At 38.6% G+C, this 57,671-nt stretch carries 40 protein-coding genes and 1 tRNA gene (1 of these 41 running past the window's edge); 19 read left to right on the top strand and 22 right to left on the bottom strand.

All coding sequences use genetic code 11. The features are described from left to right. The 3 genes in view from ACY2A0_RS00205 to ACY2A0_RS00195 are tightly spaced (at most 13 nt apart) and all read left to right on the top strand, a layout consistent with a single transcriptional unit that may run on beyond the window. A protein-coding gene (locus tag ACY2A0_RS00205; protein WP_461791191.1) for a TolC family protein crosses the window boundary here: on the top strand, positions 1 to 1,236 show its 3' portion. It extends 147 nt beyond the left edge of the window; 1,236 of the gene's 1,383 nt are visible here — the last part of the coding sequence; its start codon lies beyond the left edge, outside the window; the stop codon is at positions 1,234 to 1,236. 13 nt (positions 1,237 to 1,249) lie between these two features. Further along, the gene (locus tag ACY2A0_RS00200; protein ID WP_461791190.1) at positions 1,250 to 2,200 is read left to right on the top strand and encodes an HlyD family secretion protein; all 951 of its coding nucleotides are present in this window, start codon (positions 1,250 to 1,252) and stop codon (positions 2,198 to 2,200) included. Between the two features lie 9 nt (positions 2,201 to 2,209). Then, a complete protein-coding gene (locus tag ACY2A0_RS00195) occupies positions 2,210 to 3,370 on the top strand; it encodes an ABC transporter permease (RefSeq protein WP_461791189.1) in 1,161 nt (386 codons plus the stop codon). Positions 3,371 to 3,734: 364 nt separating this feature from the next. On the opposite strand, the gene ACY2A0_RS00190 is transcribed toward ACY2A0_RS00195, so the two are convergent. From ACY2A0_RS00190 to ACY2A0_RS00180, 3 genes are all read right to left on the bottom strand, one after another. Next, positions 3,735 to 4,028 carry a putative quinol monooxygenase gene (locus ACY2A0_RS00190; RefSeq protein ID WP_181308337.1) on the bottom strand — a complete coding sequence of 98 codons (294 nt, stop codon included), beginning with the start codon at positions 4,026 to 4,028 and terminating at the stop codon, positions 3,735 to 3,737. A gap of 101 nt (positions 4,029 to 4,129) precedes the next feature. Further along, complete coding sequence (locus tag ACY2A0_RS00185; protein ID WP_461791188.1) at positions 4,130 to 4,990, bottom strand: helix-turn-helix domain-containing protein; 861 nt, start codon at positions 4,988 to 4,990, stop codon at positions 4,130 to 4,132. A gap of 246 nt (positions 4,991 to 5,236) precedes the next feature. After that, the gene (locus ACY2A0_RS00180) at positions 5,237 to 6,031 is read right to left on the bottom strand and encodes a hypothetical protein (protein WP_461791187.1); all 795 of its coding nucleotides are present in this window, start codon (positions 6,029 to 6,031) and stop codon (positions 5,237 to 5,239) included. Between the two features lie 165 nt (positions 6,032 to 6,196). Between ACY2A0_RS00180 and ACY2A0_RS00175 the strand changes: the two genes are divergently transcribed. Beyond that, a complete protein-coding gene (locus ACY2A0_RS00175) occupies positions 6,197 to 7,270 on the top strand; it encodes a tyrosine-type recombinase/integrase (protein ID WP_461791186.1) in 1,074 nt (357 codons plus the stop codon). Positions 7,271 to 7,757: 487 nt separating this feature from the next. Here ACY2A0_RS00175 and ACY2A0_RS00170 read toward each other — a convergent pair whose 3' ends face one another. The 10 genes from ACY2A0_RS00170 to ACY2A0_RS00125 form a co-directional block, all read right to left on the bottom strand. After that, positions 7,758 to 8,000, bottom strand: coding sequence for a hypothetical protein (locus tag ACY2A0_RS00170; protein WP_461791185.1), 243 nt, complete (start codon positions 7,998 to 8,000; stop codon positions 7,758 to 7,760). Positions 8,001 to 8,046: 46 nt separating this feature from the next. Further along, positions 8,047 to 8,817, bottom strand: a complete 771-nt coding sequence (locus ACY2A0_RS00165; protein ID WP_461791184.1) for a hypothetical protein — start codon at positions 8,815 to 8,817, stop codon at positions 8,047 to 8,049. Positions 8,818 to 8,834: 17 nt separating this feature from the next. Beyond that, positions 8,835 to 9,392 carry a hypothetical protein gene (locus ACY2A0_RS00160; protein ID WP_461791183.1) on the bottom strand — a complete coding sequence of 186 codons (558 nt, stop codon included), beginning with the start codon at positions 9,390 to 9,392 and terminating at the stop codon, positions 8,835 to 8,837. Positions 9,393 to 9,702: 310 nt separating this feature from the next. Then, a complete protein-coding gene (locus ACY2A0_RS00155; RefSeq protein ID WP_461791182.1) occupies positions 9,703 to 10,224 on the bottom strand; it encodes a hypothetical protein in 522 nt (173 codons plus the stop codon). A 116-nt stretch (positions 10,225 to 10,340) separates the two neighbouring features. After that, a complete protein-coding gene (locus ACY2A0_RS00150) occupies positions 10,341 to 10,826 on the bottom strand; it encodes a hypothetical protein (RefSeq protein ID WP_461791181.1) in 486 nt (161 codons plus the stop codon). 482 nt (positions 10,827 to 11,308) lie between these two features. Further along, positions 11,309 to 13,156 carry a hypothetical protein gene (locus ACY2A0_RS00145; protein ID WP_461791180.1) on the bottom strand — a complete coding sequence of 616 codons (1,848 nt, stop codon included), beginning with the start codon at positions 13,154 to 13,156 and terminating at the stop codon, positions 11,309 to 11,311. Positions 13,157 to 13,268: 112 nt separating this feature from the next. Next, complete coding sequence (locus ACY2A0_RS00140) at positions 13,269 to 13,664, bottom strand: hypothetical protein (RefSeq protein WP_461791179.1); 396 nt, start codon at positions 13,662 to 13,664, stop codon at positions 13,269 to 13,271. A 150-nt stretch (positions 13,665 to 13,814) separates the two neighbouring features. Then, the gene (locus tag ACY2A0_RS00135; RefSeq protein ID WP_461791178.1) at positions 13,815 to 14,639 is read right to left on the bottom strand and encodes a hypothetical protein; all 825 of its coding nucleotides are present in this window, start codon (positions 14,637 to 14,639) and stop codon (positions 13,815 to 13,817) included. 52 nt (positions 14,640 to 14,691) lie between these two features. After that, positions 14,692 to 15,831: a tyrosine-type recombinase/integrase gene (locus ACY2A0_RS00130; RefSeq protein ID WP_461791177.1), complete on the bottom strand. Its 1,140-nt coding sequence runs from the start codon at positions 15,829 to 15,831 to the stop codon at positions 14,692 to 14,694. Between the two features lie 430 nt (positions 15,832 to 16,261). Further along, positions 16,262 to 17,848: a recombinase family protein gene (locus ACY2A0_RS00125; protein ID WP_461791176.1), complete on the bottom strand. Its 1,587-nt coding sequence runs from the start codon at positions 17,846 to 17,848 to the stop codon at positions 16,262 to 16,264. A 473-nt stretch (positions 17,849 to 18,321) separates the two neighbouring features. Here ACY2A0_RS00125 and ACY2A0_RS00120 point away from each other — a divergent pair, with 473 nt between their 5' ends. From ACY2A0_RS00120 to ACY2A0_RS00095, 6 genes are all read left to right on the top strand, one after another. After that, positions 18,322 to 19,092, top strand: a complete 771-nt coding sequence (locus ACY2A0_RS00120; RefSeq protein ID WP_461791175.1) for a hypothetical protein — start codon at positions 18,322 to 18,324, stop codon at positions 19,090 to 19,092. Further along, positions 19,089 to 19,613, top strand: a complete 525-nt coding sequence (locus ACY2A0_RS00115) for a hypothetical protein (RefSeq protein ID WP_461791174.1) — start codon at positions 19,089 to 19,091, stop codon at positions 19,611 to 19,613. Before ACY2A0_RS00120 ends, ACY2A0_RS00115 begins: the two co-directional genes overlap by 4 nt. A 221-nt stretch (positions 19,614 to 19,834) precedes the next feature. Next, complete coding sequence (locus ACY2A0_RS00110) at positions 19,835 to 21,820, top strand: DUF2779 domain-containing protein (protein WP_461791173.1); 1,986 nt, start codon at positions 19,835 to 19,837, stop codon at positions 21,818 to 21,820. Then, positions 21,817 to 23,175: a dGTP triphosphohydrolase gene (dgt, locus tag ACY2A0_RS00105; RefSeq protein ID WP_461791172.1), complete on the top strand. Its 1,359-nt coding sequence runs from the start codon at positions 21,817 to 21,819 to the stop codon at positions 23,173 to 23,175. The genes ACY2A0_RS00110 and dgt overlap by 4 nt, the downstream gene beginning before the upstream one ends. Further along, positions 23,156 to 23,890, top strand: coding sequence for a hypothetical protein (locus tag ACY2A0_RS00100; protein ID WP_461791171.1), 735 nt, complete (start codon positions 23,156 to 23,158; stop codon positions 23,888 to 23,890). The genes dgt and ACY2A0_RS00100 overlap by 20 nt, the downstream gene beginning before the upstream one ends. Positions 23,891 to 24,352: 462 nt before the next feature. Further along, positions 24,353 to 27,628 (top strand): SNF2-related protein, encoded by a 3,276-nt coding sequence (locus ACY2A0_RS00095; RefSeq protein WP_461787630.1) that lies wholly within the window; start codon positions 24,353 to 24,355, stop codon positions 27,626 to 27,628. A gap of 800 nt (positions 27,629 to 28,428) precedes the next feature. On the opposite strand, the gene ACY2A0_RS00090 is transcribed toward ACY2A0_RS00095, so the two are convergent. The 9 genes from ACY2A0_RS00090 to ACY2A0_RS00050 form a co-directional block, all read right to left on the bottom strand. Next, on the bottom strand, positions 28,429 to 30,957 hold the full coding sequence (locus ACY2A0_RS00090; protein ID WP_461787629.1) for a family 20 glycosylhydrolase: 2,529 nt from the start codon (positions 30,955 to 30,957) through the stop codon (positions 28,429 to 28,431). 29 nt (positions 30,958 to 30,986) lie between these two features. Beyond that, a complete protein-coding gene (locus ACY2A0_RS00085; protein ID WP_461791021.1) occupies positions 30,987 to 32,330 on the bottom strand; it encodes a Gfo/Idh/MocA family protein in 1,344 nt (447 codons plus the stop codon). A 4-nt stretch (positions 32,331 to 32,334) separates the two neighbouring features. Beyond that, on the bottom strand, positions 32,335 to 33,432 hold the full coding sequence (locus tag ACY2A0_RS00080; protein ID WP_461787628.1) for a DUF6528 family protein: 1,098 nt from the start codon (positions 33,430 to 33,432) through the stop codon (positions 32,335 to 32,337). Between the two features lie 26 nt (positions 33,433 to 33,458). Next, positions 33,459 to 34,292, bottom strand: a complete 834-nt coding sequence (locus tag ACY2A0_RS00075; protein ID WP_461787627.1) for an endonuclease/exonuclease/phosphatase family protein — start codon at positions 34,290 to 34,292, stop codon at positions 33,459 to 33,461. A gap of 179 nt (positions 34,293 to 34,471) precedes the next feature. Continuing rightward, positions 34,472 to 35,689 carry a BT_3987 domain-containing protein gene (locus ACY2A0_RS00070; RefSeq protein ID WP_461787626.1) on the bottom strand — a complete coding sequence of 406 codons (1,218 nt, stop codon included), beginning with the start codon at positions 35,687 to 35,689 and terminating at the stop codon, positions 34,472 to 34,474. A gap of 71 nt (positions 35,690 to 35,760) precedes the next feature. Then, complete coding sequence (locus ACY2A0_RS00065) at positions 35,761 to 37,512, bottom strand: RagB/SusD family nutrient uptake outer membrane protein (protein WP_461787625.1); 1,752 nt, start codon at positions 37,510 to 37,512, stop codon at positions 35,761 to 35,763. Positions 37,513 to 37,522: 10 nt separating this feature from the next. Next, complete coding sequence (locus ACY2A0_RS00060; RefSeq protein WP_461787624.1) at positions 37,523 to 40,981, bottom strand: TonB-dependent receptor; 3,459 nt, start codon at positions 40,979 to 40,981, stop codon at positions 37,523 to 37,525. 212 nt (positions 40,982 to 41,193) lie between these two features. Next, complete coding sequence (locus tag ACY2A0_RS00055) at positions 41,194 to 42,360, bottom strand: FecR family protein (RefSeq protein WP_461787623.1); 1,167 nt, start codon at positions 42,358 to 42,360, stop codon at positions 41,194 to 41,196. Between the two features lie 99 nt (positions 42,361 to 42,459). Beyond that, complete coding sequence (locus ACY2A0_RS00050) at positions 42,460 to 43,050, bottom strand: RNA polymerase sigma factor (RefSeq protein ID WP_461787622.1); 591 nt, start codon at positions 43,048 to 43,050, stop codon at positions 42,460 to 42,462. 1,273 nt (positions 43,051 to 44,323) lie between these two features. On the opposite strand from ACY2A0_RS00050, the gene ACY2A0_RS00045 reads away from it, so the two are divergent. The 9 genes from ACY2A0_RS00045 to ACY2A0_RS00005 all read left to right on the top strand — a co-directional run bounded on the left by ACY2A0_RS00045 (position 44,324) and on the right by ACY2A0_RS00005 (position 57,512). Continuing rightward, the gene (locus ACY2A0_RS00045; RefSeq protein WP_461787621.1) at positions 44,324 to 47,410 is read left to right on the top strand and encodes a SusC/RagA family TonB-linked outer membrane protein; all 3,087 of its coding nucleotides are present in this window, start codon (positions 44,324 to 44,326) and stop codon (positions 47,408 to 47,410) included. A gap of 22 nt (positions 47,411 to 47,432) precedes the next feature. Next, positions 47,433 to 48,806 carry a RagB/SusD family nutrient uptake outer membrane protein gene (locus ACY2A0_RS00040; RefSeq protein WP_461787620.1) on the top strand — a complete coding sequence of 458 codons (1,374 nt, stop codon included), beginning with the start codon at positions 47,433 to 47,435 and terminating at the stop codon, positions 48,804 to 48,806. An 18-nt stretch (positions 48,807 to 48,824) separates the two neighbouring features. Beyond that, positions 48,825 to 50,150, top strand: coding sequence for a DoxX family protein (locus tag ACY2A0_RS00035; RefSeq protein ID WP_461787619.1), 1,326 nt, complete (start codon positions 48,825 to 48,827; stop codon positions 50,148 to 50,150). Positions 50,151 to 50,154: 4 nt separating this feature from the next. Continuing rightward, positions 50,155 to 51,600, top strand: coding sequence for a hypothetical protein (locus ACY2A0_RS00030; protein ID WP_461787618.1), 1,446 nt, complete (start codon positions 50,155 to 50,157; stop codon positions 51,598 to 51,600). A gap of 13 nt (positions 51,601 to 51,613) precedes the next feature. Continuing rightward, entirely contained in the window at positions 51,614 to 52,813 is a 1,200-nt protein-coding gene (locus ACY2A0_RS00025; protein ID WP_461787617.1) for a hypothetical protein, read from the top strand. A gap of 325 nt (positions 52,814 to 53,138) precedes the next feature. Next, a complete protein-coding gene (locus tag ACY2A0_RS00020) occupies positions 53,139 to 54,581 on the top strand; it encodes a phytoene desaturase family protein (protein WP_461787616.1) in 1,443 nt (480 codons plus the stop codon). A 10-nt stretch (positions 54,582 to 54,591) separates the two neighbouring features. Next, positions 54,592 to 55,854: a YeiH family protein gene (locus ACY2A0_RS00015; RefSeq protein WP_461787615.1), complete on the top strand. Its 1,263-nt coding sequence runs from the start codon at positions 54,592 to 54,594 to the stop codon at positions 55,852 to 55,854. 220 nt (positions 55,855 to 56,074) lie between these two features. Further along, positions 56,075 to 56,145, top strand: a tRNA-Met gene (locus ACY2A0_RS00010). Between the two features lie 104 nt (positions 56,146 to 56,249). Beyond that, on the top strand, positions 56,250 to 57,512 hold the full coding sequence (locus ACY2A0_RS00005; protein WP_461787614.1) for a sterol desaturase family protein: 1,263 nt from the start codon (positions 56,250 to 56,252) through the stop codon (positions 57,510 to 57,512). Positions 57,513 to 57,671: the final 159 nt, after the last annotated feature.

Genomic DNA, 57,671 nt, shown 5'->3' with positions numbered 1-57,671 from the left:
GAAAAAATCAGTACGGAAAAGAAAAGTGTTTGGAACAAATACATTCCGAAAGTAGAAGGTTCGGCAAATTATATGTATTTCGATACGAAAATAACGCTCGATTTACCAACGGGGAACATTCCGGTTATCAATCAGCCGATTTTTGACGGAAAGCAATCGTTTGACAGTTACGGAAACGTACTGATGGGAAGCCTGACGGCAAAAACGGTTTTATTCAGTGGCTTTCAAATCGAAAACGGAGCAAAGGCTTTGGAGCAAAAACGAATCGGAACGGCTTATCTTTCCGAGGCTGAAAAAGAAAACCTGATTAAAGAAGTGATTCATTCGTTTGACCAGGTCCATTTGCTGAACGAAGTCGAAAAATTACTGAATGACAGCGAAAAACGCTTGGCTACAGAAACCAAAAGAGTAGAAAGGGCTATCGAAGAAGGACTTGCCATTCCGTATGACAGGGACAAAATCAAATTGGCGAATCTCGAATTACAATCCAAAAAAATAGAACTTCAGGGAAAACGAAAAGTACTTTACCAAAAGATAAATTACCTTACGGGATATTCTGAAAACCAAATCAAAGAAGTAGAATATTTACTTGCTCCTTATATGATTTCGGAAGATTTATCGGTTGAAAACAAACAGGAGCTAAAAGCTTTGGAATCGTTCAAAAAAGCATCGGATTATATGATTAAGAAAGAAAAAGGGAGTTATCTTCCTGTTTTGGGAGCATTCGGAGGTGTTACTTATGCGAGCCTTTTTGACGCTACGATGATTACTCCCGAAATTCCAATGGTAAATTCCCGACTTTACGGAAGAATGAACGAATTTACGATGAGTCCGAATTGGATGGTAGGGCTTTCGATGAAATGGGAAATTTTCAGCGGATTTGAACGTAAGCACAAAATCCACGAAGCCAAGATAAATGCGGAACAGGTGCAAAATCAATTAGACGATACCAAGGAGAAATTTGCTTTGCTTTTGGAAAATAACCTGGCGAATTACAGGATTCAGAATCAGAAATACCAAATCGGTCTGGAGCAGGAAAAAGTGGCTTCAAACAATCTGAATATGGCTGTAAGGCAATATCAGGAAGGGCTTATCAACATTTCCGAAAGATTGGAAGCAGAAAACGATTTGTTTAAAGCATCAGCCAATAAAATTCAGATTTTAGTAGAGCAAAGGCTGTCCGCTTTAGAAACACTTTCCGTAACAGGAGAATTAACCAAAACCATTTTAAACTAAATTATCAAAAATAATGAAATATATATATTTATTATTAGTTGTAGTGATTTCCGCTGTCGGTTGTGGTAAGCCGAAAACCGAGGTTATTCAGGGAAAAATCGAAAGGGAGCAAATCGGAATCGTATCGAAAATTCCCGGAAAAATCATTGAAATCCGTATTCAGGAAGGAGATTTTGTCAAAAAAGGAGATACGCTTGCTATTTTGGACATTCCCGAAGTCGATGCCAAAAAAAGTCAGGCAGAGGGTGCTGTTCAGTCGGCAAAAGCCCAATATGATATGACTTTGAAAGGAGCTACGGACAATCAGCTCAAACAGCTAGAAGCCAAACAAAAAGCACTCAAAGAACAGTACGAATTGGCTCAAAAATCCATTGACCGATTGTCAAATATGCTTAAAGATTCGTTGGTTTCCCAACAGATGTATGACGAGGCTTTCGCCAAATATCAGGGAGCCCAATCGCAGTATCTGGCTGTTCAGGCTGAAATTTCGGACGTGAAATACGGAGCGAGAATTGAACAGCAAAAAATGGCATTGGGACAGCAGGAAAGAGCTTTGGGTGCTTTACAGGAAGTTTCGGTTGCGGATTCCGAGCGGTATATAATTGCTCCGCAGGATATGACGGTAGAGTCCATTACGCTTAAAGCAGGGGAGCTGGCACTTCCCGGTTATACCTTGATTAGCGGAACGATTTCGGAATCGACTTATTTCCGTTTTACGATTCCCGAAAGCCGGCTTTCAAAGGTTCAGAAAGGACAGGAAGTAATGGTTAATGTGGTCTATAACAAAAGTCAGGTTAAGGGAAAAATAACTTCGGTTAAGGCTTTGGGAGCTTATGCAAACATCGCAACGGCTTATCCCGATTATGAAATTCAGGAGAGTCTTTTTGAGATAAAAATCAGTCCGATTGATGTAGAACAAGCTAAAGATTTGTTTACGAAAACTACGGTTACTTTAGAATTGTAATAAGAAATTATGAAAAACTTTTTTTCGCTTATAAAAAGGGAATTCCGTTTGTTTTGGGATAACAGTGTGCTTCGGTTGCTTTTTATTGGGGCTCCGATTATGTACGGAATACTTTTAGGCTTTGTTTATCAGAAAGGTAAAGTTACCGATTTGCCTGTTGTGGTGGTTGATGAAGACCAAAGTCAGATGAGCCGAAAAGCTATTGAAATGATGCAGGATAATGAGGTTCTGAACGTGGCTTTTATCCAGTACGACCAGAACGATTTAGCTAAAATCGTAGCGGAAAACGATAATATTCCTGCGGTTGTGATTATTCCGAAAGATTTTGAGAAACAGGTAATGACCAAAAAATATCCCGAAGTGCTTACCATTGTAAATACTTCGAATGTTTTAACAGCCAATTATGCTTCGACAGCCATTCAGATTTGTTTAGGAACACTTAAAGCGGGAGTTCAGATTGAAGCTCTTAAAAAACAAGGAATGCCTGAAAGTGTGGCAATGTCGCAATATGAGCCGTTCAAAACCACATTTATTAAAAAATACAACCGAAGCACGAACTATATGTACTTTTTGTGGCCTGGCATTTTGGCAACGGTTTTACAACAGGTTTTGCTGTTAGGCTTGGCTTTGTCCTTTGCTTCCGAATACGAAAACGGAACTTTCAGAACATTGGTTTCGGAAAACAAATCCCTACTTAAAATAATGGCAGTTAAGATAATTCCGTATCTGATAATGAGCTTCGGTATTTGGATCTTGTATTATCTGTTTACGTTTTGGTTCAGGATTCCGTTTTATGAAAATCTAGGTGCTTTGACCTTTGTAGCGGGAATTTTCGTGTTGTCGGTATGCTTTATCGGGATATTGGTAAGCATACTGATTTCGAGTCAGCTCAAAGCAACCGAAATATTGATGGTTATAGCCACTCCGAGCTTTATTTTGAGCGGATTTACGTGGCCGCTTTCGCAAATGCCCGATTGGGTTGTGGCTGTTGCAAATGTGATTCCGCTTACGCATTTCTTACAGGCATTCAGAATTTTGCTGATAGAAGAAGGAACGTTGTCCCAATGTTCGGGTGCAATTTGGGCTATGATTTGGATTGGACTTGTTTGTGCGGTTTTGTCTTATGTAGCTTTGTATTTTAAAAGGAAAAAGGTGTTGAAGCAAGGTTGAATTTTGTACTGCAAAAAAATCCTGTGTGGTAGATTTTTATTATTTTTTTCTGTGTCAGGTTGTTATTTTTCAGCCGTTTAATTTCAGGGGTACGGTTGTTCTGCCATTGCCACTAACGTTTCGGGGCTTGCCGAAGGCGGAGTTTTTTAGCACAAAAGTCAATAGAATTACTACTATTGAACCTTGCAGAAATGTTTAATAGAAGCACTTCAGCTCCGCTTTTGGCAAACCCTTGTTGTGTGCTGGGTTTCTTCGTCAGTCTAAGCTTAATTTATTATCAAGCTGTTTTGTAAACAATGGCAACCTGTCCAAATTCATTTACAGAACTTTGACAGGCTGCCATTTTATAATAATTGTGGTATGTTTATTTAGCCGCTAAAACGTCCAATTTCTCAATAGATGGTGCAGTAGCCAACAATTCAGGTGCATTTTCCATTAACGCCTTTGCAATCTTACCACCAAGATGTGCTTCTCTGCCTTCTTCATCTGAAAAAGTGTCAAAAATGCCAAATGTAGAAGTGTCAATACGGAACGCATACCATGTAATAGTACCCGCTTCTTCATTAGCAAGTGGCAATGCACTTGTAATAAACTCTTCAACATTTTTTTCTTTTCCTGCTTTTGCTTCTAGTCGAACTAATAATCCTAATTTTTTCATGTCTTTTTATTTTTAAATTAAACCAATTTTGTTTTAACACAATTTAGCTCATTGAAGCTTGTGAGGCTTTTTTATTTAGTTCAAAAACTTATGAAAAAAGGTCAAGTTTTCATAATGTTTTTTGGACTATAACCAAATTCATTTTTAAAGGCTGTGCTAAAATTTGATAAGCTATCATAACCAAAGTCCATATAGATTTCTGACGGTGTCGCTTCATTATTAAGCAATAACTTTTTGGCTTTGTTGAGCCGTTTTAGTTGAAACCATTTTCCTGGAGACTCTTGATATAATTGTTTAAATTTTCGCTTAAAAGTAGACAAGCTCATATTGCACAGAAAAGCGACCTCATCAATATTCAAACTCGTGTACAGATTTTTTTCAATGACCATTTTAAAAGATAATTCCCTTTCATTGATTAACAATGAATGGAGATAAGCAAAAAAACTTTGCCCATACTTATCAGCCAGATACAACATAATTTCTTCAAATTTTAATTCCAGAATCTTTTGAGAGATTGTTTGATTCAAGCTATAAATCAGGTGAATGGAATTAATATAATGGATAATAAAATTGTCTTTTTGTATAAGGAAATAGGGGCTATTGGTGGCTGTTATATGAAAGTCCCTTGGGTTGAATAGATGTCCATATTTCAATAAAAAATCATTGATATTTTTTTGAGAAAAGAAAAAGAGCAGGCAGCTGTAACTATTTGCCCCTACAATTTCTGTTGTTAAAAAATTCCCCGATGCCAGGAGTAAGGATTGTGTATCATTTATCGAAACGATGTCATTCGAAAAGTGAATTTCCTTTTGTCCGTCCAACAAAAAACTGAATGCATTTTTGTTTAGATTAATCTTATTTTTGGAAACATGTTTATGCACTTCGTAGTTAGCAATTTGCAGGTCTGATGTTTCCGTGTAGTTATTTTCAAATAAATGTTCAGGAAAGTTTATAATATCCATAAAATTATTGTCTTAAAAACACTTTGGCATTGTAAATGTATTAAATTTATATTCAAAAATTGTTTGCTAAAGTTTGGATGAAGAGGTCGTTTAGCCTTGCACACAACGTCTTCGGGCTTTCCGTTCGGGCGGGAAATCGAAGCACAAAAGTTGATGTTATTACTAAAGTTCAATTGAAAAACTGCCGTTGAATTTTGCACTTCAGCCCGCCTGACGCAAAACCCTTGTTATATGCTGTGCTTCTTTTCATTCAGTTGTCGGTAATACTTTATCGGTTAAATACTGTTTCCAATTTGTTCCTGTAAATTCACAATTTCCGCTATTGATTTTAGCATTTGGTAAGTCTGCTAGAACCATCGTTAAGTCGTCCCAAACATTTTTCAATTCTTCGTCCTTATTTTCAAAACTCAAACTCAATTTTCCGTTCTCCATTTTCAAATGTTTTAGAAAAATTCCTTCTTGTGTCGAGCTAATTCTGTCCGCAAGTTGTATGTAGTAGCCTTGGTAGTCTGGATATGGAACTTGTTCTGGTTGTCTTTCGTCACCTGCGTAAAAACGAAACAAAATGTAGTGTCCGTATTTGCTTAATTTTTCTTTCCAAAATTCAGGTCTTGGAATTTCTGTAAGTTCAGTTGTCAAATACATTTCTGTCTCGCTTGCCCAAGGCTTAAAAGTCGTTTTTACTAATTCTTGTTCTTCAATTTCGAGATTGTCAGCTACTAGTCGAAAAGTCGCAGGAGTTGAGAATTCTATGCAAACACCATTTTCAACTTCACTTGCTTCAATACATTCGATGTAATTGTCGTCACCAACATTTACCACATCTTTGTCAAAAGTCCATTCGTAAATTTTAGATGGAGTGATTTTGAAGGGCAAAATGTGTCTTTCTGAATTTGCCTTATAGTTTGCTTTAACGTTATAACCAACAATAATTTCAAGAGGATTTTCCTTGATTGCCAAAACGTGTCCGTCCTCAAAATAGAAGTTGTCGGACAACCATTTGTCAAGGTTGTTGAATGTATGTACGGTCGTTTTTAGCATAGCATATAACATTATAATATACGCAATATATACAATTTTAACCATACAAAATACGAAGCCCATAAAGCTTTTATAATAAGCCTGTTAACAACATTATCAGAACTTTCGTATTTTGTATTGATTTTAATTGACAGAAACTCCCTACCATACAAAATACGTATATCTATGGAACTTAAAAAATACCTCATCTCACTTGGAAAACATCAAAACAAAAAGGTAATCTGGATAACATTTGACTACGACAAAGAACTGATATTAAGACTTAAACACTCATTCCCAATTGCACGTTGGAGTTCTTCACAGAAGAAATGGCATATTCCAGACTGTAAGCATCACAGAGACGCTCTAGGACTGCCTGAAACTTTCGAACTCCCCAACAATCAGGCAAACCAAATAAGTAGTACCAATCAAAATGCCTATAAAAGGTACATAGAACAGCTGCAACTAAAGGGTTATAGCAATAAAACTGTGAAGACCTATTCCAATGAATTTCTCCAATTGCTGCTATTGCTAAAGCAGCATAGCGTAGACGAGCTAAGCCCTGAGAGGCTAAGAAGTTATATCTTATACTGCATAAATACATTAAAACTCAGTGAAAATTATATCCATATACGATTAAATGCCCTTAAGTTTTATTTTGAGAAGGTATTGAACAAAGAAAGATTCTTTGTGGAAGTACCCCGTCCGAAAAAGCCTTCAAAATTACCAAAGGCATTTAGCCAAAGTGACATAGAGAAGATTTTCAAGGTAACTGAAAACCCTAAGCATTTGCTGATGTTACGCCTTTGTTATGGTATGGGGCTACGTGTCAGCGAATTGACAAACCTAAAAATTACAGATATAGATAGCAGTAGAATGATGGTTCACATTCAAAATTCAAAGGGTAAAAAAGACAGATATGTACCACTTCCTGCAAGCATTCTTGAAGAATTAAGAGCATATTACATTAAAAACACTCCAAAGCTATATCTTTTTGAGGGACAGTTCGGCGGCAGATATTCAGACAGAAGTATACAGGCAGTTTTTAAAAATAGCATGAAAAAAGCCAATATAAGTAAGGCTGTCGGAATACATGGGCTAAGGCATAGCTATGCCACACATTTATTGGAGTATGGAACGGATATGTTTTTTATCCAGAAGCTTTTAGGGCACAGCCAAATCAAGACAACTGAAATTTATGCAAAGGTTTCCAACAAACACCTTAATAAAATAGTAAGCCCGTTGGACCGGCTCAAATAGGCGCGTATTATTTTGCACACCTGCCTTGCACATCGAGTAAAGATGCTATAGGTAAAGTGCATAGCACGACTATAGCTACGTTCTACGCAAGTGATTGGCGGGATAGTTGAACCAACTATCATGACAATTATGATGTCTTTACGAGTCAGCAAGGTGTGCTGCGCTGAGATAGCCGATGAATTTATCTTTGAGTGTAACGAATTATAAATTCAGAGTAGGCTATCATGAGTTGCGCCGCTTTGTTTAAGCATAAGGAGTGACAAACAGGTGTTTGGCGGTCTCTTATGCAAACATTAGTAGCGACGAATACCTTCTAACCTAATCGGGTTTGCACTGTCCCAACCCAAGAGATACAGGTGGTAAAGTGCACGCATTACCTTTTATAGATACAGGATAGAAGTAGCAGCACCAAATCAGCGACTGTACTAACCCATTGCTCGCTTAAGCCACTCCTTTTGAGCAATGGGTGTATGTATCAGGAGTGCGATTACAAACTAGCTAAGAACGGCTTCAGGTGCTCGGCAATTTGAGTACTGCAATCCTTTACCAATTCCTTTAACATGCCAATTTGAAAGCTTGCATCATATTTAGCATTTGATAATAGGTAATGCTCAATGTTAAAAACCTCCTGCATTGCTTGTTTATCACTATAGGTTAACACGCTTTCGTCAAGCAACATAGCATTAAACTTAGCCTTCAACTGTTGAACCTCTTGTAGATTTACTTTCATAGACATAAAATTAAAAGAGCCGCATTGCTACGGCTCGATTACATTATTAATTACAATTGTACGTGTATTGCATTGTATTGGTGTAACTTGTATTAGCACCAACCTTTACACTGTTGACGAACTTAGTAATGTTACCAACTTTATCTTTTTCATAGGTGTAGGTTTCTGTAGTTTCAGTTCCATTCCTAGTAACAACGGACTTAGTTGGTAGGAGTTTCGAACGTCTACCGTAGTAATCAAACAATGGTGTTTCAAGCTCTTCGGGAAACGCATCATTCGTGTTGTACAAAAAGAAGCCACCACTGTAATTGTTATCCTGTTTTTCGTAACTTATTATATATCTTCCATGGTCGAACCTAACAGTGGTCAAGTTACCATCAGTCCAAAGAAACTGCGTAAGCTCCTGCGCATTGTTCACACTTATTTGCGTCATATACCCATTTACATCATAGGTGTAGACTGTAGTGCGGTTTGTACCGTCAACCCTGCTGGTACCTATTCTTCCTGCACTATCAAAAATGTGTCTAGTAACCGTACGTTGTTGACCGACAACTTCTGTTTCTACAATCTGATCGTTTGAATAAAGGTAGGTAATAGTTTCGATTGGGCTGTTCTTCCATACCTGCTTCCACGTTACAACTCTATCCTTGTCGTCGTACGCATATTCAAACACAGTACCGTCATTAAACTTTACCTCCGTTTGCTTACAACGTTTGAATAGTGTTGGTGGTTCATACGGAACTTCAGTAGTTGATTTAGAACATGATGCTACAATCAGCAGCATGGCAGCCGAGAGCGTTAAGATTTGTTTTCTCATTGATGTTAATTGTTTATCTATTTGTTATTAAACATTGCATAGCTATAGAGCCAGCAGGCACCTGCTACCCCTAAAAGAATGATACCAAGAACAACACCTAATGTTGCATCTATAACTCCTGTAGAACCATTTACAAAGGACATAATAGCCATCACAAATAGCCATAGACCGAATAATCCCAAGCCTAAGCCTATAAGTTGATCAACCCAATCACCAGAGTTGTTGGTACGGGGTTTCAATTGCGGCTGTTGATTAATGGGGCTAGCGTTCCGAGTAGGTATAATGTTTGGGGTGCTTCTTAACTCTTTTTCAATCTCCTGCACGAACATCATAGCACCGTAAATGGCTGCATTAGCTGGCGCAGAAGTGCCGTTTGGCAGTCTTAGGAGCTTAGTTCCATCGTAACTAGAAGATGTCTGTAGTGTCCTAATTTCGCTTACAATTTGCCGTAATTGTGAGAGCTGATATTGCTTTTGATAGCTGGATAAGGTGTTTAGATCCAATGCATCTGCAAGTTCGAGTGACTTGGCATTCAGATCATTGTAGAGACGTTCAATTTTATAGTTAGTGCCCATGTTTAAACATTGGCTTGCAGTCCACCAAACCTTTAAAATGCAATAAGCGCAGGACTGAGCTTATTTGCGTCTAAGAGGTTCGGCAAAAACCTGACAACAACAAACAAGTCAGCCTGCGCTTTTTACAGCACAGGCGTAACACTCATTTGCACTTGTTGTCTTGATAAATTTTGCCGATTTCTTAGACAAGTAACAAATAGCTAACGCTTATATCTTAATTATATGTAATTCTATTTTTCTTCTATATCTCTATCGTTTTACGCAAAGATATAAAGTTAAGGGAAATGGACGTATTGCTACGTCCAAATTTTTATGCTGCATCTGGTCGTTCAACACAACGGATGCTTATAGTGTCGGTTTCTCCCTCGAATGTCAATCTAAAGAAGTAGTTATGTACATCGTAGTCCTTGAACTGCACTCTAAGCGCATATTCAGTTCCTATAGTACCATCTTCGGAGTTTGTCACCCTGTAAGCTTCTCGCAGCAATTGGTTGGTCAAGTTACTACCGAACTTTTCGATGTAATCAGCATCATAGTTGATGAAGATATAAGATTTGCCCTCCTTGCTGTTGGATAGCGTAATGTTCCAGAAGTGGCAAACAAATTCAGCCACATAGTGTGCATTCTGTGGATCTTTCGTGTGGTCAACTTCAACGTAGGTTCTGTACTTCCTCATTTCAAATTTAGTTAGTAGCTCAGTTGCTTTCTGCACAATCTTGGTATAGGCTTTCATTACCGCTTCGTTGTTCTGTTGTAATTCTGGTGTAACCATTACGAAGTTTGTTTTCTGTTGAGGAGCTTTGCTCTGCTGCTTCTTAGCTTTTGCTGTCATGTTAATTGAATTTAGTGTAAATGAAAAAGGCATCCATGTAGGATGCCTGTATTATTGAATGATTTCTTTAAACTGTCTACCTTTTAAATAGTCAGATTGGAGTGGCTACTATTTGCCTATAATTGACGAGCGTGTTGCTGCTGGCACTTTAACGAGGCTTTGAAATAGTCTACAAATGGCTCACGGAATGTACGGAGCACTTTTCTATCAAAGAAGGTTAATCCCTTGAATAGCTTATTGATTTCATCAGCATGAATGCTATCATCAATGTAATATCTCATCTCATATTCCTTCGTAGCTCTACATTCTAGATTAAAGTATGCGTGCGAAGTAATGAAGGTGTACATCGTAGAAATGCAGTATTCGTCCTTGTACCTGTCACGCTCAATTACCATTCTATCTGTTGGATTTTCTAGCATGCTGTAATAACGTTTCAATCTAGTGAGCAATGCGAAGTAGAATGTTTCAACGGCTTCATTATATCTCTTTTGTTCATCATTGATACCTCTTTGTGCCCTTAACCAGAACTTGTAAACTTTCATTGGTTCTGGTCGTTTCACCTCATCAATCGATGGTGGTTTTTCAAATTGTCTTGCTCCCATAGCTTCTGTTTAATCGTTCTGAATTGAATTGTGTAACTGTTTTCGTCATTGGTAAGGCTATATATAGTCGCTTTCCCTTCGAGAGCTAGAAGGGGGCTTAAGACGGACCTACCTAGCACCAGTGAACACACATATAATTTAACCGTTGAGGCATGTGTGTTAATATATATAGCATCTAAATTGCCATTTCGTTAAATGTTGAAAATACCCTTGTATGTGTCTCGTTTAATAGGTGAAACGCTTAAATTGATTTGGGGAGGGGGTGGTTTTTAAGGCATAGTACCTTATAAATGAAGGAGAGGGAACATTATTCCCTCTCATCAATACATGTTTATTATACAGGAGATTGCACTTTAAAGCATTCTTTCAATAATTGAATAACCCTTTTTACCGCAAATGAAGTTAACCGCATTTCTTTGTTATATAACTGCCAAATCCCTGTTTTTCAAAGGGGGGTATTAGTAAACACGTAAAATAGGGTTTTATGCATTGAACAACTTACGCAGTGGTCTGTAACCACAATGTTTTTTACCTGTTGCATCTCTTCTACATGAATAGTCGGAAACCTCGAAATAATTCCGTAATAACTCTATGGAAGGTTTTAGCTTAAAAAGTTTGAATTTATCGATTCCTTCCTGTAATATTTTCTTTAATCGTGCGGCGGTATAAGTTTCACCAATGTTGAACTTACTATAAACAAATCTAATAAATTCGAAATTCTTCGCTTCACTATCTTCTTCTATTTGTTTAAGTTCATTTAAGATCAATCCGTATTTAAATCCCAATTCTTTTGCTCTATCAAATCCTACTTTATTAAATATTTCAAGTGCCTTAGGGTGCTCTTTTTTAATTGATTGTAATTCTACGGCAACCTCTTCCTCTTCAATACCTCTATTGTAAAGTTTTCTTAATATTGGCATTAAAAGCTCCAAAGATGGCTTCAGCTTTCTTTTGCAGTCGTCTATTTTTGCCTTGTCACTGTCATTCAAGATAAAATGCAGGTTTTCACTATCTTTTAGGATGTTAAACAACTTATTACTCTTGTATGCTGCTAAAAGGCTTTCTCTAGAAATATAGCAACTATTAACATTGTTTTGAAATACAGCGTTATCGATAGCAAAATGGTTTACGGCACCACTAGTTCTGTCAACGTAGCTAGAAAACAAGCTTTTGTCGAGCATATCATCTACAACTTGTCGAGCTGCAAATGTTGTCACTGAATTTCTATAGGTATTTAGAGCATCGTAAACCACCTTCAATCTCTGGATATCTTCTCTTATTGTAGTTTCGTCTGATACGATTAGCTCTGGATTAAGATTGGTAATATGCGTAAGTTTTCTACTTATAGTTCCATTTGGGGGTCTTCTGAACCTTCCTTTAATCTGCACAACTTCCGTTGAAGGATCGACTTTGGTGTGTTCTGCCATAAAACAATCAGTGATTATGATAATGTGCGGATTTATTATACCTTTAATATCCACCGCAGAATTGAAGCGGCTGGTAAAAAAGTTGAATTTCATAAACTTGTCCTTTTTCACCATAAGCGTTTTAACATTTGTATAACCATTCAATTTAAGCTTCCCTTTACTATCCTCAGAGCAGAATATTAGGCTTTCACTCTTAATATCCAAAAATTCAATTAGAGCTGAGATTGAGTGCGTTGAATTTAAGAATATAAAATATTGCTTGTCTTTACTTTCTAAAAGGTATTTATGAAAAGTAAGAAAAACATTGTTTGTTGTTTTGACGGTAATATCCTGTTTAGGCGCTCCTATTTCCTTGATTACAACATCTTTAAATCCCTGTTCTTTAAATCTAGGATCTGAGGGAGGAATCGGAGTAGCAGAAACGAACGCTTTATTCTTAAATTTAAAAAAGTGGTTTATTGGCAGAATTATGCTTTTTCTGTAGTCGATATCCTGCACCGTCTTCTCACACTCATCAAAAAGCATAAAATAGAATCGGTACATTTCATCTAAAATGCCTAGCTGCTCGAAAGCCTGCACAACTTTCGTAAAGCTTTCAGGTGTAGTCATTATTTTTTTGTATTCTACATCTGATTGAAGATATTCTACTATATCGTCTACCCTAACACCTTCAACTACACTTCTAATTGACGGTTTTCGCTTTCCAGAATTGAGCTCATTGCATTTATCTTGTATTACTGGTTTATTAGGCTCAATAATTATACTATGTCTTTCTAGTTTTATTTCAAGTGTGGTAAACCCGCAATCAGTAATTTTAAAATATATTTTATTGCCTGCAATGTTACCAAGTACACTATTTATGTATTTGCCGTATGCCAGCCTTATTATTTTTTTGTTCATCATGAATTAATTTGCCAATAGAATTCCCAAACGAATGTTTATATGTACTTCGTCAATTATTAATTCTACTGTAAATGTGAAAAAGGGTGGGCTGAATGCCCACCCAAAGGATTGTTTAGCTCTCTAGAGCTTCATTGTAAAGTTGTTCCAAGTTCTCAGTTATTTTGATTTTGCCAGCGGCATAATCATCAATTAACTGTTTAATATTTGAGAAATGTATTATTCTCAATGGCTTGTGGATAACCCTGCCTGTCTTGAATTTTAGCCATGTACTCTCAACACCGTTTTCTGTAACGTGCGTCGGTTCACTAATTAAAAGCGAGCCTTTTGACATGTTTTGAAACATTGCTTCAAGATGTTTATTCTGCCACGCATCTACATTGTCCATATGACTAATTAGCTCTTGATGTGAGAATATACCTTCGCCACCATTATTTGTGAATAAGCCGCTACCTTGTGGCTCATTTCCTTCTTTAGACTTGTTTAGCAAGTCTGTATAGGATTTTTTCATCTTTGATTTTACGATTAATAATATGTTTAAAAATTTCTGGTTGGTACCTAACCAGAGGTTATTTCATCAATTGATAATCGAAGGTAGTAATAACCGGATGCAGAGAATGTGTGTAACGGCTAACAGATATGCCTATTTTTAGGCTTGTTTTTAGCCAGTTATAAGATAGTTATCTAACTTACTGATTGCCTTGTTGTAAGACGATATTGCATTATGTAAATTTTTAATGTATTTGTTAACCTCAACGTCTTTTAATTGGATAGTATTTATTTGAATGGCTTGTGGCAGTTCATACCTAGGTAATGAACTCTTGCTATTGGGGAGAAGGTGAGTTAAGCCCATTAGATGCATAAGCTTAACTATAAATCTTCCTTGTGCATTTGTTAATACAGAATTAGTACGCTGCGACTTACTAAATTGTTCAAACTTTTTAATTTGCGATAGTATAAATAGTGGTAATTCAATTTTGGGAATGATTGTCAATATGTAATCATTAGATATATTAAATCGTTTACGCATATGCTGGTAGCCATAAGCTATGTAATCGCTATCAATATTTGGACATAGACCATTAATGTAGTGCTCGACAGGTTTTTTTTGATAATAGCCACACATAAACTCAAATAAGTCTTTGTTGAAATCTCCTGCGGTATCCGATAGGGGTAATGTTATATTTTTTTCGTAACCATCAGCACCTATCAATCCTATTTTTAGCGAGCTAACTTTTTCTATATGCTTGTTAGCAGTAAACAAACTATACATACCAAAATAGAAGTCTTTTGCATTGTCACGATATTTCTTTTTATACCTTCTTTTTAGCTTGCCTCCATTAAACCGCTCAATTGCGTCTTCGATGACTTTGGTCTGTTCTTTAATGATTTCTCCTTTAGGTTTTATCCTCGAAGGTATTGGCTCTTTCAACAGTTCCGTTAAAAACTCTAGAAAGATTTCTCTATTTTGCTTACCTACTTTCATGTTATATTGGCGAAGCAATTTACACCACTCCGCCATAAAGATATCAATTTGCTTAGAGTGTAGGACTGTGGTTCATTAACTCCTGAATGTCAAACTGGCCTAAACTTCTCAAATACTTTTGCGTAACGGTAATTGAACTATGCCCCATTAGTCGTTGCAACAGATATATATCTTTAGTTTTTTTATAGACCTCTACTGCTGCTGTGTGACGAAACGAGTATATAGTTTGGTCTGGTTCTAAGAGATTTTTAAGCAATAGTTCAGCTCGCAGACGTTTCCATTTTGTTGTAAAGAAGAAACGATTTAGGTTAGCAGAGGATCCACTGAATATGTTTTCATTATCACTCAAGTCATCTGCTAGCGGTTTTATAATTGTTCTTATATATTCCGGAACATAGACGACTCTAACTTTTCCACTTTTATTCTCTCCTCCGGATAAATGGATTTCGGTATAATCGGATTTAAATTGCCCTTTTCTAAGTGATAACACTTCGACATGTGGTCTTAACCAACATCCGTAAGTGAATAGGCAACACAAATGCAGTTGTTTATCCCTTGTTTTAAGATAGGATAGAAGTTTGCGCATTGCCGATTTTTCATATGCTTTATGTAGGGTCGCTTTTCCTTTCATGGTTTGTGTATCTCTAGCGATGCTCCTGCAATTGTTGATCTTTGCAGCAGTAGTCAATAAGATTGATAGATCACTTCGCTTTTTCATGTAGTATGTGGATGAAGATGAAAACTTAGTTAGAAATTCCTCTATCCGTTCTAACCTTAAATCTTTAAAAGGTAAGCGCTTTTCGTTTTCATTTAGAAAGCTAGTGAACTGAAGCTGTATTTCCTTCAGGTCGCTCATGTACCTTTTACTTAACTTTAGTTTTTCTTTATTGACAATTGCACGTAATAGGCTTTCTTCAACTGGGTAGCCAAACTCCTTAACAGCTTCAGCAACTCTAGGTAGTTTTTCGGGTTCTAACGGATATTTGCCCTGTTTGATATGGATACTTAATGCAGATTTCAGCTCCATTAATAGCTCTAGCCTTTGTTCGTTGCTTTTGGCTTTGTTAGGTTCTATCGGCAATCCAATACTTCTTCCTGTGTATTCTCTGATTCTTTTGCCATTAAAATAGAATTCAATGTAAGCTCTTCCGTCTTCGTTCTTTGGTAGTTTAATCTTTAAGTCAGTGTGCATTTGGCGCTCTGTTGGCGCGCTACCAACCGCCAAACCTTAAAATGCGGCTTTAAATGCTATTCTGCCCGCATGAGCACCGGTTTTCTAAACCGTAGGTCACAGGTTCGAATCCTGTTGGGGGTACAGTTTTTAATAGCTAACAATCTGATTGTTAGCTATTTATGTTTTATAAAGCCATCTTTTTCAAACCAATCCTACCAATTTAATTACTTATTGGGTTTCCTAATATTTTGATTTACAAATCCTTGAAAATGTCGATTTTTTAAGCATTTTAGGCGTTGGTTTTTATATCATTTTGATTAACAATCAATTAAGATTTGAATTGTTTTTAATGTAGAACCACTCGATTTGGCGATATCTTGAGCAGATTACCTTTGAACACTTTTTACGGTTTTGGAACTGGATTTTAAAATTTCAGCTATAATTTGGGTTATCGATTCAATGAGCTTTTCATTTGCTTGAAACTGATATCCGCCTCTTCCCGTGTTGACTTTCTTAGTGCTCTTCTCATTTCGATCTGGTTTGGATTGCTCGCTACATTATGTGGTGGTTTTATCAGCAATAGGTGTTTTAAACTCTTTTTTTGAAGATTAAATTGCAGCAAACTGTTAAAGTGGCACGAAGTAAATAAGTCTCTGTCCCACGTAAGACCATCGTTGAATATTATTCTGATCAAAGTTTGTTTTTGTAATACTTCTGATCTCGTATATATTCTGTAAAGATTGAATCTACCGGAACTAAACTTCTTCAACGTTTTTTCAATATCTGCTTTGTTCACTGCCGATTTTTGAAGCCTGTTTTCAATCTGATCTCTTTCCGATTTAAACACTTCTTTCCATTTATGGTAGACGGAAATAGAAATCTGATCGGTTATGAATTTTTGTTCCAAGCGTAGTATTTTTTCGTTCAAGATCCTCACTAACCTTGTTTTTTCACTATGAATGTTCTGTCGTTCCTTCAATAATCTACTCGATATTTTTGAGAGAGAATTGTTCAATAACTCAACCTGATATTTTTGAAAAGTGATTTTCTTTAGTAGCTCCTCAAATTTTTGGTGCATTGTATTACCGGGAATATTAGTGCCTGGGTGATTCACGCACTTATAATAGAGATAATATTTTCTGCTCCCTTTCGTCCATCCTGCTGTAAGATTGTGTCCACATGGGCATTTTATAACCCCTCTTAACGGAAATTCTTCATGTGCTCTTGTCTGTTGTCTGCTCCTACTATCCAATAGCTTCTGTACACGCCAAAAATCTTCTTCTTGTATTATTGGCTCATGAAGAGCCTTTACATGTTTTTCTGGTGAATTCTTGGAAGCATTGATTTTTATTAATCCTGCATATACACAGTTTCTTAGGATATCATTGATTGAACTGTTCCCTCTATTTTTGAATCCAAGGGCTAGTACCTCTTTTTGAATCAGGTGCTGAGGGATGCCAATTTCATAGTCATAGAAGATCTTTTTGACGATGAAAGATTGCGATTGATTGATTTCAATCGTATGATCATCCTTAGATTTTTTGATGTTACTATACCCAAAAGGCGCTTTACCTAAAAACCTACCTTTTTCTTTCGCGTTTAAGATCCCTAATCTAGTTCTGTTCTTTATGGTAAGAAGCTCTCTATGTGCTATCAAATATTCAAAAGCCCGTTTCATAAAGACATCCGAGTCGGATGTGTCGAGATTAATTGGCTCATTGGTCGAGATGACCTTGACATCATACTTTCTTTCTAGTTCAGCAATTTTGATTAATGCTTCAGGTAGGTTTCTGCTAAAGCGGTCGTGATCGAGTACCACAAGATATTGACATTTTCTCCTATGTTTTTTAATGAAGTCCTCTAGAGCCAAATAACTATTTCTTTTAAAGGTATAGCTACTTTCTCCATTATCTCTAAAGACTTCCAGAATTTTCAGTTTATTTCGTTTACAATAATCACGAACAATGGTCTCCTGATACTCCAATGATTTAGATTGATCTTTAGTACTCAATCTTAGATAACATACTGCATTCATATATAAATTTTTAATGAATGCCTAATTGAAGGAAATGATTGGATTTTAAATGAGTTTACGGTTTCCCATAAACAATCATCCTATTGGATTTTTATATTTGTTTGCAACGACCAATTGGTTATTTGCTGTTTAATTTAGGTTATCAAAGCAAGATAAAGAGATTGTTGTAAGTGTTTTTATGTCAGCAGATTGTTGGGACTTGATTTCTGTTTGACAAATTGTCTGTATGACAACAGTACACATAATAATAGTCGTTACGCTAATAATTTTAAGTTTTCTGAATTAAATAAATTGAATTGTGATGAAGAAATCTATTGTGGCATAATATTTTACAAAATTATTTATCAAGAAAAGAAGGATTGGAATATTAATCAAGCTAAGTATAAAACCAAAGCAGAAAATTTCAGTAAAAATGACAGTAAAACAATGTTAAGTTCAATAGTCAGAAAACCTAAAATAAAAATTTCAATTCAATGCTCCATTTAGTAGATAAAAGTAAGGTTGGTCGCAACTTAAAGGATGATTCTGGAGAACAGATTGATTGGCGTAATTTGTTTAAGAGTTCCGAGGATTCATTTACTTCAAGTATATTTAGCCTACTTTCATATTTGCCAGCTAGCGAATTTTGGGCTATTCTAACCGATTCGATGATGAATTTTGAAATGGGTGAATTTGAAATTCCAAACAAGCTTAGCTCAATAACATTCTGGCCAAGGTGGAATAGCAACAATAGCTATTGCGAACCAGATGTTTTTGTTGAATTTGATACATTTGACCTTATAATAGAAGCTAAGAGGTGGGATTATCAGCAACAATTTAATCTTCAATGGCAGATAGAGATAGAAAGTTATTATTCAGAATTTGGCGAAAGAAATAAAAGGTTAGCATTACTTGCTATAGGAGGTAATGCGGAGAATTTAAAAACAGAGATAATAACATTCAATAAAAATTCGGTTCCGGTATTAAAGCTTAAATGGCGAAGATTACTAGATACTGTAAACGTTAAGAAGAAAAGTATTAAACCTGAAACAAATTGCTTTCTTCATATCTACAATGACTTGGTACTTAGTTTTAGGATACACGGATTCCAAACCGGTTTGTTGTTTGACACTATGCCATTGAATATAACATTGAATGAACAAAACTACGAGTCAATCAAAACAAACGTGCCATCTTTTTTCAAATGCCAACATTTACCAAACATTGTAATTGAAAATTATCCAGAATTAATAAAGATTTTATGAATAACGCAATTCAACAAGAATTAAGCTTAGCTTTCATCGAGGTAAGGAAAGCCTATCGGTTGTTATATTTTTACCAGCGCAGGGTATTGGATACTGTAAAATATTTAACAGACGCTTTAGGAATGAGAGTTCAATCAGGGTGGTCTTTATACAGTGAAAATACCCCTAGAAATGGAAGAAATCTAAATTTAGATCTGTGGGCATGGGATTGGCTTAATATGTATATGTATGAATTTTATTGTGGAGCAAAAATAATAGGTGATGATAGTTATCAATTTGCAATCCAAATTCAGTCTGATACTGGGCCATTTGACGAGATGGTTGAGGCTACTAATGTTACAGATTTCGGTCCTGTTGATATCGCCTCGACAAGACTACTATTTATAATAGGTAAAAATAGATGGAAAAATGAAGATGAAAATGCTGGCGATGCATACTTCTATAACATATCCACCTTAAAGGCTAAAGAAAGCCCAATCTATGTTGAAAAAAGTGATGGTGATAATAAAGTGTTTTTTTAAAAATCTTATTTATTAGAAAGTTTCTGTGACGAAGAAAGTATTTTAAGTAATATCAGGGATTTTAAAACTGAGCTCTTAAATAATAACTTGCCAGATATATTTAAAGTTTAATTCACTATTGACTATATATTTCTATATTACAGTCTTTTAAATAAAAATATGCTGTCGACAGCTTAAATTAGAACAAAAGAAATTTTTATTAACGCTCAAAATTTGACATAATGGGAAACGATGCTTCTCCTAGGTATTTAACTAAAAGTCGCTTTAAACTTGCGCTTGAATGTCCAACAAAACTTTTTTACACTAAGAAGAAAGAATATCCAGATCAAAAAATAGATAATGCATTTTTAAAGGCATTGGCAAATGGTGGTTTTCAGGTTGGAGAATTAGCAAAATGCTATTTTCCTGAAGGTCATGATATTGATGATTTAGATTACGAAATCTCCCTAGCCAAAACTAATGAACTTTTAAAGTCCGATCATGTAACAATTTATGAAGCAGCATTCTTGTATCAAAATTTATTTATAAGAGCAGATGTTGTTGTCAAGAAGGGAAATAAGATATTTTTATACGAGGTAAAGGCGAAATCTATCGATGGAAGCAATCCTTCTTTCCTGACTAAGAAAGAAGCTATAGAGACAAAATGGAAACCATATCTGTATGATACTGCTTTTCAAAAGTATGTAGTTCAAAAATCATTTCCAGAGTTTTCTGTAGAAGCTTATTTAATTTTAGCTGACAAAAGCGCTAAAGCTTCCGTAGACGGTCTAAATCAAAAATTTTTTCTAAGCACAGATACCCATGGTAGAACTAAAGTAGATGTCTTAGGTGACATATCTGCTTCTTCTTTAGGAGATAAGATTTTGTGCGTGGTGGCTGTAGATCATATCGTTGACCCACTTTTGCAGGATGCACCATTTTCCGATAATCCTGATAAAAGCTTTATTGAGTGGATAAATTTTTATGCTGAAAATTATAACCAAGATAAATTGATAAGAAGTAGTGTCAAAGCTTCTTGTAGAGACTGTGAATTCAAATTACTCAATATAGAAGATGGACAGCGTAGTGGTTTTAATGAATGTTGGAAACGAGAAGTTGGATTCATTGATGCGGATTTTGCTAAACCGTCTATTTTAAATATTTGGGATTTAAGAACAAAAGATAAATTTTTTAGTGAAGGTAGATATTTTCAAAATGATTTATTGGATGTAGATTTAATACCAAAAACAAGTACTACAAAAGAAAACATGGGTCTAAGTAGATTAGATAGACAAATTTTACAGATTACAAAGTCAAGAGATGGAGATTTTGGAGATTATTTAGATACAGATGGTTTAGCTAATGTTTTCAAAGGTTTTACATACCCCTTACATTTTATCGATTTTGAAACATCCGCTGTTGCAATTCCATTTAATAAAGGGAGAAAGCCCTATGAACAAACCGCTTTCCAATTCTCACACCATATCGTTTATGAGGATGGCACAGTTGAACACAAAGGAGAATGGCTAGACCAAAGAGTTGGTGTCTTCCCAAATTTCGATTTTGTAAGAGCGCTAAAAGCGGAGTTAAGTTTAGATGATGGAACTATTTTTAGGTATGCAGCACATGAAAACTCTATTTTAAATGCTATTTATCGACAGCTTCAAGAATCTAATGAGCCCGATAAAGTTGAATTATGTTTTTGGATTCAAGAGATTACTAAATCTAGCAGCAGTACAGCAGATAAATGGGAAGGTAAAAGAAACATGGTTGATCTGCGAGACTTGGTACTCAAATACTATTATTCACCAAGTACAAATGGTTCTAACTCTATAAAGGATATTTTACCCGCTATTTTAAATTCTAGTGAATTTTTAAAAGAAAAATATAGTCAACCTATTTACGGCAGAGATATTAAGAGCCTCAACTTTACAGATCAGACTTGGATTACTTACGATGATTTAGGAAAGGTGATTAATCCTTATAAAAAGCTAGAGCCTTTATTCAAGGATGTTGATCAAGATCTTCTGGATACTTTAATATCAGATGAAGATATTGAAATAGCTGATGGAGGGGCTGCAATGACCGCTTATGCAAGAATGCAATTCACTCAAATGGCAGAGGAAGAACGTAAAATTATACAAAATTCACTTTTGAAATACTGCGAGTTAGATACACTAGCAATGGTAATGATTTATGAACATTGGAAAAATAAAATAGCAAAATGATGAAATGGGATAAACTTTTGAACAAAGAGCGACTGCGTAAGTCAACAAGGGAAGCAGATGCAAGAAATGAATTTGAAAGCGATTATGGTAGAGTTTTGTTTAGTCCAGCATTGAGAAGAATGCATGATAAAACTCAAGTTTTTCCACTTACTGCTGATGATAATATCCACTCTAGATTAACCCATTCAATGGAAGTCATGGCAATTGGATATTCACTTGGTATCGATATACTCAAAAATAGAGAATTCGTACTATCAACTGGTTATGAGGTGCACGAATTGGAAAGAATGATACCTGTGATCCTCCAAAGTGCATGTTTGGTTCACGATATTGGAAATCCCCCATTTGGACATTTTGGAGAGACGGTTATCAAAGATTTTTTCAAAAAACTGTTTGAGAATGACAGCAAACTTGGCGATGAGAAGAAATTCAATCTTTCAAAAGAAGAAATGGAAGATTTTACTTTGTTTGATGGAAATGCACAGGGGTTTAGAATATTAACAAAACTACAAGTATTAGACGATGCATTCGGTTTAAACCTAACACATGCAACACTAGCTTCATATACCAAATATCCAAATTCTGGAGATGTCGGAAAATCGCTGGGTAAACACAAACGAGGTGTGTTTCAGTCTGAAAAAGAGTACTTCGAAAAAGTGTCCATGGAGTGTGGTTTGTTTAATGGCGGAGAGGCTATACGTCATCCTTTAGCTTATTTGATGGAAGCGGCAGATTCTATATGTTACTTGGTAATGGATATGGAGGATGGTTTTAATAAAAAGTGGTATAAATACAGTGGGTTGAGAACTTTCTTTAGTGGTACCGATAACCTCTCTGAATTTTTTGATAAACTAGATGCCAAATATGAGGGGGAGGATTTGGAAGTAACAAGAGTTGTTAAATTTAGAATTGAAATCATTAGACGTCTTGTTGCTTTAGCTTCCGATAATTTTTTGAAAAACATTGAGGCTATATATGATGGGACATATAATGAAGAGTTAATTTTAGATAGTAAAGCTGGTTTAGCAAAAAGATTTCAAGAGTTTTGCAGTAGACATGTTCTTCCAAACAGAGAAATTCTTTCACTCGAAATGACAGGTCACTCCGTTTTAACGGGCTTGTTGGATTTTTATACAGGTTTCTTATTTCACGACGATAAGAAATACAGGAAGAAAGCTAAAGGGATGTTGTCAAATAGTATTGTAAGAGCAGCTTTGCTTGAAAATAACATAAAAGAATTCGACGATTTAAGCGTTTATTCTAAACTTAGAATAATTGTTGATTATATTAGTGGTATGACTGACCAATTTGCTTTAAATCAATATCAAAAATTAAGTGGACAAAAAATTAATTGATATTAGACAAAATGTAGACGCTTCTTCAGAGGCTTTTTTCGTGTATCTTGATAAATTATTCAAGAATGACGTTAAAAAAGCATTGAATGAAATTCAAGAACACACCAATGTTTATTTGTTTAGTGGATTAATTAGAAATTATTTTTTAGGTATTAAAGAATACAGAGATATTGATATCGTTTTAGAAAGGCAAATTGACGTAGAATTTCTTCTTAAAGATTGGGAAATCAAGAGGAATAGCTTCGGTGGCTTTAAAGTTCTTTTTAAATCTGGACCAATGGATGTTTGGTTTATGAAAAATACTTGGGCTTTTCAGCACGGCTACAACACGCTAAATTTTCAATTTGAACAGAATATACCAAATACTGCATTTTTTAATTTTTCGTCGGTAATATATTGTATCAACTTTAAAGAATTCCACTATACAGAACATTTTTTGAGATTTTTAAAATATAGAGAACTAGATTATGTGGAAGCTGCAAACGCAAATTATGGTCTTTGCGTTGTGAATACATTTTATTATTCGGAAAAATTTAATTTAAAAATCTCTAAACGCCTATTAAAACTGATTAATAGCTTTCATCATAAAAATAGTTTTGATTATCAGGATATTCAACTAAAACATTTTGGAAGAGTTTTATTTAGCAACGCTGATATAGAGGCACGGTTAACAAAAACTATTAAACTATCTAGCCAATCCAGTCACAGAGTCTAAATTTTTTGTTTTCATGCAAGGTAGATTAAAAACCAGCATCTAGATATATTTTACAGAAAAATAGCACTTTGAAAACAGTCAGCCATGTTTAGTATCCTACAAACTAAGGATGATAGTCAATGACGAATAACATTGAGTAAGTTCAAAACAGATATTTTTGGACTATTGAAGAGTACTTGTATGTATTCAAACCAAAGTGAAATTCTCTTCTATAGATTCAGACAGAACTTGCTGGAAGACTTTGAACATTTAAATCGAACTTTTATCATACCTGTAAATCCACAATTGGAATTAATACTGTACATTTTTAATTACATCTAGAATTTCAGAAAGCCTTTTTTTCTCTAACATAATTAGAGATTAGTTTTCAAAAAAAATGACATAAAAAATAACATAGAAAATCCTTTAGGAAATGTAATTCATTAATAATCATTACTTTCATTGTAGATTAACTGTTCGATATTGAAAAAGAAACTAAATGTAGCATCTCCTCAACAGCAGGTCATAGATTTTGACAGCCCCTCGCCGCAACTAGTGACTTGGCCAGAAAACATGCGTTTCCCACTTAATATTAAGGATTATGCTGGCAAACGTACGGTACTTGAAGTAGTATTGGAAGATATTTTAAAAAGTGACGGTTATCTTATCGTCACGGGATTTACATCTCTTTCACATATCGTCGAGCTGTTCGGTGGCAAAATAAATCTTTCCGGGAATAAGAAAATCAGAATAGTACTAGGATTTGAGCCTGAACTGAGAGACCGCAAGTTCTGGAAGACATCCGAACTGGACAAGGATGTTAAGGATTATTGGGCTGCACAGCATTTTTCGCTGCTCAATGGCGGAGTAGTTATTAAGGTGATAGAACTCATCAAACAGGGCAAGCTATCATTTAAACTATCCGATGGCCTTCACGCAAAGATTTATGTTGGGGATAATCATGCAATTCTTGGTTCGGCAAACTTTAGCAAAAACGGGACTACCAAACAGCACGAAGCTAACATACGTGTGGGCAAGGACTCAAAAAATACAGAAGAGCAGGATCAATATAGGGATATTCAACAGATTTCTGAAAATTATTATTTTCTGGGCAGGAACTACAATGATGATATCATTGCATTATTGAAAACATTGTTGAAACTTACCACTTGGGAGGAAGCTCTGGCCAGAGCTATAGCCGAGCTGTTGGATAAGCCCTGGTTGAACGATATCCCTGAGCTTTATGCTAAACTGAATAGTCTTAGACTATGGCCGTCACAACGTATCGGTTTGGGTCAGGCAATGTATATCCTTCAGAGTCAGGGAGGGGTGCTGATTGCAGATCCAACTGGCTCTGGCAAGACAAAGATGATCAGCACGTTACAATTGGTGCTGTATCACTGGCTATGGGAAACAGGAAGGAGAAATAAGTCGTATGCGGTCACTATATGTCCTCCTTTGGTGAAGGATAGTTGGTACAGGGAATTTATCGATATCTCGTTCTCGCAGAGCGGACAGATATCTATGGGGGCGTTGAGTTATACAAAGGGGCATGCACATTCGACTCACCTAAAGGAAATAAGGAATGCTAATATCCTAGTCGTTGATGAAGCACATAATTTCCTCAATCTTAATTCGTTTAGGAGCCTGAGTGTTGCCGAGCACACTTCTGATAATATCATTCTTTCTACGGCGACACCTATCAACAAAAAGCCGAAAGACCTTATGCGCCTGATTGAGCTACTTGGAGTGGATAACCTTGGAGATAAGGAACTTGAAGATTTCAAATTGCTGAAGCGTCAAAAGCATATCAAGAGCAACTCTTTGCAGTTCATGGCACTGAAGACTTACATAGAAAAGTTTATTGTTCGTAGGACGAAGACACAACTGAACAAATTGATTGACCAGGATCCAGACCAATATGTCAACCGTCAGGGAAAAACTTGCCGCTATCCTGAAAATACTCCTGAAACCTACAAGCCCGGAGAAACTTCTTCTGACCGAAAGATTGCTGAACAGATCAACCATTTGGCGGGCAACCTAAGGGGATTGATATATCTGCAGCGCATCATTAAACCAGATGATCTTTCTAGCGGTGAGGAAATTAAGTATATTGAACTTCGCTTGAAGGCGGCCAAGGCGCTTGCAAAATACAACGTGCAGTCTAAAATGAGATCATCAAAGGCGGCACTGCTTGAACATGTGCTGGGAACGGAGGAAGCATTAAAGGTTTATGGCTTCAAGTCTGCCAAGGACAAGTCGGGAAACGTAGTGGAGAAGCTACAGGATATGAAAGGTGGTATACCGAAAAACCAGTTGAAACAGTGGTGTCCAGAATGGTTGACGGATGAGGCCAAGTATCATGAAGTACTTGCCGAAGAGATACTAATTTACGAGAACATCGCTGAACTTTCCGGCAAACTAAGTAACTCTAGGGAAATGGCAAAGATCAGCCAGCTGATTAAACTGTTCAAAACACATGATCTAGTGCTCGCTTTTGATAGTACCGTACTTACTTTGGATTTTTTAGGTCATCTATTGAAAACGAACTTCAGCGACAGCGGAATAGAGCACCATATTATTACCGGTACTTCCTCTAAGCAGTCAGTATCCAAGGTACTAAGAAAGTTTGACCTAGGATCAGAGGCCAAGAACGTGTTGGCACTCTGTTCCGATTCAATGTCGGAGGGAGTCAATCTGCAGCAGGCTTCTGCATTGATGTTCCTCGATATGCCCAGCGTACTTCGGATAGCTGAGCAAAGGATAGGACGGATAGACCGTCTGGATAGCCCACATGATTCGGTGAAAATTTACTGGCCTTTAGATAGCAAAGAGTTCGCTCTAAAATCAGATATCCGTTTAATCCGGACTTCTTTTGATACTGAAACATTAATAGGAGCAAATTTTTCGATTCCCGACGAAATTATGGAACAGCATTTGGAAGAAGTTATCCGACCAGAGCAGATGATTAAGGCCATAGAAGAGAATAGGGATGGAGATCACGTGTGGGCTGGCGTGAAAGATGCGTTTGCCAGCGTTCACGATTTATATGAAGGAGATGATGCCCTGATTGCTCGTGAAACTTATAAGATGTATAAAGATGTCGATGCTAGTATCAAAGTGAAACTAAGCATATGCGTTTCACAGAAGCCATGGCTCTTCATTGCAGCAAAGGGAACAAAGGCAATTTCACCCCGATGGTATTTTGTCGATAGTGAAGAAAATGTCACCAGCGAGCTTGGCGAAGTCTGCAGGTTGTTCCGTCAGGAAATTAAAAGAGTCGACCGATGTGAGAGTGATTGGTCCGAAGAGGTCGATCATAAACTGAAGCACTACATCAAGATATTATTGCGCAATGAGATAAATATGTTGCCGAGCAAACGCAAACGGGCAATCGTGGTGGCCAAATTATTGGTCGAACGCCAATTGAAGAATGTAGGTAAAGATTATTTCCGAAAGAACCTTCTTCAAAAGGTCGCCGAAATGTTTGAACCGAAAATAGTTGAAGAGGAATATAATATCGATTATTACAGTTTTTCGCAAAAATGGCTCGACATCCTGATGCCGTTGCTTAGTGCAAAAAGACATGCGCAAAAGAGAAAAGATAAGAAGGTTTTTTCACTCCTTGATCTTAAATCGGACAAATCTATATATTTTTCTAATGAACTTTTACAAGAAGTCTTGGATAGTGCTCCTTTGATCGTCAATATTTGGAACAGGGTTGCTTCTTGTATCATTGGGATACCGAAAGATAACTAACAAAAGTTGTATGTAAAAGTTTCAGCAACGATTTCCAATTACTTTAGATCATTCTAATAATATGTTGTAGATTTCGGTAAAATTAACCAAAACATTCCTTCCAAACTATCTAACATTTCTGCTTTTCATCCGATTGCAATCTCCATCCTGAATTTCAATTTTCCTGATCTACACTTAGAACGGCTTTCCCGTAAGAAGTATCTTTTGCGAAGCAAAAGCATAGTTTCATCCCTTTGATGCAGTTAAATGAGTCTTTAGAATTTCAGCCAACAACATTTAGCGAAACACCCCAGTAGAACGAAATATGAGTAACCATAGTTAATAATTCAGGCCATACGACTTGCTCATATTTGTGTATTTAGATTTAAAATACTTTGCGAGGAATTATCGCATAATACTTTTTCCCATATCTGCCAACTTTTTTGTTCTAATATAATCTGCTCAAGGTATACTTGATGAAAAACGGAAAAATTTTCGATCTAATTTTATATGAATCCTTTTCGTTCCAAGTCTTCAATTATCGGTTCTAATAGCCTACAGAAGCGCTCAAGGTGTTCAAAATAGTCGTCTTGGACGGTACTAAAATGAAAATTAATAAAGTCTAATAATCTGATTATTAGTCTTTTGTGTTTATAAAAACTTCCATTTTTCACATTTGAACACCAAATTTGATTTTCAGTAACATTTTGTTTAAAAAAAATATCGCCACGTCCAGATATATTCCGATCTATCATTTAACTTATTTTATTAGAAAAATTAGCCATAATGCTGACTTTATGAGTTAACCGTTTAGAATTAAATTACTTGTTTTCAATTTTTGTACTCAAACCTCCTCTGCCTTTAGTGTCAAAAGCCCTGAGTGTAATTATTCCTTTAGTAGCAATTGGTTTCGTATATTCCTGATCAGTAATCTTTGGTTCACTATTGTTTGTGGTATAAGTGATTTTTAGTCCAGGCAGTTGGATGTTGGCGATCACACGATTCTCTTTCATCTTGGCGCCAACCATGGGGATTCGGTAATGGAAACCACCCAGATAATTATCTAACCGTGGCAAATCTCGGCTTCCTAATGAATGAACAAATGCAGACCAGCTTCGCTGATAGTGTTGCATGCTTTTTACCGGATCCTTTTCGACGGCCCATTCAGGGTCCTTGGCCCATGCTCTTTCTGCCAGACCAATCATTTTAGGTAAAAGGTGGTACTCTAAAACATCGTTGTCGTGTATTTTTTCGGTCCAAATCAGTCCTTTAAGACCAAGTATGTTTGATTTGCCGTACTCGGTTAACCGATCTTTCCCATTAAATAAGCCAGGGGGTATAGCGTTGCCCTTATAATCCACTTTCGCATTTTTGTAATAATCGAAAGGAATAAAATAAAAAGGCTTATCCACGTCTAAAAAGCCAGCCCAATAATGGCCAGGTTCGGCTAAAGATTTATGGTAGGCCAAATCGAAATAAAAGTTACTCGCACAGGATAGCACCACTTTATAGCCTGCGTTGGCTAAACGATAGAGGAGGTCTTCCATTCCACCTCCAATAAAATTATTCCAAACATCTATCTGAAAACCTTCATTTGCGAACTGCGGATTTGCGATCATTTTCTTCTTTCCGTCGAGTGTGGTGTTGCGCATCGCTACTTCTTCCCAACCTGATAAAGTAAGGCCTTTAGATTTTACGATTTTGTTCAATTTACTGAAAAAGTAGTACCATAAATCGTTTGTTTCCTTTAGATCAGGATTATTTTCAATTAGATTTTGCGAAATTGGCGATTTTTCCCAAGCTCCTTTTGGTACTTCATCACCACCAAAGTGAATGGTTGAAACGGTCACGCCTGCTTCCTTATACATCACAAGGATATCATCCACAACTTTTTCAATAAAGGTATATACCGAAGGGAGCGCAACGCACATTACGTTATCATTGAAGCGCTGTGCAGAGGAGTAGATCGAACTATCTTGCTGATCGCGTAAAAGGTACTTTAATGCTTCGTCTTTTTTGCCTAATTTCATCATCCTGTCATAGCGTACATCCATAGCTTTTATGGCTGCACGGGCATGACCGGGGGTTTCAATCTCCGGAATAACCTGGATATGTCTTACTTGTGCATATTTTAAGATTTCGATAAAGTCTTGCTTGGTATAATAACCTGAGTTTAAACCGTCTGCGGGATCTGGGCCTGATGTAAACGCTGGAGGAAGCATGGAAGCCACCGTAGTAGCGTGACCTCGTTTTCCACCAACCTCCGTTAATTCTGGAAGGGACGGGATTTCCAAGCGCCAACCTTCATCATCGTTCAGATGGAAATGAAAAACGTTGAGCTTATAGAACGCCATTAAATCCAATAATTTAAGCACGGTGGCTTTCGTTTTAAAACCGCGTGCCACATCTAATAATAATCCTCTATAGCCAAAGCGTGGCTGATCTTCAACATTGATGATGGGAAATGTCAAAGAATTTTGTTTTTTGGCCCACGAATCTGTTGGCAGTACTGCTTTGAGTGATTGAATTCCGTAGAAAATTCCTGCGCCATCAGCCGCCGAGATTGTAATTCCTTCTTGCGTAATCGTTAATTGATAGGCTTCTTTGCCAACGCTGTTGGTACGTTCCAACTTGATCTGACCTGTGTTTGCTGATACTAATTTTAATCTTTTGCCCAGTAACACCGCTAATTCTTCTGTCAAATAGTTGGCTTCCCTTATAAATGATGGATCATAGCTGATAGACATATCACCTGTCAATAGGAAATTACCATTAAACTCTACGTACTTCGAAGGTGTAGGTATAATCTTGCTTACAGGGGCTTTGGTGATCATCTCGTTCTGGTCAAATAGGTCAGAACTATTCATAGAAGTAACTAAATTTTCCATCGGCGCAACTTCATAATCGGTGATTTTATCGTAATGATCTTTGTCGCGATCCCATATCAGATACAACCCCGCCGGCTGATCTGTATAATTGATGATTGGAGCATGGGTAACGAACGAAATATCGATCTTTGCTCTGGCCGCAATCGCCTTAAATGATGAATTCGGTGTTATTCGATACAAGGTTCCATTCAAATGCTCCATTTTTACATTTCCAGTCACCGAACCGAGGTCGATCGTTTTAATACTCTGAAAGTAAATGCTCCAACCTGAGGCAGGAAATACCTGATTACTTTTATTGGTGAGCATGAAGGCTGAAAGTGATTTCGGTTGACCTTTGTATTGATTGTCCTGTAATTTCCATATCACATTAAGCTTAGCGACCTCGAACGGATATTTTTTTTGGCAAAAACTGGCCTGTATAAAAAGTAATAAAAGTAAAATAGAAAGGCGAATTCGAAACATGTTGGATATGTTTAATGTTAAATTATTTCTTAGTCGGAACCTAGAGCAAAAATGTTTTTTCTATTTGGCCATTTCCCCCTAGTAAAATCAGGAAATTCCTGTACGCTATTTTGGTTTAATATGGATTGCTCGGAAAGGGGAGTGATCACACTCATGGTCACAGAGTCGTAGACATCAATTGGTGGTTGAATTTTCTTCTTCACTGCATTCACAAATCCGTCGAACACGAACCAGTCCATACCCCCATGCCCTGCGCCAGCGGCCTCTTTCTCGTATTTCTTCCACAGAGGGTGATCATATTTTGTAGTCCATTCTGTTACCGGATCCCACTCATCGTGCTTTTTCGATTGGTTTTCAATATAGACCGATTGAGCTACATCCATCCATATGCCTTTTGTTCCCTGAACCCTAAAGCCTATGCTATATGGGCGTGGCAGGTGGGTATCGTGGGTAAGTAGCACCGTTTCGCCATTGGCACAATTGATTTGGGTGGTCACTATATCGCCGTTTCTATAATCAATTTTTGAATTTTTGTGGCCTGGAGATAAGGCATTAACGTAAGCGCTTAATCCTTTTGCTTTTGAAGAAAACGACACCAAGTTGGTAAACCTGTTCCCCCTGTTGATATCAATATAATTCATGATCGGGCCTGCGCCATGGGTGGGGTAAAGATCACCTTGACGGCTGATGTTATATTGAGTTCGCCACTGCGCTTCGGCAATGGCATTCGGACCGAATTCTACACCACCGCCAAAAAACTGTTTGCCATCATTGAATAAAACAGAACGTAAATCATGCTGGTAACCCCCTTCAACATGCAATAGTTCGCCGAACAGGTTTTGGCGTACCATATTTAAAATGGCCAATACATCCCTTCTATAGCATACATTCTCCAGTGTGCTATAGGGCATTCCGGTTGTTTCAGATACATTCACAATATCCCAATGGTCTTGTAATGTTAAGCCAGCAATAACTTCGCAACCCACATATTTACCAGCTTTCATAGCGTCAATAGCTTGTGAATGATGAAACTCCCATGGGGTTGAAATGATTACTGCATCAATATCGGTTCTTTCTAAGAGTTTTTTATAGGCATCGATACCTCCCGTATATTCCTTCGGTAGCTTTTTACCTGCCTTTGCAAATTGTTCCCTGCAAATTTTCAACGAACTTTCCTGAATATCGCAAATGGCAACAATTTCAACATCTGCTCGGTTTAATCCCTGCCGTATATGCGTACGTCCACGCAGGCCTACGCCGATATAACCTAGCTTTACTTTCTCTTTAACGTTGGCAAAAAGCATTCCTGATGGAAGTATGGTCATACCTGCCGCTAGTATTGATCCCTGCTTGATAAAATTTTTACGGTTCATCATCTTATTGGTAATTTGGGTTCCATATGCGAGCCTTATAAAAACAATTGCCAGAGACATAGCGCTTGTAAAGAAATACTCCCGAACTCGAATAAACGTAGGCCCAACACGAGCTCCAGTCATTAAATCCACTGCAGGTAGGATTAGGAGTTGGCACCATATAAGCATCTGTCTGTAAGGTAACAATTTCACCAGTAGTCATATTTCCAATGCTTTTTACATGTAAAAGTTGGTTAACTGCTCCCGGTGCAGGAGCAAATAGTTTAGTGGTTTTATCGTAGGTATAGTTCTTGTTTTCGGCTAGGAACAATTTATTGGGGTCTCCGTAAACAGGCGATATGTCATGTCCACAGCAGCCCGGTAGCGTTTTTCTTCTTGTCAGATCTTCGGTAAGGGTGGGGCTTGCGGCTGTTCCTCCAACTATTAAAGCGGTCATGACGTGGGTAGAACCAATCATCCCGGTCACCCATAACCGATCTAATGTGGGATCCCACAGGGTAGCTCTGGCCACATCTAGTGGAAAGGAGGCGAAATTTGAAGTCGTGGTCGAGTACAAATAAACCTTGTTGTCATTCTTACCTGCTACTGCTACACATCCATTTGGCAGCAGCTCTACCGAGTGTGCCGCCATTGGAATGCCTATTATTCTTGCCCAACGCTTGTTACCGGTACTTTTTGTAACGGTGGTGACCAATCCGCCAGCATAGGTTACCCAAACATCAACACCACCTATATTTCTTAATTTTACATCCATCACGTCTCCCCAAGCACTCACTTCTGCGCTGGTGTAGCCTCTACCTGTGGTGGGAGCCCATGACATTAATTTTGATCCCGCGTCGTTCCAATCGGTATCGTTAGGATCGTATACATCAATGGTATTGGTAACCAAGTTCAACATGGCAATCCAGTTTGGACTCGAGAGCACTGCGGTCCCATTTTTTGATGGCTTTGTTTTATTTTGCGGCGGATTAATTTCGGTAGGCGATGAGCTGACAGGGCTTTCTACCTTGCATCCTGCTATGGAGGTAATGAGCAAAATCATCCAAAATGTATGGAAAAACCAATTGAAAATTGGGTTTGTATTTGAACTTAGTAACTTCATGGTCATTTGTTTTAGGGTTTGTTTTTTTATTTAAGCACTATTTCAGCCACAATAGGCAGATGATCGGAGGCATAAGTCTGGTTAACTGTTTGATAATTTTTGATATAAAATTTGTTATATGGTCGTAGCATCACATAATCGATTGTTCTTGTTGGGCTGGTTGCGGGAAAAGTAAAGGGGCAGGAGCTCGTGCAGGCAAATTGCAGTTCTTGCTGAAGCGTAATTATTGGTTTAGATGTTGGCGTTGCATTTAGGTCTCCAGCAATGATCAATGGATGAGATAAGCCTTTAACGATGTTATTTAATGACTGTGCTTGAAGTATCCTGTTATCATCTGCTCCCAAATGATCTAAGTGTGTAGAGGCAAAGAAGAATTGATATCCATCTTTTTCTACCCTGACCATGGCTACAGACCTTGTTTCACCGCCCAAGGTTTGGGTAACTGGTAACTCATGTCTTATACTTTCCAATATTGGAAATCTACTTAAAACCGCATCGCCATACTGCCCGCCCTGAAAATCAATTGCCTTGGTGTAGAAGTAGTACATGTTAGTAAGTTTTGCTAGTTCCATAGCCTGGTTCACGTTGATTCCCGAACGTTGGGTGTTGACATCAACTTCCTGCAAGGCAACTAAATCTGGCTTTTGCGCATTGATCACATTTGCGATAGCCTGCAAATCTCTTACGCTAGCTGGTTGTGAGGGTGGATTGGCCAGATGTATGTTGTACGACATCACTTTGATGGTAGGCCCGTCAGATACAGCGGCTTGTTTCTCGGTGGATATTATTTCATCCGTATTGCTTTTACACGCGATTCCCGCCCATAAAATCATCCCAAAAAAAATCATTAAGTTCTTCATGCTCACATGAATTAAATTTCACAAATAATTAAATATTTACCGGCCGGCACTTGGTTGAAGACCCCTTTTAATAGGCAGTAAATTGCAATCCTGATCCCTGCTAAAGGATAGGTTTTTCGGAATTATTCTCCATTTAAGTGGCTTCAATCAAGATGTCGCCTTTTTTTTTGCGCTCAGACCTACTTGAACAACATAAATTCAGTGATTACGGGCAGGTGAGCACTCGTTGACGTAGACCCAACCGTGTGACTCATTACTCTCAATTTTGTAGCGGGTTTATACATTATAAAATCCGAGTAGCCAGTGGGCACAGCTACTGGTGTATTTGCTGGACAAGAAGTGCAGGGAAAGTTAAATGATGCTCCCGAAAGCGCAGTATAGACGTTGCTTGCAGGTGGCATTTCATTAAAATTACCCGCTAAAATCAAGGGTTCAGTAAATTGATTAAGGGCATCAATCAATACGGGGAGCTGGGCAGCCCTTCTAGTGGCATTTGCATTAAGGTGCGTTCCGGCAAATCCTATCGTTTGTCCGCCTATTTGAACTGATATTACGCCATAAGGACCTTTTTCTGTATTCGTATCGCCTGTTGGCAAAATAACCGAGGAACTTTTTGTTATCGGATATTTCGAATAAAGTGTAGCACCATAAAGTCCTCCACCATCGAAATTTGTGATGGAAGTTAAATAAAGATAATGTGGCATTTGTATCAGGTTGGCCAGAACGGCTGGCTGGTCTACCTTTCCATTACGGTTGGTGAGGTAATCCATTTCCCTTACCAAAAGAAGATCCGGGTTATATTGTTTAACGATCGCTGCAGCCAAGGCCATGTCATAAATCCCCCCACCTTTTCCGTACGACATTACTTTGAACGTAGTACCATCTCTAAGCGTTTCAATCAGAAAGTAGATTGTTTTTTGATTTTGGTTGATCAGAAAGCCCTCGCTAACCTTGTCGATACTTACTGGGAGCAAATATTGTTTGAATGCTTCAAGTGCACCGTTTGTTTTGATCTTAACCTTCAATGGTTCTGATCGCTGTTTTCCCTTCACGATAGTTGCCGAGCTTGGCAGGGTATAACTCCCTGCTGGCATTGGCAGGTATTGAGTTTCATTATACATGTTATACTGTTGTACCAGTGAGGCGTCTGATTTAAATGATAGGGTGATATCTCTACCTGCACTTCCCGATGCCTCATCGTGGGCGACGTCAAATGAGATAGTATGTAAGGTGTCTGCCATGATCAGCACCTGCTTTTTAGCAGTTGCTGTAGCACTTACGATTGATGTCCTAATATCGGGGGTGAGCCCAGATAGATCTGCATATCGTTTACAGTTGGTTAATAGCAAGACTGTAAACAAAAGTACAGCACTAGCTACATATGGTTTAAATTTCATAAATTTCGTTTTACTAAAGAGTTTACTTTAATTAATAATAGATGTACTTTTTAGATTTGCCCCAGACGCAATTACCAACCGCCAGTTTGTGCCAAGTTGGGATTTAAAACAATTTCGGAAATCGGTATCGGTCGGAAATATTTCTTCAAAGGAAACTCCTTTGTCACATTTTGCATCCAGATCAGGTTTCCTTGATTACCGTTCGATAGTTTAATGGACGTACCGTTGGTGACTACATAGACTACGCCAGGCACTTTTACAGCTGGTACCACGTCAACGAATGCGACATCGCCCTGGCCATCTTCATTGAGGTCTAGCACCTGTCCTTTTGAAGGAACATATATTCCAGTATAAGGCTTTTCCAATAGCTTCCCAGCTTTCCATCGCAAGAGGTCGTCGTATCTAAAGCCTTCTATGGCAAGTTCGACCCCTCTTTCACGGCGGATTTCCATCAATGCTGGGTCATTAACGTCTGTATAGAAATTTGCCTTAAGGTAGGGGTCTACTAAAGCGGGTATGTTTACATTTGTGATTCCGGCACGGTTCCTTAATGCACCGATCGTATTCGTCCAATCTGTTGCGCTAAGCTGGCCTAATTCCGCCCTGGCCTCTGCATAATTCAGCAAAATTTCGGCATATCGGATAATTGGGATCGAATTGAAGTTGGCAACCGGACTTCGATTGTCTAATGTTTTATCGTCCAATGTAAATTTATTAATATGGTATCCGGTAGTCGTATAGGTAAAATCGGGCGGTGCGGCGGAACCGTCACTTCGTTTATAAGGAGCCGTTCTAATGGTCTGAAATAATCGACCATCCCTGTTCTTAACTTCATTCTGAAATTGGATAGTGGTATATCCCGGCAAAGAGGTAAATGCTGTACCATCAATATTCAAGTAAGTGTCTACAAACTTTTTATCCAAACTCAACCTTAAACCATAGGTAGGACTAGTGAACCAATAATTGGCATCGTGCCAACGGCTCAAGTTATTGTTATATACTTGGGCAAGAATGACTTCGGTACTAATTGGGGCTTCGCTGGTAAACAGCGCACGATAAGGGGTAGCCCCGGCGGTGTAAAGGGTATATTTACCGCCATCTATCAAAGTTTTGGCTGCATTTGCCGCCTCTGTTAACCACAAATTCGCTGTGCTGCTTAAATTCAATTGGGTATGATATTTTCTGAAAGTACCTTCAAAAAGGCAAATTCTCGATTTCAGCGCAAGTGCTACAGACCTGGTGATACGTGAACTCGAATTATCCTTGGTATCATTGATATTGGTTACAGCAAAGTTCAGATCGGCAAGCACCGAGTCCATCACTAAAGTTCTTGGATCGCGTCCTTTGAATAGATCAGGATCGTTTGGGTCTAAAGGTTTGTTATACCAAGGTACATCACCAAAGGTTTTCACTTTGTCATAGTAAAACCAGGCCCTAAAGAACCGTGCAATACCTGTGTAATGATTTCTAACCGAAACAGCTATTGCGGGATTGTTATTGTTGACGATAAAGTAGTTTACATTCCGCAATTGCTCCCAGGCGGTAAGCCCCCAGCCGCCGGCTTGCTGCGCCGTATACTGTGGCGTAAGGTATTGGTCAACGCCATTTGGAACGGTAATGTCGGCTAGAGCATCGCCTTTGAATATCGCACCGCCCTCCGGCACCATAAACCTAATGAACGAATTGGTGTAGAGTTCTAAATTTGATTCTGCCGAAAATGCCTGTTGTGGGGTTAATTTATCCAACGGGCCTTGATCTAGCATCTTCTTACAGGAAGCCAATGTAAAAATGACTGCCATAGCGTATAAAAATATCTTTTTCATTTGTATTCGGTTAAAATGTTAAGTTGAGACCTACCGTATAGGTTTTTAGCATCGGGTACGAAAACCCATCACCTTGTCCGCCATTGACTTCGGGATCTGATCCCTGAATAACTTCTGGATCAAAATCTCTTGTGATTTTATACATCGGCGACCATGTCCACAGGTTTTGCCCGGTTACATACAGCCTTGCACTGGATATCTTTAGTTTCTTGCTCCAATCTGATGGAAAAGTATAGCCAATGGTTACATCCTTTAGGCGAATGTAGCTGGCATCTTGCAAATAGCGTGTTTGTTGTACTGCCAGTTGAGGGGTAGAGCCTATAGATGTATAAGTTCTCAGGCGAGGGTAGTAGGCATCGGGACGTTCTGGTGTCCAATAATTGTCGTTAATCGCAGTTGGTAAAAAGGTGTACGGGCGATTATAAGGTCCCCAAAAATATGCAGCCTCCACAGAGGGCCACCAGTCTCTTTTGCCTATTCCCTGGAAGAAAGCTGAAAATGAAAAATTATTCCAACTGAAATCTGCTGTGACGCCATAGGCATATCTCGGAGATGAATTTCCAATCACGGAAACATCACCATGGTCGGCTAAAGTATTCTGACCCCTGTTCACCACTCCATCTCCATTCAGGTCCTTAAATTTAAGATCTCCCGGCAACAGTTTATTGGCCAGGGAGGTTCTGATATAGGATTGGTCTGCATGTTTGGCAATCTCCTCCATGGTTTGAAATAGGCCTTCGGTTGTAAAGCCCCAAATGTCCCCTAATCGCTGGCCTACGAAATTGGAACTTAGTGTCCCCGTTGGATTATAGAATTTAGTGATATGCGATACGTTATCTGAAAGCGTGACACGGACTCCATATTTTAAAGGTTTTGCAAAATTGATCTGATCACGCCACGCCAGCGATAATTCCCAACCTTTAGTTGATAGGTCGGCACTATTAGATTTTGGTACAGTTGCACCAAATACGCCAGGCAAAGGTCTGGAAGCCATAATCATTCCTGTAGTCTTTCTATCATACCAATCGAAAACCAATGATAGGCGCTGCTTTAGAAAATCTGCATCCAGTCCTACATCAAATGTGGTTGCGGTTTCCCAAGTGAGGTTATCGGGTATTACTCCAGGTTGCCTGATGTAGCTAGGAAAGCCACCATTGATGATCACTGGCGAACGCGTGGCAGCTATGGTTTGTAAGAAAGTATAAGGGTCTATATTTCCATTTCCCAATGATCCGTAGGAAGCTCTCAACTTGAAATTGTCTAACCAATTTTTCGTGTTTTTCATGAAGTTTTCTTCAGACACTCTCCAGCCTGCAGAAACAGAAGGGAAGAATCCAAACTGTTCGTTGGTTGGAAATTTCGAGGACCCATCATAACGGCCGTTCACTTCTACCAAATATCTTCCTTTGTAGTCATAATTGATCCTTGAAAATACACCTGAAAAGGCCCAGATGTTTCCTCCACCAGTCAATCTGTAGTTAGATCCTGAAGCCAAGTTGAAGTCTAATAAGTCCTCCAGCAGAAGCCCATCTCTGGAAATATTAACGCTGGCTGTCTTGCTATATTCAAGGTTATAACCGGCAAGTACCTTGAGATTGTGATCTTTGAAACGTTCTTGGAAGGTTGCATAGATATTTCCCACATAATAGTTCCTTGTATTGGTATTATTGGTCATATCATTAATTCCGGCACGGGTAATTACGCCAGGAGCATTACTGAATGGAACAGGAATATATTTATAGTTGTCAACGTCACTTGAAAAAAGGTACGAAAAATCCCCCTTCAAACTCAGCTTATCTTTGAGGATTGATGCCGTAAAGCCAACAGTATTTCTTAAAAAGGTATTTCGTGCCAATGAATAACTTTTACCATAATAAAAATCACCGACAGTATTTGCACCAGCCCTTGTTAATGTGCCGTCGGGATTAAATACAGGTGCAATAGGGAAACCGTTTACAGCTAGGAGACGCAGAACTGCATTTTTACCGCCATAAGAAGTAAGTGGATATTTATATCGATAGCTAGAAAAGTCGGAAATGCTGTTAATGGAAAACCAATCATTCACCTTTACGTCTCCTTTAAACCTGATGTTATATCGGTTGTACTCGTCAGGACTATAACGGTAAATGCCATCCTGAGAATAGGCACGTCCAGAAAGTGTAAAATTGATTTTTTCACTTCCGCCAGAAACATTGAGTGCGTGTTCCATCGATCGATTAGAATCTTGATATAGTTCTTTGAGCCAATCTGTACTTTCATAATAAACGTAATTACCAGAGGCATCAAGTTCAACTTTAGGTAGGGAAGGATCTTCAGACCTTCTTTTCAATTCTGCAAGATAAGATTGGGAAAATGGATAGACTCCATTGATATTGGCTGGACGTTCGGTATAATCGAACCAACCGGCATAAGCTTCGTCAAACACCTTTGCCCATGTATATCCATCATTTACGAAATCAGGGCGGGTGGTGTGTTGATTAAGCGAAAAATTCGAACTATAATTAAGCTGTATTTTTCCTTTTTGCGGCGTTTTAGTTGTTATCAAGACCACTCCAAAGGCGCCTCTAGCACCATAAATGGCAGCAGAAGCAGCATCTTTAAGCACCGTTACCGTAGCAATATCGTTAGGGTTCAGGTCGTTAGGGTTTGATGGAACTCCATCAATCAGTACCAGTGCTCCGGCTTCACCACCTGCGCCAATTGATGTTACTCCACGAATGTTATACGTAGAACTACGAATAGGTTTACCATCCGTCATCGTAATATTTAACCCTGGAATTACCCCTTGCAAAGCTCTGGTTGTATTTGGCACCGGTCGATCTTGAAAATATTCACTGCCAACCTGATCTACTGCGCCCGTTAAATTTGCTTTTTTTGTAGTGCCATAACCTACAACCACCACTTGGGTCAGGGCTTTGATATCAGCTTTTAGCGTAATAACGATTTCCTTTTTGCCCTCTATGGCTATTTCTTGATCTATAAAACCAAGGTATAGCACAACCAGAATTGCATTGCTTTCCAGATTTTTTAGACTAAATTCACCATTTTCATTGGTAGAGGTCTGGATATTGCTTCCTTTAACTTTTACGGTTGCACCTGGAAGTGGCTTTCCACTTTCATCGGTGACCCTGCCCTTGACGTCAGCTAGTGCTGAAGTTTTAGCGTCTAAAAGTTTTTCCTTCACTACAACAGCCTTTTCGGAAACGGTAATCAGATAAGTGAGCGGTTGGTTTTCGAAAATCTTATCCAGTGCTTCTTTAAGTGAGACATTTTTTACATTTATGCTAACAGGTTTCGCCTGCTTGATCAGGTCGAGGTTATAAAAAAAGTCATAACCGCTTTGTTGACGAACTTCTTTGATGAGTTTATCAATTGATGAATTTGTTTTATTGAGGGTGATCGTCTGGGCAAAGCTGTTCGCACTTACCTGAAGTATTGCTGTTGTCAAGAAAATCAGGGTCAGTTTCATAACGAGCAGAGGTTTATTTATGGCAGTTTTGTCACGTCTACCTATTAGTAGTAGGTAATATTTCATATATTTGGCTTGTTTGGGTTTAAGTCTTAAATGTTAGTGTCACAACTTATATTTAATCCGTTTAATCGGTTTGAGGTGAGCCCAACAATTGGCCAAGGGTGCTCCAACACCTTTGGCTTTTTATCTTTTCACCTTTTTGTTCAGGCTTATTTCATAACAATAACTCTCCTTCCTTCAACTCTAAAATGAACATTGCCGGTTAACTCTATAATTTTCAACACCGTTGATAAATTTTTCGACCTTGATATTTCACCACCAAAAAGTACTGCTGGTGACGGCTTGGTTTCGTAGATGATTTCGACATTGTACCAACGGGCAACTTTGTTCATGATGCTTTCCAAGTTCTCAGTGAATTTAAAATATCCATTTTTCCATGCAACAAAATCTTCCGCTTCAACTTCTGAAATGTTGATTTTGTTACCCGAAAGGGCTGCTTGTTGGTTAGGTTTGATCACGATAGCATTTCCATTTTTAGGCCTGACACTCACAGCGCCTTCCAAAAGTGTTGTCCTTATGGTTTGGTTATCACGATAGGCATTGATGTTGAAATGGGTACCTAAAACTTCTACGTCTTGATCATCTGTGCTTACGATAAAGGGATGAACTTTGTCCTTCGCTACTTCAAAATATCCCTCACCTTCCAGAAAAACGCTTCTTTTAGCTTGATTTGCAAAGTTTGTAGGGTATCTGAGGGAAGATTCAGCATTTAAGAAAACACGGGTTCCATCGGGTAAACGTACCTGCGTTTGTTCGCCACGAGAAGTCGACAATAAGTTATATCCAATATTTTCATTCGTCGTGCTCGTAATCTCATAGATGAGCTGGCCGTCTTCGGTTTTTAAGATCTTCACGCCCGTTTCATTGGCAATGTTTCCGGCTGATAGGTTGTTGATATGGATTTTCTTTCCATCTGCTAATGTTAACGTAGCTCCATTTTTTCCTGGGTGGATTTGATCGGCAGCACCTATCGGGTTAACTAACTCTTCATTAGATCTGAAATTGCTGAAATAGAGTCCAAGCGATACGACCAGTAGGATGGAGGCAGCGGCAATCCATCGCATCCTAGATTTTTTTCGCTTCAGATGCGATTGGCCTACATTGGTAATGGCGCTAAAAATCGTTGCTGATCTCTCCGGTGAGATATCTGAGAGTAATGTAATATCTGCGCTGATCAGTTTTTCATCAAGTACATCCTTTAGCTTTTCATTGAGGTTTCTATCTTTTAGGATAGACTTGAATTCCTGCAATTCGCCATCGGTCAATGATTGATCTAGGTATTTTTGATATAAATAATTGATCCTTTCTTTCTCCATATCTATTACATGTTAAGGCTTGTTTGATGTTGGTCAATCTAGTTGATTTTACCTTACATGATAAAGACACGCAGCTCCTAATTTCGGAGTAGGGGAAAATTAAAGAAAATTAAAAAAGATGAATACAATGGTCAGATCTGAATGTTTAAGTACATAGTTGCGTAGATAACGGAGCGCTAATTGCATATGGGTTTTTACGGTTAGCGGAGAAATGCCCAACTGCTCTGCTGCCTGACTGTACTTTAACCCTTTTTGGTAACACAACTGATAAACTTCCTTTTGCTTCACGGATAACTGAGCTATGCCCTGGTTTAAGATGTGGTGGTAATCATCGAGCATGATCCGCTCCTCGGTTTCATTATGTTCTTCTGCCCATTCCAAGGCTATCTGTTTATCTGTTCGCAATTCTAATGCAATACGACGTATCATATTTAGGCAGCGGTTACGGGCAAGGGTATTCAAATAGCTTTCCAAATGACGTATTTTATTCAAATCATTGCCCATCAGCCAAAGCTTTAGAAAAACTTCTTGCAATACTTCCTCCGCCTGATGTTCGTTTCGCAAAAGCGCTAATGCAGAAGAATAGACAACCCTTCTATACTGCTCGTAAACGATTTTGAAGGCGTATTGATCCCCTTTGGCAATCTTGGCCAATAATTCATGAACGTCGTGGAGGGGTTTGGTCTGCATAAATTGACTCAGCTCATTCTAAAGGCTTTAGGCTTCAATAATACACATATTTTTTATAACGTATGTTAAGTGCGCTTTAATTTTGTAAAATGATCTAGCAATAATCTCATCCATAATAAAGGCATAAAAGTTTAGAGGAGCACCAATCTAAAACTATATAATTTTTCTCTATATACACCTTCAATTATAGGTTCAATTTCCAATAAAAGCCATCCAAATGTTCAAAAAAATAATCCTCCTGACCCTATGCTCAAATCCTAATGCCTTAGATGCTTTATCTCCTCAGAATTCATCTTTCTAAAGCTATTTTTTCCGATGCGATTTAAATTGAATTGTCCAAGATTTAATGCCACAATCGCTCTTTATAGATAGCAAAGTTATGTTGTATCTTGACGATAAAGATTTCTATATTTGACTTGATCGAATTGCATTGATAAGTGCTAAAAATGGACACAATTCACGCAAAGGTTCAATATTTAGTTATCCAAGCAATTTTCAAGCTATTTATGATGCGGCAGAAAAGAGTCACAAGGGCATCATTATGTTAGCAAATATCCTTCTCTTTTAAAGGTTTTTTTGTGTTGAAGTGGTTGGCTCAGTTAAGGAAACAAAAGAGTTCGCAATTCATCTTTTCGCTATAGGCTTTCTTCGTTCATTTGTAAATGAAGAAAGCCTCTTGGGTGAAGTTACTGTAAATATCGAAACTTTCAGAACAGTGGGTGGCTCTGAGAGATATTTTAGTATGCTGAAAACCCTTTTGCCGGTCACTGAATATTTATAAGATACTAGAATTGAGAAGGTGGACTATAAGCTGCAGATCATTGTACTAAATCTCTTGTAGTAAAGGCTTAGAAAATGAAAATCGCTTCCTTAAATAATTTTATATCAAGTTATAAAATACAATTCTGTTATTTTAATCTAAAAAGTCAGAATATTCCATCAATTAGAATTCTTAATATCTCTATCCTCTTATCAAATAATCGCTATTATTATAAATATCTACTAAATCTATAGATTTAATTGTTATTTAGTTTTTTTGTTTATACTTTTGCTGTCAATAAATTAAATATAACAACATGGATACATTTTTACAATCAGGTAACGCTTTCTCAAAAATTAAGAAATTAGCAAGCACTTGCCGAATGTGTTGTTGCTGTTGAAAACAAAAAGACAGACCTAAGTCTGTCTTTCCGATCCGCTGACATGCAACGCCAATCACCTGTCAGCTTCCAGTTTTAATCAATCGTTTCGTAACTAAAACCTCTTTAAAATTATGCAAAATTTTGAAAGAGCAAAACATTTTATCAATGTTTTTGCTTCTGGAAAGCGTAGGGGTGCATTAATTTATGCATTTCTCATCACACTAACTTTTTCCGCTCGCATACAGGCACAAACCAAGCCACTGATCAATTCGACCTTAACTGGTAAGGTAGTAGATGCAGCGACCAAAATAGGTATCCCCGGTGCCAGTATTCATATTACTGGAACTACCCACACGGTACAAACCGATAGCAATGGCAATTTTGATTTCGTTACTGGCCAGAAATTCCCTTACACTTTGGAAATTTCTTACATCGGCTACGAAAAGCAAACCGTTGTAGTTAATGGTAGCCCCATTACTGTAGCACTCAAAGAGGCCGTTAATCAATTAAATGATTTGGTGGTTGTAGGATATGGTACCCAGAGTCGGAAAAATTTGATCGGTTCCGTATCAAAGATAGATCCTACTGATACCAAAACTATTCCCACAGCAAGCTTTGATGTGCAACTGCAAGGTAAAGCTGCTGGCGTTCAAATCAACGCCAATTCTGGTGTGCCTGGGGCAGATGTTTTTATCAGGGTTAGGGGTGCTACTTCAATCAATGCCTCCAATGATCCTTTGTATATTATCGATGGTGTTTTTGTTAACAGTTCAAGTCTGCAGAACATTGCTCAGGATAGGGGGATTTCGCCATTGGCTGATATCAATCCCGCTGATATTGAGAGTATAGAAATTTTGAAAGATGCTTCGGCGGTAGCTATCTATGGTTCTAGGGGAGCCAATGGTGTTGTTTTGGTTACCACCAAGCGTGGTAACTACGGGCAAAAGACCAAAATTGATTTTAACGCATCCGAGGGAGTGGCTTGGGCTCCCAGCGATAGGATCTGGAAAGCAACCACGGGAGAAGAGCATGCCATTCTGGTTAATGAGTACAACAGGAATATGGGTACCGCTGAGCCCTTCAGAGATAAGAGTATCGTCATTAGTGGGGTAGCAGGTAGAGGCTTGCCTTCTGAACAGCCCACGTATGATCGTTTGAGCTATTTATTTCGTAATGCTAGGCTTCGCAACTATGATGTTTCACTTCAGGGTGGTAGTGAAAAGACGAAGTTTTATTTTGGGGGTGGATATACAGGACAGGAAGCCATTTGGCGTCCTATGGGGCTAGAGCGTGGTGCCATAAAAATCAATTTAGACCACAAAATTTCTGATAAGATCAGCATCAGTACCAGCAATAGTATCAGTAAAACTCATCGAGACCAAGCTAGACCTGCCAACGGAGCAAACGGTACGCTATTGCAGGCTTCATTAAATATTCCAACCTATCTCCCAATTTTTGATGCAGCGGGCACTCCTTTAAAATGGGTGAACTTTGATAATATCGCAGTACTTACTAGCACGCAAAACCTATGGTCAAATAGTTATCATTATGTAGGTAATGTTAACCTGGACTATAAAATAACTTCCAAGTTGAATTTCAGGACTACATTCGGCGTGGATTACAACAATTATGAAGAAAATGAGTACTGGGATACCAGGACTATACTCGGTAATAATGGTGGTCGTGGTACACAAAGCATCACCCAATCTTCTACCGCTATCAACGAACAAACGCTAAATTATAACGATAAAATAGGCAAGCACAGTTTCGGCGTATTGGTTGGAAACACTTTGCAGGGCATAGAAACTAAGAATGTTTCAGCTACAGGCACCAATTTTCCCAACAATTCTTACACCCAGATTTCTTCAGCTGCAACACAAACGGCATCGCAGTATAAAAATAACAGTACGTTGGCTTCCTTTTTTTCAAGGGTAGACTACAATTTTAACTCTAAATATTATGCCGAGTTTATCATTCGTGCCGATGGTTCTTCTAAATTTGGAGCTAACAACCGATGGGGATATTTTCCTGCTGTTGGTGGAGCGTGGCGCCTGAGCGAAGAGGATTTCATCAAGAGAATTCCCCAAATATCAAATTTAAAACTTAGGTTGAGCTATGGTATTACGGGTAATCAAGGCGGGGTAAGCGACTTTGCTTCAAGGGGCTTATGGACTGGGGGCTTCGGTTATGCCGATGTAGCCGGTGGCTCAGAATTGCCGGGTACTGGTCCATTGCAGATTGCCAATCCCGACCTAAAATGGGAAAGTACTGCACAGTTTAGTTCAGGGTTAGATATTGGCCTTTTCAATGACCGTTTGGGTATCGAACTTAATTATTACCGCAAGTATACTAGCGATGCACTTTTACAGGTAGCAACTCCTGGCATCACTGGCTTTACTTCCTATCTTACCAATTACGGTGAGATTAGCAATAATGGTTACGAGGTATCTATTAATTCAACCAATATTCGCAATCAATCTTTTACCTGGAAAACCGATTTTAATGTAGCGGGAAATAAAAATACGATTGAAAAAATTCCAGCCGATATTCCATTTGCAGGAAGAGATCTGATCAGATTGCAACAGGGCAATTCGTTATATGCTTATTGGCTGTATAAACAATTAGGCGTAGATCCCAATACAGGTGATGCTGTTTTTGAGGACTATAATGGTGATGGTAAGATTACTGCGGAAGATAGGCAGATTGTGGGAAGTACCTGGCCTAAATTTTTTGGCGGGCTTACCAATAGCTTTACCTACAAGAATTTTGACCTGTCGGCATTTTTTGTTTTTTCATACGGCAACTACATCTGGAACCATAACCGTATGCTGGGCGAAACCGGTGGTACGCTTGATGCTGGTAGGGTGCTGTTAGCCAGTCAATTGAATAGATGGACTACTACAGGCCAAATTACCGAAACACCTAGGCTTACAGCCGCCAACTATTCACGACAAGAAAATAGTCGCTTTTTTGAGGATGCTTCCTATCTACGCCTGCGTACGCTTACCTTCGGCTATACACTTCCAAAATCGCTAACACAACGTGCCAAAATCAATAAAGTTAGGTTGTACGTAACGGGCAATAACCTTTTGCTATTTACCAAATATACTGGCGCAGATCCCGAATCGAATTTGGGTACACAAAATATCCAGGGGTACGACTACGACACGCCACCACAACCACGAAGTATCCAGTTTGGCCTAAATGTTTCCCTTTAGCTCTTTCTTAAATTAAATAAAGATGAAAATATTAAGATATATACTTTTTTCGGCCAGCTTAATGGTTTTGAGCGGTTGCGAGAAATTTTTGACCACGGAACCTGTTAATGCGGTTTCCGACGAAACTACTATTGTAGACAAAGTATCGGCAGAGACTGCGCTTAGGGCTGTTTATCGCCAGTTTGGAAATATCGGTTACTATGGTGAAAACTACGTTACATTTGGCTATTTCCCAAGTGGAGATATTAAAAACCTTACAACGGGTGGCTCAGCGAACTTTGTTAATGTCAATTTCCGCTCAGATGATGTACTCTTCAATACCACTTGGGTTGCTATATACGGGGCTATCAACCGTGCCAACCACGTTATTGCAAAAGTGCCTACCGTTAGTGATCCACTACTTACCACTGCGCTTCGGAACCAATACATAGGCGAAGCCAAATTTTTAAGGGCACTTGCTTATTTTGATTTGGCACGAGCTTGGGGCGGCGTACAACTTATTTTGGAGCCTACCACTTCCTTGCAAAGTACGCCACAGGTTAAGCGGAGCACACTTGCACAAACCTATGCACAAGTTTTAAAAGATTTGGAAGATGCAGAACCTTTGTTACCAGATGCGGTAAACAGAATTAGGGCTACCAAACGAACGGTTTGGGCACTAAGGGCCAGGCTACATTTATACCAAAAAGAATGGGCATTGGCCGAGAGCTATGCGACGAAGCTTATTGATAAATCAGCAGATTATACATTGATAAAGCCGTTTAGTGCTTGGTTTGCCGACAACGTGAAAGCCAGCCAAGAATCTATTTTCGAACTTCAGTTCAGTGTAAACAATCCAAATTCAACTCGCATCCAAATGGCGCACTCCACCAATGGTGGTCAATATCGTTATGCACCAAATGACAGGTTTGTACAGTTGCTAAATGATCCTAACATTGGCGGCGGAAGAAAGGCATTGATCGGAAGTGTTACCCAGAGCGGCATTACCAACTGGTTCGGTAATTTATACTACAGGCGTGACGCTACGGATCCAGCCTATATTTTCCGGATTTCGGAGATGTATCTCATTAGGGCAGAAGCTAGAGCACAGCAAGATAACCTATCGGCTACCACAGGCGCTTTGTTCGATCTCAATAAAGTGAGGGATAGGGCTGGTTTGTTGGCCTCCACAGCTGTGGGCAAAGCCAATATTTTACTTGCAATAGAAGAGGAAAGAAGGTTTGAGTTTGCTTTTGAGCCACACCGTTGGTTCGATTTGGCGAGGACAGGCAGGGCCAAGGTAGTATTGGAAGCCTTGGATCCAAATACCAAAGTGGCCAGTCATGAATATGTGTTTCCCATTCCAGTGACACAAATTCAGCTTGATAAAAACTTGGAACAAAACCCTGATTATTAATTGCTAAAATTTAAGCTGATGAGTTTTTTTAATCAAGCACCTGTTTCATGGAACAGTACGAATAAGTTTATACTGCGCTTCCTTTTTATTTACATCGTTTTGCAGGCCATTCCTTTGGACTATACGTTTTACACCGATCTATTATCGAACAGTGTAGGAGAAAGGGGATTTTACGCATTGTTCAAAATTGCCAGCTATACGCCACAGTTTTATGGACTTGATAGCTATCTGACCTGGTTGCTTTTTGCCGTCGTAGCAGTAGTGGGGAGTTTTTTGGGCGAAAGAATTTGTGGTAACCGATTTCAGGATTTCGATAAGCTTTATTATTGGCTAAGGGTAATTTTACGCTATCGTTTAGCGCTGGCGGCCATAGCCTTCGGATTGATCAAGGTATTTCCCCTGCAAATGCCTTATCCGAGTTTAAGTAATCTACACACCAACTATGGCGATTTCTTGCCATGGAAAATTTACTTTCATACCACGGCCATTGCGCCTCCGTTTGAAGTGTTTTTAGGTTCGGTTGAGCTGATAGCTGGGCTGTTGTTACTTTATCGAAGAACAGTCACCTTTGGCGCAGGTATACTGGCGGGCTATTACGGTAACGTTTTTGCTTCCAACATCGCCTACCAAATGGGGTACACCGCCTTTAGTGTTCAACTTACATTTTTTGCGGCGGTGTTGTTCATCTATGATGCTCCCCGATTATACCAACTGTTAATCGCCCAAAAGTATACCGTAGCTAACACTTATCATCCAATTTTTGGTAAAAAGGAAAAATTATTAAAGATTATTGTAGGGTCAATTGTAGTAGTTTTTGTGTTGGCCTTAACTAATGCCACTTATCACAATTATACTACTGCCCCTTACAAATATCCTAAAACTGCTGGTTTAAAAGGAAGTTACGGCTATTACAACGTGAAGGTATTCAAGCTCAATAACGTAGCGCTACCTTATTCCACTTCAGATATAAATAGATGGCAAAATGTGGTATTCGAAAAATGGGCGACACTGAGCATTAAGACCGCTAAGCCTATCGTTATTGATGAAGGACTGGGAGACCAGTTTACAGATTTGGATGTAGAACGGAATTTCGAATCAGCAGGAGTAGGTGGAAGAAGGTATTTTGCGTATAAGTCAGATACGCTGTCTGCAACGCTAAGCCTCGTTAACAAAAACAAACATCATCAAACAGAACGATTTGAACTAAAGTACCAATGGCTTAATGATAGCACATTGGTGTTGAGGGGAACCAATGAACGTAAAGACTCCATCTACGCTGAACTGAACAGGATCAATAAGAAATATCTTCTTTTCGAAGGTAGGAGAAAACCTATAAAACTATAAGTACATGGGAGCTATCATCAAAGAAAACGCTTCAATAGCTGAGACTTGGACCGGTTTTCAAAAATTTGTTTTCAGAACCTTTTTTGTGTTCTTCATTGTAATGATTGTACCAACGGATGGTAAATACTATCAGCGCTGGTTTACTACAGATTGGAAAAATCTGCATATCAGGGACATTGGTTCGCTCAGCGGTTCAAGCTTTAAAATTGTGGAAGTGGCGACGAAAAGACCTGGTGGCAATGATATTGGCGGCGCTCCTGAAAAAAAGGAATATAAGTACATCATCTATCCGGAATCTGGTGAATATGGCGCTTGGAGCTATATCAATTGGGCTATAGCGTTTGGAATTGGAATTATCGGCGCACTGATTTGGACACTGATTGATAAGAAGTATAGGAACTTTAATACGCTTTACTACTTTTTGGCTGTTTTGGTCAGCTACTCGATGATCATACGATTGCAGGGCCTTACATTTTCCAAGATATTTCCATCCCAAATGCCAGATTTAGCGTTAACGCAGTTGAATACACCCTTTGGAGATTTCGTGGCACAAAAATTATATTGGATTCAGTTCAGTTTTGCACATAATTTTGAAAGATATGCAGGCTTTGCCGAATTGGTCATCATGCTTACGCTATTCTTCAGAAGAACGAGGGCTATTGGTGCAGCACTCAGTATTGCCATGATAGGCGTAATTGCCCTTGCTAACCACACTTACGATGGCGGTATCCATTTATTGGCCTCATTTTATATATTGGGTGGCATTTTTGTGTTGTGGCGCTACCTGCCAGCAATAGGCAATTTGATTTTAAGGGAAAGTAATGCTGCGCTGAACATCGTATATTATCCTTTCGATAAGCCGTGGGAAAAATGGTTTAGGATCGCTTTTAAAAGCTTCATCTTCTTTTTCTTCTTCGTACTCAGTGCCTACCTTCACTGGCAAAATTACCTTCACGACTCTTATAAGGTTCCGCAGAACCCCGGATTGGCCAATGCCAGAGGACTTTACCAGGTGGATAGCTTTAAAATAGATGGTAAGGAGGTAACCTACTCGCCGCTGGACTCTTTACGTTGGCAGGATGTGACCCTTGAGCAGTGGTCTACGCTATCATTTTCGGTTTTTAATACTTTCCAGATTCACGGAGAGGCGGGTAGGGGGAAACAGTATAAGGACATTGATAGGACTTATGAATCAGCAGGAACTGGTGGAGGACGCAGGCATTTTTACTATGAGGTGGATACAGTTAACCACGTATTGACTTTGACCAATAAAAATAAGGCATACAAAGAACAAGTGTTGACACTTCGCTATCAAAGACCTCGTGCTGACGAACTATGGCTACAGGGCAATAATGAATATGGGCAATCGATAGAGATGGTTTTGAAGAGAAGACAAAAGGACTACCTCGTGTTTAAATATCGCCAGCAACGTAATATCTGGATTCCTTAATAAACCTAATCAGATGAGTGTTTTTAAATCAAAAAATAAGGTGTCATTGCCTCAGGAAAATAGCATTGATCAAAAGCCTTGGACTAAAAGCCAGAAGTTTGCTTTTCGTATTGCGTTCATTTTCTTTACCTTAATGAGTATACCCACAGACTACGGGTACTACGTAATGCTCGCTAACTTTGATTGGCTGCACCTCAACTACAGGCAGCTCACTGAAATGGCCGCTTTTTTTAATCCGCAGTTCATCAACGTTTATTCGGAAAGTGGTTTTTTTGGCATTGCGAGTTACATCAACTGGCCTTTCGTGTTGTTGTTGTCCATTGTTGGGGCCACAGTTTGGGGATATCTCGATCGAAGTGATAGCTCTCCATACCAGAAGTTATATTACTGGGTGAGGGTATTTGCTCGTTATCGTGTGGCCTACGCTGGCATAGGCTGGGGCTACAAGAAAATATTTGTAATGCAGATGCCTACGCAGTTTGAGGCCATTTGGAACACAGATCTGATCAATTTTTTTGCTAAACGTTTGTACTGGGAGGTACTGAGCGTAGCGCCAACTTATGAAGTCTATTTAGGCTTTGCTGAGTTTTTTGCCGGTTTTCTATTGTTGTTCAGAAGAACTGTTCCTATTGGAGCAGCATTGGCTTTCGTCGTATTTGGCAATATCGCCATTTCCAATCATGCTTATGATATCGGCGAACAGGTACCTAGTGCATTGATGGCTCTTTTGGCTTTTTTCTTGCTTTGGGATTATATTCCTGCCATTTATCAGGTCATTGTTAAAGAAAAAGATGCCGTAGTTACACCCTATTACCCTAGCTTTAATGAAGCTTGGCAACGTTGGTCCAGAATTGGTTTAAAAGTAACATTCAATTTTTTGTTGGTAGTGTTGTTTGCCTATTACGAGGTGAGGGCAGTGGTACAAAATGATTACTACAAAATACCTAACACACCGGGATTGGAAAATACAAATGGTATTTATGAGGTAAAAAAGTTCAAACGTAATGGTATTGAATTACCCTATGATCCATTGGATAACAACAGGTGGCAGGATGTCATTTTTGAAAAATGGTCTTCTATTGGTGTCAGGTATGTTGATAAACCACAGCAAATAGCACCATTTTCTGCGGGAAGCTATCCTCGGGTAAATGAGCCGTACACTGGAGAGTTTTATTTCGATTGGAGAGGTGATCTACGCAGGTATCACCTCTAGATGCAGAAGGAAAGCAGCAGCCTAAAACGAAAATACCGAGGGACTTGCGCATTGATTGGGAGTTTTCCGGCATTCAAGGTCGGGTATATTACTATTATGAAATTGACACTGCCAAAAAGCTGCTTAAATTGGTGAACAAGAATAAAAATCATCGCACAGAAAAAATGTTGTTCAATTATCAAAGACCTGATACCAATACTTTGATTTTGAGTGGCGTGGACGACCGCAATGATTCGGTATATGTTGAGCTCAGCAAGTCGAGCTACCAACATCCACTCTTAACAAATGAATGAGTAAATGAATTAATAAATGAATAAATGAATAAATGAGCAATCATAATCAATACGATGCGATAGTGGTAGGGTCGGGACCCAATGGGCTTGCAGCTGCCATCACCATGCAACAGCAAGGTTTATCTGTACTTATAATAGAAGGTAAAGACACCATCGGCGGAGGTATGCGCACACAGGAACTTACGCTTCCTGGATTTCATCATGATGTTTGTTCTGCGATTCATCCAATGGCCTTGGGATCTCCGTTTTTTGCAACCTTACCTTTGGCCGAGCATGGCTTGGAATTTACCTACGCACCTATTGAGGCGGCGCATCCTTTTGATGATGGGAGTGCAGCTTTCCTTTCACGTTCTACTACAGAAACCGCAAATTCGCTAGGCATAGATGGTAAAAAATACCTCGATTTAATTGAACCAATTGTGGCGAATTGGGAAGCACTTGCACAGGACACCATGGGGCCTTTCAGATTTCCCAAACACCCGCTTCTATTGGCAAAATTTGGTTTGAATGCTTTGTTGCCCGCAAATATTACTGCAAACAAATTTAAAACGCAAACCGCACGAGGTTTGTGGGCCGGGATGTCAGCCCATGCCATACAACCTTTTGATAATTGGGCCTCGTCGGCTATTGGTTTGGTGCTCCTTGCCGTTGGGCATCGATATGGTTGGCCTATCCCCAAAGGAGGATCCCAAGCCATTGCCCATGCTTTAGCCAGTTATTTTATATCGCTGGGCGGGCAAATACAAACAGGTCATTTTGTAAGCGATGTTGAGGAACTTCCAAAGCACAAAGCTTTGCTTTTGGACCTTACTCCCAAACAAATTCTGAAGATTGCAGGTAAACAGCTTGCAGGAGGTTATCAGAAACAGCTCAGTAAATATCGCTACGGGATGGGTGTTTTTAAAGTTGATTGGGCGCTTGATGGTCCTGTTCCTTTTAAAAACGAATATTGTAGTAACGCAGCAACCGTTCATTTAGGCAATACTTACGAGGAAATAGCTGGTTCGGAAGAAGTAACCTCAAAAGGTGGACATCCAGATAAGCCATTTGTGCTATTTGCACAGCAAAGTGTTTTTGATTCGTCTAGAGCTCCGGAAGGAAAGCAAACGGCTTGGGCTTACTGTCATGTGCCTAATGGCTCTACCAATGATATGACAAGTGCCATAGAAAATCAGGTAGAACGCTTTGCTCCAGGTTTTAAGGACAGGATCTTAGCGAAATCGACCTTGAATAGTAGGGAGTTGGAAGCTTACAATCCAAACTATATTGGAGGTGATATCAATGGTGGAATTATCGATCTCAAGCAATTATATACTAGGCCTATTTTCAGTTTAATGCCCTATCGTACGTCAAGCCCATCTATCTACATCTGTTCATCTTCTACACCTCCAGGCGGCGGGGTACATGGGATGTGCGGCTATCATGCGGCCAAAACTGCACTGAAAGATATTTTTAACATCAAATTATCATTATAATCAAAATAAAATGACATCAACTGAAACTAAATTTAAATTAACTGAAGATTGGACTGTGGTAGCCCTAGGGTTTACGATTATTATTCTTTCCTTATTAGGACTAATCATTCCAGTACCTGCGGTAAAATGGTCGAATACCAACGAATTATTTGATAAAGTGCTTTCTTTGGGCAACCTATCGAAGTTTTTATATCAATTTTTTCTCGTCTTGGTAATTGCGATATTGGGCGCTTTGTTGATGCGCAAGTCGATTCAAAAAATATTTATAGTAGTACCAACTGTTTATATTTTAACCATTTTGGCGTTGATCATTGCCGGTAGTTCTGCCATGCGTGCTTTAAATTTAGAAGGCGTCATATTCAGCTTGGCAATAGGGCTGGCTATCAGTAACTTTTTTAAGCTGCCGCGATGGTTTGTCGAGAACCTTTCAACAGAACTTTTTGTTAAGATTGGTTTGGTGCTTTTGGGTACTACCGTGATTTTTTCTGATATCTTAAAGGCGGGTTCGCTAGGTTTGATACAGGCTTTAGTGGTAGTCTTGTCGGTTTGGTATTTCGCATTCTGGTTGTGTAAAAAGTTAAAGGTTGATCAGGAACTGACCATGATGATTTCCAGTGCTGTTTCTATCTGTGGCGTATCGGCGGCAATTGCTACTTCGGGTGCTATTAAAGGTGATCCCAAAAAGCTGTCTTACGTCATTTCCATGGTGTTAATTACCGCTATTCCGATGATGATCTTTATGCCCTACATTGCACACTACTTTAACTTTAGCGAAGAAGTTACCGGAGCTTGGCTGGGAGGAAGCATTGACACTACCGGAGCAGTAGTTGCCTCGGGTTCATTGGTTGGCGAAACAGCACTTAAAGTGAGTACGATAGTGAAGTTTTCACAGAACGTATTGTTAGGTATCGCGGCATTTGCTATCTCCGTTTATTGGACCTATACGCAAAAAACTGCCGACCAAACAACAGTAGAAAAACCCACCTTAAAAGTAATTTGGGAGCGTTTTCCTAAGTTCGTTATCGGCTTTGTTGGTGCCTCGTTGCTGTTCAGTTTTTTTCTATCTAAGGACGCTATCAGTGAAGTAAAAGACAGCCTAAAAAATTTGCAGGGACTATGGTTTGCGCTCGCTTTTACTAGTATTGGTCTGGAAACTAAATTTTCCGAGTTATTCGATAAAGATAGCAAGAAACCTTTTTATGCCTTTCTTATTGCTCAACTTTTCAATATTGTAATAACACTCATTATTGCCTACTTTTTGTTCGGTCGGTAGGGTTTTACGCCAGTGGGAAGGAATTGAGATAATAGGATCAAATTCGACTTAAATTCATATAAAAAAGTCCTTAAATAAAGTCTACTAAATTTGTAGACAAAATATTATTTTGTTATATTTGTTTCGTTATAATCATTGGTGTACCCACCGGTAACTTATAATTCATACATTTTATATTTGGTTGAAAGGGAAAGTCGCTGGATGGCACTTTCCTTTTATTGGTCGGTTGGCCGAGAGGATAGGCAGGGTTTCATAAACCTTAAACAATGGTTCGAATCCATTACCAGACCGCTATTGACTTTCGTCGTTATCTCATATAAGATCCATCAGATTGGGGAGCCTTTGAGAGATCAAGACAATCTTGTTTGACATCACCTTGGTATAAGCCCGTTACTATGAATATAGACCAGATCAATTATTTAGCATTTGCAATACCAGCCTTTTTCCTGTTCCTGTATTTAGAATACGCCGTTTCTTTAAGACGAAGAAAAGCTCAGAATTTTAGGTATGAGCGCTTTATATCCAATGTGAGCGTGGGCATAGCAGAACGTCTGCTGAACCTTTTTATCGCAGGCAGCTTTTTTTCTCTCTTCAATGACATACATGCCAACTACGCAATATTTGAGATACCATCTGCTTGGTGGGTATGGATTTTATTGCTGTTAACCACAGATTTGATATGGTATTGGTACCATAGGTTGGGGCATGAAATCAATTTTCTATGGGCTGCCCATATCGTTCATCACCAGAGCGAGGAGTTTAATTTGGGTGCCGCGGCACGGATTACCACTATTCAGGCGCTGGTCAGAAATTGCTTCTGGTGCTTCTTGCCCTTTCTAGGCTTCGATCCGTTCATGGTGGTGATCGTTCTTACCGTTCACGGCGTGTATTCATTTTTTACCCATACACAACTGATCGGCAGCATCCCGTGGTTGGAAAAAGTACTGATTACGCCTTCATTACACGGTGTACACCATGCCAGCGACGATAAATACCTGGATAAAAATTATGGTGATGTTTTTGTGTTTTGGGATAAAATTTTTGGAACCTTTCAGGCAGAGGAAGAGCCTCCTAGATACGGTTTAACCCATCCGTTGGGTAGCTACAGTTTCCTATGGCAGCATTTCCATTACTATTTTGAAATTGCGGAAGCTTGTAGGAGGGTAAAGGGATTGAAAGCTAAACTGAAGATTGTTTTTGGAAGCCCCGCACTTTTAGACCAAAACATTAGACCACAAATTGAAGAGCGGCTTTTTAAAAAACACCGGAATCGAAAACTGCGATCCCAACTTAGGAGGTATCTCAATGTTCAAATAGGAATCCTTGTAGCGCTGTTGATGTTCATTACCGCATTTTTTGCACAGCTTGCTGGATTTGATAAGTTTTTCATTTTATCTTTTTCGTTGGTCACCTTGATCAATTGCGGTGCTTTGTTGGAACAGCGTAAGTGGATATGCTATCTGGAATATACAAGATTGCTGATGTTGGCCAGCTATGTGCTATTCCACATCGGATACATAGATTTTTTGTTCATCCCCGTGATTGTGCTGATGTTGCTGGAAAAAAGATTTGCCCTGAGCAGCATTTATAACAGTTACGTGTTAAGGTTTGAACATAAGGATGCCGCAGTTTTAGAACACCAAAAATGGGACCGTTAGATCATGCGTTGCCTTTATACCGAAAAATAAGTAGGGTGCGGTAAGGTAACCCCAATATTCATTGAGGTTCAATTGGAATACGTTCACTTAAAACTGAAGCAAGTTTTTTACAATAATCCCTACAACGGCCGCAATGGCGATCAACGCTGGTTCCTGTAA

Origin of the sequence: Pedobacter sp., assembly GCF_965249885.1 — a bacterium.
Lineage (GTDB): Bacteria > Bacteroidota > Bacteroidia > Sphingobacteriales > Sphingobacteriaceae > Pedobacter.
Note: the sequence above shows the minus strand (reverse complement) of the source record. Positions and strands in the feature narration are given on the sequence as shown.

Excerpts from the sequence above, each read along its gene's own strand:
- ACY2A0_RS00175 (WP_461791186.1), top strand. The coding sequence starts at position 6,197 with ATGGAACTTAAAAAATACCTCATCTCACTTGGAAAACATCAAAACAAA.
- ACY2A0_RS00025 (WP_461787617.1), top strand. The coding sequence starts at position 51,614 with ATGAGTGTTTTTAAATCAAAAAATAAGGTGTCATTGCCTCAGGAAAAT.
- ACY2A0_RS00110 (WP_461791173.1), top strand. The coding sequence starts at position 19,835 with ATGGGAAACGATGCTTCTCCTAGGTATTTAACTAAAAGTCGCTTTAAA.
- ACY2A0_RS00160 (WP_461791183.1), bottom strand. The coding sequence starts at position 9,392 with ATGGGCACTAACTATAAAATTGAACGTCTCTACAATGATCTGAATGCC.
- ACY2A0_RS00140 (WP_461791179.1), bottom strand. The coding sequence starts at position 13,664 with ATGAAAAAATCCTATACAGACTTGCTAAACAAGTCTAAAGAAGGAAAT.
- ACY2A0_RS00040 (WP_461787620.1), top strand. The coding sequence starts at position 47,433 with ATGAAAATATTAAGATATATACTTTTTTCGGCCAGCTTAATGGTTTTG.
- ACY2A0_RS00125 (WP_461791176.1), bottom strand. The coding sequence starts at position 17,848 with ATGAATGCAGTATGTTATCTAAGATTGAGTACTAAAGATCAATCTAAA.
- ACY2A0_RS00045 (WP_461787621.1), top strand. The coding sequence starts at position 44,324 with ATGCAAAATTTTGAAAGAGCAAAACATTTTATCAATGTTTTTGCTTCT.
- ACY2A0_RS00155 (WP_461791182.1), bottom strand. The coding sequence starts at position 10,224 with ATGACAGCAAAAGCTAAGAAGCAGCAGAGCAAAGCTCCTCAACAGAAA.
- ACY2A0_RS00050 (WP_461787622.1), bottom strand. The coding sequence starts at position 43,050 with ATGCAGACCAAACCCCTCCACGACGTTCATGAATTATTGGCCAAGATT.
- ACY2A0_RS00055 (WP_461787623.1), bottom strand. The coding sequence starts at position 42,360 with ATGGAGAAAGAAAGGATCAATTATTTATATCAAAAATACCTAGATCAA.
- ACY2A0_RS00130 (WP_461791177.1), bottom strand. The coding sequence starts at position 15,831 with ATGCACACTGACTTAAAGATTAAACTACCAAAGAACGAAGACGGAAGA.
- ACY2A0_RS00115 (WP_461791174.1), top strand. The coding sequence starts at position 19,089 with ATGAATAACGCAATTCAACAAGAATTAAGCTTAGCTTTCATCGAGGTA.
- ACY2A0_RS00090 (WP_461787629.1), bottom strand. The coding sequence starts at position 30,957 with ATGTTTCGAATTCGCCTTTCTATTTTACTTTTATTACTTTTTATACAG.
- ACY2A0_RS00195 (WP_461791189.1), top strand. The coding sequence starts at position 2,210 with ATGAAAAACTTTTTTTCGCTTATAAAAAGGGAATTCCGTTTGTTTTGG.
- ACY2A0_RS00135 (WP_461791178.1), bottom strand. The coding sequence starts at position 14,639 with ATGAAAGTAGGTAAGCAAAATAGAGAAATCTTTCTAGAGTTTTTAACG.
- ACY2A0_RS00005 (WP_461787614.1), top strand. The coding sequence starts at position 56,250 with ATGAATATAGACCAGATCAATTATTTAGCATTTGCAATACCAGCCTTT.
- ACY2A0_RS00180 (WP_461791187.1), bottom strand. The coding sequence starts at position 6,031 with ATGCTAAAAACGACCGTACATACATTCAACAACCTTGACAAATGGTTG.
- ACY2A0_RS00165 (WP_461791184.1), bottom strand. The coding sequence starts at position 8,817 with ATGAGAAAACAAATCTTAACGCTCTCGGCTGCCATGCTGCTGATTGTA.
- ACY2A0_RS00020 (WP_461787616.1), top strand. The coding sequence starts at position 53,139 with ATGAGCAATCATAATCAATACGATGCGATAGTGGTAGGGTCGGGACCC.
- ACY2A0_RS00080 (WP_461787628.1), bottom strand. The coding sequence starts at position 33,432 with ATGAAGTTACTAAGTTCAAATACAAACCCAATTTTCAATTGGTTTTTC.
- ACY2A0_RS00170 (WP_461791185.1), bottom strand. The coding sequence starts at position 8,000 with ATGAAAGTAAATCTACAAGAGGTTCAACAGTTGAAGGCTAAGTTTAAT.
- ACY2A0_RS00030 (WP_461787618.1), top strand. The coding sequence starts at position 50,155 with ATGGGAGCTATCATCAAAGAAAACGCTTCAATAGCTGAGACTTGGACC.
- ACY2A0_RS00035 (WP_461787619.1), top strand. The coding sequence starts at position 48,825 with ATGAGTTTTTTTAATCAAGCACCTGTTTCATGGAACAGTACGAATAAG.
- ACY2A0_RS00120 (WP_461791175.1), top strand. The coding sequence starts at position 18,322 with ATGCTCCATTTAGTAGATAAAAGTAAGGTTGGTCGCAACTTAAAGGAT.
- ACY2A0_RS00145 (WP_461791180.1), bottom strand. The coding sequence starts at position 13,156 with ATGATGAACAAAAAAATAATAAGGCTGGCATACGGCAAATACATAAAT.
- dgt (WP_461791172.1), top strand. The coding sequence starts at position 21,817 with ATGATGAAATGGGATAAACTTTTGAACAAAGAGCGACTGCGTAAGTCA.
- ACY2A0_RS00150 (WP_461791181.1), bottom strand. The coding sequence starts at position 10,826 with ATGGGAGCAAGACAATTTGAAAAACCACCATCGATTGATGAGGTGAAA.
- ACY2A0_RS00015 (WP_461787615.1), top strand. The coding sequence starts at position 54,592 with ATGACATCAACTGAAACTAAATTTAAATTAACTGAAGATTGGACTGTG.
- ACY2A0_RS00190 (WP_181308337.1), bottom strand. The coding sequence starts at position 4,028 with ATGAAAAAATTAGGATTATTAGTTCGACTAGAAGCAAAAGCAGGAAAA.
- ACY2A0_RS00200 (WP_461791190.1), top strand. The coding sequence starts at position 1,250 with ATGAAATATATATATTTATTATTAGTTGTAGTGATTTCCGCTGTCGGT.
- ACY2A0_RS00060 (WP_461787624.1), bottom strand. The coding sequence starts at position 40,981 with ATGAAACTGACCCTGATTTTCTTGACAACAGCAATACTTCAGGTAAGT.
- ACY2A0_RS00075 (WP_461787627.1), bottom strand. The coding sequence starts at position 34,292 with ATGAAGAACTTAATGATTTTTTTTGGGATGATTTTATGGGCGGGAATC.
- ACY2A0_RS00185 (WP_461791188.1), bottom strand. The coding sequence starts at position 4,990 with ATGGATATTATAAACTTTCCTGAACATTTATTTGAAAATAACTACACG.
- ACY2A0_RS00085 (WP_461791021.1), bottom strand. The coding sequence starts at position 32,330 with ATGAACCGTAAAAATTTTATCAAGCAGGGATCAATACTAGCGGCAGGT.
- ACY2A0_RS00070 (WP_461787626.1), bottom strand. The coding sequence starts at position 35,689 with ATGAAATTTAAACCATATGTAGCTAGTGCTGTACTTTTGTTTACAGTC.
- ACY2A0_RS00065 (WP_461787625.1), bottom strand. The coding sequence starts at position 37,512 with ATGAAAAAGATATTTTTATACGCTATGGCAGTCATTTTTACATTGGCT.